The sequence below is a fragment of the Brotaphodocola sp. genome (assembly GCF_050873065.1).
In the GTDB taxonomy this organism is placed as follows: domain Bacteria; phylum Bacillota; class Clostridia; order Lachnospirales; family Lachnospiraceae; genus Brotaphodocola.
On the sequence record NZ_JBNMIC010000002.1, the window covers coordinates 57672 to 115342 of the forward strand.

Annotated in this window: 49 protein-coding genes (2 of these 49 cut by a window edge); 10 read left to right on the plus strand and 39 right to left on the minus strand. The window is 50.3% G+C overall.

All coding sequences use genetic code 11. The features are described from left to right. Positions 1-487: the 5' portion of a DJ-1 family glyoxalase III gene (locus ACR0QE_RS01155; protein WP_432626551.1), read on the minus strand. 68 nt of this gene lie to the left of the window's left edge; the window shows 487 of its 555 coding nt (coding positions 1-487); the start codon lies at positions 485-487; its stop codon lies off the left edge, out of view. 405 nt (positions 488-892) lie between these two features. Between ACR0QE_RS01155 and ACR0QE_RS01160 the strand changes: the two genes are divergently transcribed. Continuing rightward, positions 893-2368: an SLC13 family permease gene (locus ACR0QE_RS01160; RefSeq protein WP_432626552.1), complete on the plus strand. Its 1476-nt coding sequence runs from the start codon at positions 893-895 to the stop codon at positions 2366-2368. Between the two features lie 226 nt (positions 2369-2594). After that, positions 2595-3005: a DUF3842 family protein gene (locus ACR0QE_RS01165; RefSeq protein ID WP_432626553.1), complete on the plus strand. Its 411-nt coding sequence runs from the start codon at positions 2595-2597 to the stop codon at positions 3003-3005. A gap of 40 nt (positions 3006-3045) precedes the next feature. Here ACR0QE_RS01165 and ACR0QE_RS01170 read toward each other — a convergent pair whose 3' ends face one another. The 7 genes from ACR0QE_RS01170 to ACR0QE_RS01200 form a co-directional block, all read right to left on the minus strand. Then, positions 3046-3903: a YitT family protein gene (locus ACR0QE_RS01170; RefSeq protein ID WP_432626554.1), complete on the minus strand. Its 858-nt coding sequence runs from the start codon at positions 3901-3903 to the stop codon at positions 3046-3048. A gap of 144 nt (positions 3904-4047) precedes the next feature. Further along, positions 4048-5436, minus strand: coding sequence for a glycine--tRNA ligase (locus tag ACR0QE_RS01175; protein ID WP_432626555.1), 1389 nt, complete (start codon positions 5434-5436; stop codon positions 4048-4050). A gap of 116 nt (positions 5437-5552) precedes the next feature. After that, a complete protein-coding gene (locus ACR0QE_RS01180) occupies positions 5553-6206 on the minus strand; it encodes a hypothetical protein (RefSeq protein ID WP_432626556.1) in 654 nt (217 codons plus the stop codon). Positions 6207-6339: 133 nt separating this feature from the next. After that, entirely contained in the window at positions 6340-6987 is a 648-nt protein-coding gene (recO, locus tag ACR0QE_RS01185) for a DNA repair protein RecO (protein WP_432626557.1), read from the minus strand. Between the two features lie 66 nt (positions 6988-7053). Continuing rightward, positions 7054-7980, minus strand: coding sequence for a GTPase Era (era, locus tag ACR0QE_RS01190; protein ID WP_432626616.1), 927 nt, complete (start codon positions 7978-7980; stop codon positions 7054-7056). Between the two features lie 96 nt (positions 7981-8076). Then, entirely contained in the window at positions 8077-11010 is a 2934-nt protein-coding gene (locus ACR0QE_RS01195) for an insulinase family protein (RefSeq protein WP_432626558.1), read from the minus strand. A gap of 89 nt (positions 11011-11099) precedes the next feature. Beyond that, positions 11100-11894 (minus strand): YdcF family protein, encoded by a 795-nt coding sequence (locus tag ACR0QE_RS01200; protein WP_432626559.1) that lies wholly within the window; start codon positions 11892-11894, stop codon positions 11100-11102. 440 nt (positions 11895-12334) lie between these two features. Between ACR0QE_RS01200 and ACR0QE_RS01205 the strand changes: the two genes are divergently transcribed. Continuing rightward, complete coding sequence (locus ACR0QE_RS01205) at positions 12335-12817, plus strand: PTS sugar transporter subunit IIA (protein WP_432626560.1); 483 nt, start codon at positions 12335-12337, stop codon at positions 12815-12817. A 91-nt stretch (positions 12818-12908) separates the two neighbouring features. Here ACR0QE_RS01205 and ACR0QE_RS01210 read toward each other — a convergent pair whose 3' ends face one another. The 9 genes from ACR0QE_RS01210 to mtaB all read right to left on the minus strand — a co-directional run bounded on the left by ACR0QE_RS01210 (position 12909) and on the right by mtaB (position 21429). Then, the gene (locus ACR0QE_RS01210; protein ID WP_432626561.1) at positions 12909-14144 is read right to left on the minus strand and encodes a peptidase U32 family protein; all 1236 of its coding nucleotides are present in this window, start codon (positions 14142-14144) and stop codon (positions 12909-12911) included. A 60-nt stretch (positions 14145-14204) separates the two neighbouring features. Next, positions 14205-14843 carry an O-methyltransferase gene (locus ACR0QE_RS01215; RefSeq protein ID WP_432626562.1) on the minus strand — a complete coding sequence of 213 codons (639 nt, stop codon included), beginning with the start codon at positions 14841-14843 and terminating at the stop codon, positions 14205-14207. Positions 14844-15079: 236 nt separating this feature from the next. Further along, positions 15080-15481, minus strand: coding sequence for an endolytic transglycosylase MltG (locus ACR0QE_RS01220; protein WP_432626563.1), 402 nt, complete (start codon positions 15479-15481; stop codon positions 15080-15082). A 144-nt stretch (positions 15482-15625) separates the two neighbouring features. Continuing rightward, positions 15626-17938, minus strand: a complete 2313-nt coding sequence (locus tag ACR0QE_RS01225; protein ID WP_432626564.1) for an RNase J family beta-CASP ribonuclease — start codon at positions 17936-17938, stop codon at positions 15626-15628. Positions 17939-18072: 134 nt separating this feature from the next. Then, a complete protein-coding gene (locus tag ACR0QE_RS01230) occupies positions 18073-18543 on the minus strand; it encodes a Fur family transcriptional regulator (RefSeq protein WP_432626565.1) in 471 nt (156 codons plus the stop codon). Positions 18544-18587: 44 nt separating this feature from the next. Then, positions 18588-18866 (minus strand): DUF1292 domain-containing protein, encoded by a 279-nt coding sequence (locus ACR0QE_RS01235; protein WP_432626566.1) that lies wholly within the window; start codon positions 18864-18866, stop codon positions 18588-18590. A 54-nt stretch (positions 18867-18920) separates the two neighbouring features. Next, positions 18921-19364 carry a Holliday junction resolvase RuvX gene (gene ruvX, locus ACR0QE_RS01240; protein WP_432626567.1) on the minus strand — a complete coding sequence of 148 codons (444 nt, stop codon included), beginning with the start codon at positions 19362-19364 and terminating at the stop codon, positions 18921-18923. 300 nt (positions 19365-19664) lie between these two features. Further along, a complete protein-coding gene (locus tag ACR0QE_RS01245) occupies positions 19665-19928 on the minus strand; it encodes an IreB family regulatory phosphoprotein (protein ID WP_177976948.1) in 264 nt (87 codons plus the stop codon). Between the two features lie 100 nt (positions 19929-20028). Continuing rightward, the gene (mtaB, locus tag ACR0QE_RS01250) at positions 20029-21429 is read right to left on the minus strand and encodes a tRNA (N(6)-L-threonylcarbamoyladenosine(37)-C(2))-methylthiotransferase MtaB (RefSeq protein WP_432626568.1); all 1401 of its coding nucleotides are present in this window, start codon (positions 21427-21429) and stop codon (positions 20029-20031) included. 194 nt (positions 21430-21623) lie between these two features. Here mtaB and ACR0QE_RS01255 point away from each other — a divergent pair, with 194 nt between their 5' ends. After that, on the plus strand, positions 21624-21857 hold the full coding sequence (locus ACR0QE_RS01255; protein WP_177976755.1) for an HPr family phosphocarrier protein: 234 nt from the start codon (positions 21624-21626) through the stop codon (positions 21855-21857). Positions 21858-22055: 198 nt separating this feature from the next. Here the strand turns inward: ACR0QE_RS01255 and thiI are convergent, their stop codons facing one another. The 6 genes from thiI to gpr form a co-directional block, all read right to left on the minus strand. Then, entirely contained in the window at positions 22056-23237 is a 1182-nt protein-coding gene (gene thiI, locus ACR0QE_RS01260; RefSeq protein ID WP_432626569.1) for a tRNA uracil 4-sulfurtransferase ThiI, read from the minus strand. A gap of 85 nt (positions 23238-23322) precedes the next feature. Then, on the minus strand, positions 23323-24477 hold the full coding sequence (locus ACR0QE_RS01265) for a cysteine desulfurase family protein (RefSeq protein WP_432626570.1): 1155 nt from the start codon (positions 24475-24477) through the stop codon (positions 23323-23325). 6 nt (positions 24478-24483) lie between these two features. Continuing rightward, positions 24484-25221: a 16S rRNA (uracil(1498)-N(3))-methyltransferase gene (locus tag ACR0QE_RS01270; RefSeq protein ID WP_432626571.1), complete on the minus strand. Its 738-nt coding sequence runs from the start codon at positions 25219-25221 to the stop codon at positions 24484-24486. 15 nt (positions 25222-25236) lie between these two features. Then, positions 25237-26193 carry a 50S ribosomal protein L11 methyltransferase gene (gene prmA / locus ACR0QE_RS01275; protein WP_432626572.1) on the minus strand — a complete coding sequence of 319 codons (957 nt, stop codon included), beginning with the start codon at positions 26191-26193 and terminating at the stop codon, positions 25237-25239. A 95-nt stretch (positions 26194-26288) separates the two neighbouring features. Continuing rightward, positions 26289-27050 carry a sulfite exporter TauE/SafE family protein gene (locus ACR0QE_RS01280; RefSeq protein ID WP_432626573.1) on the minus strand — a complete coding sequence of 254 codons (762 nt, stop codon included), beginning with the start codon at positions 27048-27050 and terminating at the stop codon, positions 26289-26291. 89 nt (positions 27051-27139) lie between these two features. Next, entirely contained in the window at positions 27140-28150 is a 1011-nt protein-coding gene (gene gpr, locus ACR0QE_RS01285) for a GPR endopeptidase (RefSeq protein ID WP_432626574.1), read from the minus strand. Between the two features lie 241 nt (positions 28151-28391). Between gpr and rpsT the strand changes: the two genes are divergently transcribed. Then, positions 28392-28655 carry a 30S ribosomal protein S20 gene (gene rpsT, locus ACR0QE_RS01290; protein ID WP_432626575.1) on the plus strand — a complete coding sequence of 88 codons (264 nt, stop codon included), beginning with the start codon at positions 28392-28394 and terminating at the stop codon, positions 28653-28655. Between the two features lie 81 nt (positions 28656-28736). On the opposite strand, the gene holA is transcribed toward rpsT, so the two are convergent. From holA to ACR0QE_RS01365, 15 genes are all read right to left on the minus strand, one after another. Next, positions 28737-29708 carry a DNA polymerase III subunit delta gene (gene holA / locus ACR0QE_RS01295; RefSeq protein ID WP_432626576.1) on the minus strand — a complete coding sequence of 324 codons (972 nt, stop codon included), beginning with the start codon at positions 29706-29708 and terminating at the stop codon, positions 28737-28739. Further along, positions 29695-32226, minus strand: coding sequence for a DNA internalization-related competence protein ComEC/Rec2 (locus tag ACR0QE_RS01300; protein WP_432626577.1), 2532 nt, complete (start codon positions 32224-32226; stop codon positions 29695-29697). The genes holA and ACR0QE_RS01300 overlap by 14 nt, the downstream gene beginning before the upstream one ends. Before the next feature lie 10 nt (positions 32227-32236). Beyond that, positions 32237-33184, minus strand: a complete 948-nt coding sequence (locus ACR0QE_RS01305; RefSeq protein ID WP_432626578.1) for a GerMN domain-containing protein — start codon at positions 33182-33184, stop codon at positions 32237-32239. Between the two features lie 26 nt (positions 33185-33210). Then, entirely contained in the window at positions 33211-34668 is a 1458-nt protein-coding gene (locus tag ACR0QE_RS01310) for a sensor histidine kinase (RefSeq protein ID WP_432626579.1), read from the minus strand. Between the two features lie 119 nt (positions 34669-34787). Next, positions 34788-35657 carry a DegV family protein gene (locus ACR0QE_RS01315; protein WP_432626580.1) on the minus strand — a complete coding sequence of 290 codons (870 nt, stop codon included), beginning with the start codon at positions 35655-35657 and terminating at the stop codon, positions 34788-34790. 105 nt (positions 35658-35762) lie between these two features. Continuing rightward, positions 35763-37040: a hypothetical protein gene (locus ACR0QE_RS01320; protein WP_432626581.1), complete on the minus strand. Its 1278-nt coding sequence runs from the start codon at positions 37038-37040 to the stop codon at positions 35763-35765. Positions 37041-37156: 116 nt separating this feature from the next. Beyond that, entirely contained in the window at positions 37157-39976 is a 2820-nt protein-coding gene (locus ACR0QE_RS01325) for a response regulator (protein WP_432626582.1), read from the minus strand. A 149-nt stretch (positions 39977-40125) separates the two neighbouring features. Further along, a complete protein-coding gene (locus tag ACR0QE_RS01330) occupies positions 40126-42318 on the minus strand; it encodes an ATP-binding protein (RefSeq protein WP_432626583.1) in 2193 nt (730 codons plus the stop codon). Further along, positions 42311-43135 (minus strand): substrate-binding periplasmic protein, encoded by an 825-nt coding sequence (locus ACR0QE_RS01335; protein WP_432626617.1) that lies wholly within the window; start codon positions 43133-43135, stop codon positions 42311-42313. Before ACR0QE_RS01335 ends, ACR0QE_RS01330 begins: the two co-directional genes overlap by 8 nt. Positions 43136-43388: 253 nt before the next feature. Next, positions 43389-44930 (minus strand): 2,3-bisphosphoglycerate-independent phosphoglycerate mutase, encoded by a 1542-nt coding sequence (gene gpmI / locus ACR0QE_RS01340; protein ID WP_432626584.1) that lies wholly within the window; start codon positions 44928-44930, stop codon positions 43389-43391. Positions 44931-45122: 192 nt separating this feature from the next. Next, positions 45123-46412, minus strand: a complete 1290-nt coding sequence (locus ACR0QE_RS01345) for a TolC family protein (protein WP_432626585.1) — start codon at positions 46410-46412, stop codon at positions 45123-45125. Positions 46413-46427: 15 nt separating this feature from the next. Then, positions 46428-47594: a TolC family protein gene (locus ACR0QE_RS01350; protein ID WP_432626586.1), complete on the minus strand. Its 1167-nt coding sequence runs from the start codon at positions 47592-47594 to the stop codon at positions 46428-46430. Between the two features lie 77 nt (positions 47595-47671). Then, complete coding sequence (locus tag ACR0QE_RS01355; RefSeq protein ID WP_432626587.1) at positions 47672-50824, minus strand: efflux RND transporter permease subunit; 3153 nt, start codon at positions 50822-50824, stop codon at positions 47672-47674. A gap of 15 nt (positions 50825-50839) precedes the next feature. Further along, entirely contained in the window at positions 50840-52030 is a 1191-nt protein-coding gene (locus tag ACR0QE_RS01360; RefSeq protein WP_432626588.1) for an efflux RND transporter periplasmic adaptor subunit, read from the minus strand. 247 nt (positions 52031-52277) lie between these two features. After that, positions 52278-52973 carry a TMEM165/GDT1 family protein gene (locus tag ACR0QE_RS01365; protein WP_432626589.1) on the minus strand — a complete coding sequence of 232 codons (696 nt, stop codon included), beginning with the start codon at positions 52971-52973 and terminating at the stop codon, positions 52278-52280. A 470-nt stretch (positions 52974-53443) separates the two neighbouring features. Here ACR0QE_RS01365 and ACR0QE_RS01370 point away from each other — a divergent pair, with 470 nt between their 5' ends. From ACR0QE_RS01370 to ACR0QE_RS01390, 5 genes are all read left to right on the plus strand, one after another. Continuing rightward, complete coding sequence (locus ACR0QE_RS01370) at positions 53444-54118, plus strand: response regulator transcription factor (protein ID WP_432626618.1); 675 nt, start codon at positions 53444-53446, stop codon at positions 54116-54118. After that, positions 54115-55179 (plus strand): sensor histidine kinase, encoded by a 1065-nt coding sequence (locus tag ACR0QE_RS01375; RefSeq protein WP_432626590.1) that lies wholly within the window; start codon positions 54115-54117, stop codon positions 55177-55179. Before ACR0QE_RS01370 ends, ACR0QE_RS01375 begins: the two co-directional genes overlap by 4 nt. 114 nt (positions 55180-55293) lie before the next feature. Next, entirely contained in the window at positions 55294-55785 is a 492-nt protein-coding gene (locus tag ACR0QE_RS01380) for a GNAT family N-acetyltransferase (RefSeq protein ID WP_432626591.1), read from the plus strand. 37 nt (positions 55786-55822) lie between these two features. Further along, positions 55823-56305: a hypothetical protein gene (locus ACR0QE_RS01385; protein WP_432626592.1), complete on the plus strand. Its 483-nt coding sequence runs from the start codon at positions 55823-55825 to the stop codon at positions 56303-56305. An 18-nt stretch (positions 56306-56323) separates the two neighbouring features. Beyond that, entirely contained in the window at positions 56324-57118 is a 795-nt protein-coding gene (locus tag ACR0QE_RS01390) for a M55 family metallopeptidase (protein ID WP_432626593.1), read from the plus strand. A gap of 13 nt (positions 57119-57131) precedes the next feature. On the opposite strand, the gene ACR0QE_RS01395 is transcribed toward ACR0QE_RS01390, so the two are convergent. Beyond that, positions 57132-57671 carry the 3' portion of an AraC family transcriptional regulator gene (locus ACR0QE_RS01395; protein WP_432626594.1) on the minus strand. It continues 429 nt past the right edge of the window, so 540 of the gene's 969 nt are visible here — the last part of the coding sequence; its start codon lies beyond the right edge, outside the window; it ends in the stop codon at positions 57132-57134.

The window sequence follows — 57671 nt, forward strand, 5'->3', positions numbered from 1 at the left end:
CAAGTCCGAGATCAAGCGCAACACCGAGACCTTTTCCGGTCGTGTAAATGCCATCGGTCACAACACCCTGCTGATTTGTATAGGTAGCACCCTTGAAATCCTTCTCAAATCCCGGGAAACAGGTCGCGATCTTTCCCTCAAGGAAACCATGACGGCCGAGAACAACACCCGGAGCTGCGCAGATTGCTGCGATACGTTTGCCCGCATCACGCTGTCTCTTCAGTGCCTCAATCAGCGGCTCACATGCGGAGAGACGCTCAGATCCCGGCATACCGCCCGGAAGAAAGATCACATCTGCATCCGAAAAATCAGTCTCTGCGATCGTTGCATCTGCCTCAATCGGAACCTGGTGGGAAGAGACAATTCTGCGATCCTTCTCGATGGAGACAAGCACAGTCTCAATTCCGCTTCTTCTCAAAACATCGACAACTGCCAAGCACTCTACTTCCTCTGACCCATCTGCGATCATTGCGTATACTTTTGCCATTATAAATTCCTCTCTTTCTTTTTTGTGTTTTCCTCTCCTATCATTCATACAATCATAGAAACCATACCGGTCCTGCAGAACGTACCGAGGGCTTAAAAAGCTCAAACCATTCCGACCTAATATAATTTCTGTATAACGATTCTGTATAATTTCAAGGACATTCTTTTTTGATCTCTTCTATTTTAATGGGATTTTATGGAAAATGCAAGAAGCCCTCGTTATATTTTCTGTTTTTTCTTTTTGTCCAGTTTCTCCTTTCTTTTTTCATTTAGCCCCGGTGTTTTACGTCAATTTCAACAAAATCTTGACGTAAAATATAACGCACGTTATGTTTTCAGCAGGTGCGTTGTGTTAAAATATTATCAGTTTCGAAAATTTCGTGAAACGACAATGGAGGGTATACAAATGAATCAGAAGAAAGCACTGGTTACGCCAAAAGCCATACATGCTGTCATTGGTATGGCAATCATGTTTCTGTTTCCGTTCCTGCCGATCACTCTTCCAGAAGTGACCCCGCTGGGCATGAAAATCATCGGTATCTTTTTAGGTACCCTGTATCTGTGGACAACCGTTGAACCTGTATGGTCCAGTCTTGCCTGCATTTTTATGGTTGGTATTTCCGGATACGGTCCAATGAACCAGGTTCTCCAGACGGCGTTCGGAAGCCCGGTTATCATCCAGATGTTCTTCCTGATGATCGTTATGAACTGCCTTGTTTATAACAGACTGACGATGTACATCGGACGTTTCTTCCTGACTCTTCCAATCAACAATGGCCGTCCGTGGGTATTTACCGCCATGCTGATGATCGGTTCCATGCTGATGGCTGCATTCGTTGGCCCGTTCGCACCGATCTTCCTGTTCTGGCCGGTTGTCTATGACATTTTTGATGAGATCGGAATCAAGAAAGGGGAAGCTTACCCGACACTGATGCTGATCCTGATCGTAATCGGTACTTTGATCGGTTTCCCGGTTCCGCCGTACAGTGGAAATGGACTTGCCCTGATCAGCAACTACTCCACAATCACGGAAAATATGGGAAGCAAAATCGTGTTAAACAACGCTTCCTACCTGACACTGGCTCTGATCTGGGGCTTCTCCTCAATCATTGTCATCGTTCTGTTCTGTAAATTCGTTCTTCGCCCGGATGTATCCAAGCTGAAGAATCTGGATGTGGAGAAACTGAAAAAGAATCCGCTTCCGCCACTGACCCCGAACCAGAAGTTCATGGCAGTCACTTTCGTGATCTACATTGCCTGCATGCTTCTCCCGAGTATCGTTCCGGAACTTGGAATCATGAAATTCCTGGGTGCAAACAGCTACGGTCTCGCAATCGGATATTCCGCTATCCTCTGCTGCGTCAGCCTTGACAAGGAAGAGCATCAGCCGATTATGCCGTTTGGTAAAGTCGCAAGCAACTTCGCATGGGGAACCTTCTTCCTGTGTACCGCAGCAACCCTGCTCGGCGGTGTTCTGACCAATGAGTCCACCGGTATTGCAAAATTCCTGAGCTCTGTTTTGAACCCGATCTTCAGCGGCATGTCCCTGACCGTGTTCTACATTGCTCTGCTTGTGATCACTCTGGTTCTGACAAACCTGTGCAACAGCCTTGTAATCGGTATGCTGATTCAGCCGGTCATCGCATCGTTCTGTCTGGCTAACGGAATCAACTCCTCTCCGATCACGGCACTGATCATCATCTTTGTTCTGGCAACTGCATCGATCACTCCGTCAGCATCTCCGTTTGCGGCAATGATCCACGGCAACAAAGAATGGCTCGCTTCCGGTCAGATCTACAAATACACGACGATGATCGCCCTGATCGAGATCGTGATGGCAATTGTTGTCGGTCTTCCGGTTGCAATGATGCTGTTCCGCTAAAGAATTTTACTTACCCGATTATTTAGATTGTAATTTTCCTGCATTTTGTCAGAGATTCTGCATTTGTGGTTTTATATTTCATATTCCAGCTTTTTATGGTACACTGATTTGCAGGAATGCTTCAGGGGGACCGGCACTGCCGGTCCCCCTTTCTTATACGATTCTTATAGAATAGGAAATTGCGTCCTATAAAAAGATTTGTTGACGAAAGGAATTTGATCTGTTTATGAAAAAAATTACGATTATAGATGGCCAGGGCGGCCGCATGGGAAAAGTTCTGATTGAACAGTTAAAGAAAGAATTCCCGGAACAGGAACTGCTTGCGATCGGCACAAACAGCATTGCGACGGCTGCAATGATGAAAGCCGGGGCAGACTACGGCGCAACCGGAGAGAATCCGGTCGTTGTCGCTGCGCGTGACTCCGACATCATCATCGGACCGATCGGCATTGTGATCGCCGACTCCCTCTTCGGAGAGGTGACCCCCACCATGGCGGCTGCCATTGGACGCAGCCACGCGACCCAGCTTCTGATGCCGGTCAACCGCTGCAACCACCACGTTGTCGGCTGTGAAGAGATTTCGATGAACGAGATTATCCGCCGCGTCGTCGACCAGGTACGCGAACTGATCCAATAGCACAATCCAATAATACAATATACAATAATACTTAGAACTCTCACTTTTTCGGCTGATAGCGGATGTCTGAGACGTTGTAGACCGTGATGAAGGCATGAGGATCTTCATGGTTCATATAGTTCATCAGCTTCTGGTACTCCATCCTGTCGACGATCGTGATGATCTCATTTCGTCTTTCCATGTTGTAAGCACCGATTGACTCATAAATCGTGGCGCCGCTGTGAAGATCGTTCAGGATAAACTGGCGCAGTTCTTCCTCTTTCTTTGTGATGATGCAGACACGACGCTTGACATTGTGGTTAAAGATAAAATGGTCGAGAACGATTCCGTTAAAATAAGTTCCGAGCACACTGAGCACCACTGTCTTCTTATCATAGACAAGACCTGCCGAGAGCGCGATGCACATTCCTGAAAGCGACATTGCTTTTCCGAGATCCATATGCAGGTACTTGTTCATAATCTTCGCCACAATGTCGAGTCCTCCCGAGGATGCATTGCGATTGAACAAAATACTCAGTCCCACGCTGACCACCAGAACATAGCAGAGGACATCCAGCTCCTGACTGTCCGTCATCGACGAAAAATTCGGAAACAGCTTCTCAAAAAGCGCCAGAAACAGCGGAAGAACAATACTTGTATACACAGTCTTTGCGCCAAACTCTCTCCCACAGGTAAAAAATCCGACAATCAAAAGTGCGACGTTGAGAATCATCGTGATCGCTGAGAGCGGAAGCGGGACGAAATTTGACAGTACAATTCCCAGTCCGGAAATACTGCTGACCGAGGTATGACTCGGCATCAGGAAAAAGTAAACCGCTGCCGCAATGATTGCGACCGCCCCTGTCAGAATAATCGTCTCCACCGCTGTTTTTCTGTAATCTATCTTCTGCTTCACCATTTCCAGTCTCCTCTCCCGAAAAACTTGTGATAATTTTATCATACAAAAAAATTGCTGCTGCAAAGGGGAGTCCCTTAAGGATCCTCCCTGCTCTGCAACAGCTCTTATCATTTAGTAAAAATCAGTCAAAGATATTTATTTATCTTAGAAACGGAACTTGTCCTCAAAGTAGTTCTTCAGCTCTGCGATCGGCACACGAACCTGCTCCATCGTATCACGATCACGAATCGTTACTGCCTGATCGTTCTCAGAATCGAAATCATAGGTGATGCAGAACGGAGTTCCGATCTCATCCTGTCTTCTGTAACGCTTTCCGATATTGCCGCGGTCATCAAACTCACAGTTGTAGTACTTGCTCATCTCAGCGTAGATCTTCTCAGCGCCCTCGTTGAGCTTCTTAGACAGCGGAAGGATACCGATCTTAACCGGTGCAAGTGCCGGATGGAAGTGCAGAACGGTACGAACATCGCCCTCACCGATCTCCTCCTCATCGTATGCGGAGCACAGGAATGCCAGAGTCACACGGTCAGCACCCAGAGACGGCTCGATAACATACGGGATGTACTTCTCCTTGCTCTCATCGTCAAAGTAGGTCATATCCTGTCCGGATACATTCTGATGCTGGGTCAGATCGTAATCGGTACGGTCTGCGATTCCCCACAGCTCACCCCAGCCAAACGGGAAGAGGAACTCCAGATCAGTCGTTGCCTTGCTGTAAAAGCACAGCTCCTCTGCGGAATGGTCTCTTGCGCGCATCTCATCATCCTTGATGCCCAGGCTCTTCAGCCACTGGATGCAGTGCTCTTTCCAGTAAGCAAACCAGTCAAGGTCAGTGCCCGGCTTGCAGAAGAACTCCAGCTCCATCTGCTCGAACTCACGGGTACGGAAGGTGAAGTTACCCGGGGTGATCTCGTTACGGAAGGACTTACCGATCTGGCCGATACCGAACGGAACTTTCTTTCTGGAAGTACGCTGTACATTCTTGAAGTTTACGAAGATACCCTGTGCGGTCTCCGGACGAAGGTAAACCGTGTTCTTTGCATCCTCTGTTACACCCTGGAAAGTCTTGAACATCAGGTTGAACTGACGAATATCGGTGAAATCATGCTTTCCGCAGCTCGGGCAGCAGATGTTGTGATCATCGATGTACTGCTTCATCTCTTCCTGGCTCCATCCGTCTACGGAACCCTCCGGAGTGATGCCGTTCTCTGCCATGTAATCCTCGATCAGCTTGTCTGCACGGAAACGCTCCTTACAAGCCTTACAATCCATCAGCGGATCAGAGAAACCGCCGAGATGTCCGGATGCCACCCAGGTCTGGGAGTTCATCAGGATCGCACAGTCAACACCTACGTTGTACGGGCTCTCCTGAACGAATTTCTGCCACCATGCGCGCTTTACATTGTTCTTCAGCTCAACGCCAAGGTTACCATAATCCCAGGTATTTGCAAGTCCGCCATAGATCTCAGATCCCGGATATACAAATCCACGGTTCTTCGCCAGTGCTACAATTTTTTCCATTGTCTTTTCCATTGTCCAATAACCTCTTTCTTCTATACTACTATTTCTATATCTGTCTTTATCCATCGCCCAAATCCACTGAAACTTTCAAGGGAAGCGAATCCCCCCTTTCATTTCTCGGATTCAAACTACTGGAATAAGATACAGCTCGTACCTTCCGGCGTCACTGCTGTGTGAGAATCCGTCACAGTCACTCCGTCACTGATAAAGGAAATCTTTCCCTCTGTACAGATCGTCGCAGATCCCGTCACAACAACCATCTTCGTCTCCGCTTTTTTCGTCAGTTCAGAAGAATCCGCCGCTTTTCCAGACAAAGTTGTGAAGGTCATTCCATCCGGAATTCCGTCGGAAACAGTTCCCACTTTCAGATCGGTCACTGTGTTCGTGTCATCCTCTGTCTCTTTTGCAAATTTGACAAAATCCTCTGCACTCTTATAATCAAAAATCAGGGTTCCGGTTCTGTTCTCAAGCTTTGTCGAGACAAGAGCCGTCGGAAGTTTTTCGCCTCCATCCGCATTTTCTGCAGATGCAGCAGCCCCCTGCTCCTCATTATAGCGGATTACTGCCTCTTTTGCAAATTCTTCCAAGCCTTCCTGCGTATAAAGTTCATTAAACTGTTCTGACGTATAGACCAGTGCACTCTCCACCTCAAGCCCATTGCTTACGTAGATACTGCTTTCCTTGGCGTTCCATGTATAATCCGCATCTTTCTTTCCACATCCCACTGCCAGAAGCACAGCAGAACACAGAAGTGCGGTCAGGACAGCCCTTCCTTTTTTCATCCATCTTCCTCCTGAAAATATAGTTATTTTGGATTATACCCGCAAACAGGGAATAATTCAATACCGATTTCTTCCTATGACTTATTTCATTAACCTATTTGTTACTGTTCACGCGTTGCGCAAACAGTAACACCTATTTCATCATCTGAAGAATTTCCAGAGAGTGAAAGGAACGGTCAAGAAATCTCCGCTTATTAAACTCCACACAGGCCTTTAATTCCTGTTCCACCTCGGGCTTGAGCACAAAGGTGTAGAGGGAATCAAACGGCGTCTCCAGAATATACTGCCAGGCATAGGCCGCTGCCTCACTGACTTTCTTCGGCGGAAATTCCGTGTACTCTCCCCCGGCTTTCATTGCCCGGAGCTCAAAAATCAGCTGAATCAGAGAATTCGGGAGGGCCGGTTTTAAAAGTGCCCGCAGGGATTGATACAGAAGGAGAAGCAGTTCCCCGCCGTCTAAGTTCTCCCGGCTGTAATACTCCGCAAACTCGAGAAAGTAGGAACCATAGCACGCAGCCTCAACATCCCCCGCCAGTTCCGTGAAGTAATTGCGGATCTCTGCACTGTGAAGATTGTAGGCATCCCGCCCCTCATAGACGCGAAATGTTCCAAACACAAACGGGCGGCACACTGCCATCAGAAGGTTGCCCGGACGCTTTGCCCCGCGCGCAAATGCAACAATCTTTCCTCTCTCCCTCGTCAGAATCACGAGTCTCCGGTCATAATCCCCTACCGGTGTCGCCTTCAGGACCATTCCGGTCAGTTCCATCGTCTCTCTCACGCTTCCACACTCTCTCCCTGCATCACGTTCCTGTCTGCATCTTATACAAACATTCTTTTCCGGATTTTACTTTTCCGGGGTATATCCGTAGTTCTTCATCAGAAGTTCGCTGTCTCTCCACTCCTTGCGCACCTTTACCCAGAGCTGAAGATTTACCTTTGTCTCCATCATGCGCTCAATCTCCTGGCGCGCGCTGCTTCCGATCTTCTTGAGCATCGCTCCGCCCTTTCCGATGACGATTCCCTTGTGGGAATCACGCTCGCAGACAATCGTCGCCTCGATATCGATAATTCCATTCGGGCGCTCCGTCATCTTCTCGATCGTGACTGCGATTCCGTGCGGAATCTCCTCATCGAGCAGGCGCAGTGCCTTCTCGCGGATCAGCTCAGCCGCAATCTGGCGCATCGGCTGGTCAGTCACCGTGTCCTCATCGTAGTACTGCGGTCCATACGGCAGGTACTTGAAGATCAGCTCGGTCAGAAGGTCGGTGTTCTGCTTGCGCAGTGCCGATACCGGGACAATCTCTGCGAACGGGCAGATATCCTTGTATGCATCGATGTACTTCGCCAGTTCCTGCTTTTCTTTCACGGTATCCATCTTATTGATGACAAGGATTACCGGAGTCTTTACTTTTCCAAGCTGTTCTGCGATGTGGCGCTCTCCGGCTCCGATGAAGGTCGTCGGCTCCACAAGCCACAAAACGACATCCACCTCCTTTAAGGTGTGCTCTGCGACATTGACCATGTACTCGCCGAGCTTATTCTTCGCCTTGTGGATACCCGGGGTATCCAGAAAAATGATCTGTCCTCTCTCATCCGTGTAGACAGTCTGGATTCGGTTTCTCGTCGTCTGCGGCTTGTTTGAGGTGATCGCAATCTTCTGTCCCACAAGGTGATTCATCAGTGTGGATTTTCCGACATTCGGGCGTCCAATCAGTGTCACAAATCCCGATTTTTTCTCTTTCTGCGGACCGCCAAGATCCGCAAGTTTCATCTCTGCCATACGTTCTCTTTTCCTTTTCCTCTTCGTTCTTTTCTTTTATTTTCTCGCTTTTATATCGCTTATCGCTATAAATTGTTTATAAATGTTTTACGCTCTTGAAAGGCTCTCCACACTTCCGAAAAGTTCACGGTTCGCCTCAATCTTCTCCTCATTTCCGACTACACAGAAACTTCCAGTATCGAGCACCGCCTGAACAATGTCTGCGAGTGCGCGGATGTCCTCCTTCGTCGCGGTCAGGACCTCATCGCGCTCCTGCTGCATCATCTCTTCAGTCACACCGGACAGATATGCGGAGAGTCCACGGCTTCCCTTCACTGACGGAGTCAGCGGAGCATCCATGTTGCTGATCGTTCCGATGACATACTTTGTCATATCGCGGTCATCCGGATTGAACTGTCTTAAGTACTCCGGGATTCCCTCGTAGATCTCATTTGTCTCCTTGAGGTTCGGGTCACGGTAGGAGACGAGGTATCCCTCGCCGGAACGTCCGAATCCGCTCATGCATCCGTAAGCACCGCCCTTCACGCGGATGTTCAGCCACAGGTAATCGTAGCTCAAAATCACCTGAAGAATCTTGAGTGCACCGGTGTAGGCAAGTCCGGATTTGCGGAAGGTACCACAGCGGGCAACGTAGTCGACCTGGGCGGCAGTCTTGAGTCCCTCATTGATATTCTCAACCGGGTGGGTGAAGGCAAAATGCTCGCCGCTTCCCTCCGGCAGATTCTCAGTCAGAACTTTCATCGTCTCCGGCAGTCTCGCATATCCCTCATCATCGGCCGTATAGCTGATTAACAGGTTCTCACGTGTGAAGAGCTTCTTGCAGACCTCCTGAAGTTTTGCCACAAGCGCCGTCTTCTCCGTCTCGTAATTCTTTGCAATCTGCTCCACAAAATGATAGTAGGAGACACCTGCTGTCATCTCATTGTAATAAGCCGTAGCAGAGAAGTAGGAGGTTGCTCTCGAAACCGCAGTGGAATGACCCGCACTCTCAAGCTTCATCTTTGCGCGGGAACGAATCTCCTGGATCACCTCACCGAGACGCTTCTCATCCGTGAATACGGAGTGATTCAGAATCTCTTCGAGGATTCCGAAACCAAAGTCGAGACGGTCATAGAGCACGCGGACACTTCCGACGAACACACCGGTGAATTTCTCCGGATCATTCAGATCCACATAGGAGGTCACACCAAAATCCACACCGCCGCTGTTTAAGTGGATCTCACTTGTCAGATCCGAATAATCATATTTCTCTGTGCTCACACTGCCAAGAACTGACTTGAGAAGACCTACATACGGCAGATCCTCCTGTGGGACAGCATCTGTGTTGAACAGCAGTTTCAGATAACCGATTCCGGATGTAAAGAAATTGTGATGGAGAACCTTGACTCCGTTCTCCTCCTTGACCTCGTAGTAAAGTTTCTCTGCCTTCTTGTCGATGTCCTCTCTCGTCAGCAGCGGAATCTTTGCGAGAATCTCCGGGGTGGAAGGGGTGTCCTGATACTCCTTGAGTTCCCTCGTCGCCTTGACCATGCCAGCGACCTGCTCTGCGCTCAGGGAAGCCTTGTACTCTGCGAGTTTCTTTGCGGTTTTCTCATCTTCTCTCGCCGTCAGATTCTTCTCCGGGCTCAGCACGATGACCGCCTCAAACGGATTATCTAAGAGATAATCGCGGATCAGCTGCTCAAAATATCCCTCGCTGACTGCTCCCTTGAGGTAATCAAACGTCTCCTGATACTCAAGATGCATCATCGGATCTCCGTCATAAAGCCAGCTGTCAAGGCACTGGAGACCGTACATCAGTCCCTTCGGTGCAGAGCCGTAATCTGCCTCACGGTATTTGAACTCATAGTAGTTCATTCCGGCAAGCAGGCTCTTCCGGTTGATTCCCTGATCGGCAAGTTTGCGCAGGGTTCCCTTCACAACCGCAAGGAATTCGCCTTTCTGGTCTGCATTCGCATCTTTCGCAATCACGGAGAAATACGGCTGTAAGATTCCGCTCTCATATCCGCCGAGAATATCTTTTCCGATTCCGGCATCAATTAACGCCTGCTTGAGCGGTGCGCCCGGTGCATCGAGCAGCGTGTACTCGAGAATCTGAAATGCCACGTAGAGGCGAGGATCTAAATCCGTTCCGACTACGGTATTTACCGACAGATAAGTGGCATCCGTCTCCGGCTCTCCATCCGCAATCGAGTAGTGAATCTCTTTCTCAACCGGTGCAGCAAACGGCTTCTGCTGAGGAATGCGGGAGTCCACCTGCTTCTCCTCATAGTGGCACAGATACTCCTCATCCAGCCATTTTAATTTCTCTGCCATGTCCATATCTCCGTAAAGGTAGATATAGCTGTTTGACGGATGGTAGTACGTGCGGTGAAAATCGAGGAACTTCTCATACGTCAGCTCCGGAATATACGCCGGATCTCCGCCGGAATCCTTGCCGTAGCAGTTGTCCGGGAACAGCGTCTTCTGCGTCGCGCTGTCGAGAAGGCTCTCCGGGGAGGAGTACGCACCCTTCATCTCATTGTAAACGACGCCGTTATAGATCAGCGGGGCATCCTCAGACTCCAGCTCATAATGCCAGCCCTCCTGACGGAAGATCTTCTCCTCCTTGTAAATATTCGGATGGAGAACTGCATCCATGTAGACATCCATCAGATTCTGGAAATCCTTTTCATTGCAGCTTGCAATCGGATAAACCGTCTTGTCCGGGTAAGTCATCGCATTTAAGAATGTGTTTAAAGATCCCTTTACAAGCTCCACAAACGGATCCTTGAGCGGGAACTTTTCCGATCCGCAGAGCACGCTGTGCTCGAGAATATGCGGCAGACCGCAGTCGTTATCCGGCGGAGTGCGGAATCCGATGCAGAACACCTTATTCTCATCGTCATTTGCCATCAGGAAAAGACGTGCCTTCGTCTTCTTGTGCTCCAGCACGATTCCCTCTGACTGCATCTCCTTTATGATTTTGTAATCGACAACCTGATATGCTTCCAGGCTCTTGATCGCTTCCAGTTGACTCATCTGTTTGAATCTCCTTTTCTATGATAATTTTCTAAATAAAAAAATCTTTAAATTTGTTTTCTGTTTTCTCTTTTCTGTCTTATCCTTTATCAAATATTCCCCATCAGGCGCTCTTTTAGTATCGCAATCCCATCGCGGATCGAGTAATGCATCAGCAAAACCCGGTCGGACGGCGCTGCGATCCCCCAGGCATCCGTAAGTCCCCGCTTTGCCGCAATCATCCGCGCCCGAAACAGGTGGAAATTGCTTGTGAGAATTCCAATCCGGATCGGACGGCTCTGAAGCCTTCTCTGAAAAGCCTCTCCCCTCATATCCCGGTCGCGGTTGATCAGCTCCTGACTGTATACAATATTTTCCAAGGTGCTCGTGGAACGATTTTCCTGAATCATCTGGCGTTTCGGAATCCCAAGACTGGCCAGATACTCCTCCATCGCCGACGCCTCCGTCTGAGGCTCATCTGCTCCCTGTCCACCGGACAAAATCAAGACGCTGTCCGGATTCTGGAGTGCATACTCCGCCGCCTTGTCAAGACGCAGTTTCAGTGTCTTGCTGATCCCCTCCGGCTTCACCGCCGCTCCGAGAACAATCACATAGTCAAGCCCCGGTTCCGCAACCGCGGGTACCCGGCTGAAAATCAGGATCTGCATCACCAGCAGAATCACGACTCCCGCTGCACACAGTGTCACCATCGACACCGGTATCCAGAGGAAGGAGCGATCCGGAGTTCTCTGATAAAGCCGGACTCCCGCCGCCGTGAGCGCCAGAAATCCCGCAAAAAACAGCCATACTGCGCTGAATGCCGTTCCGATCCCCGCATACAGCACCACACCAATGTAATAAATCAGACAGATCCCCGCACCTGCCGCCAGAATCCATGCCAGCATAGCCGCGCCCTCCTTGCCATTTTCCTCTCACTGTTACAGTTTGTTACGCTGCACAAACTGTAACAGATTTTGCCGATGCTTTGCATTCCAAATCGGCAAAATCTTCCCCCTAACAGTATCATACGGAATTTTCCGTTCAGAAAATTCCTACCCACCTGTATACGGGAACCTCTCATCCTCCTATCATACTACACTTTTCCTTTTGTCACAAGCACAGAAAATCTCAGGTTTTTGCCTGCGTCCACCGTCCATATCACTCTCCATGCACCGCACAAACCGCAACTGAGTCTTCCGCTAAATCGTACAAAAAACGTACCAAAAAGCTTTCTGTATGCGTTTTCAGAAAAATTAACCTCTTGCAGAGCCGATTTTTCTGTGCTATGATAGCCGCGCTGTATGTAGTATCACTTCAGGCATATTTTTTGAGGAGGTGGATGTATATGTTTGATTTTCTGAAAAAAAAGAAACAGCCGCAGCAGCTTACGGCAATGATCAATGGGGAAGTTATCCCGGTGACAAAGGTGAAAGATGATGTGTTCTCATCCTGCATGCTCGGAAAAGGCATCGCAATCCATCCGACAGACGGAACGGTCATCGCCCCGGCAGACGGCAAGATTACCGTTACAATGGAGGGCACAAACCATGCGGTCGGAATCCGTATCGCAGAAGGATTTGACCTGCTGATCCACATCGGCATCGATACCGTATCTTTAAACGGGGAAGGATTCATCTCTTACGTGAAGACCGATCAGAAAGTAAAAGCAGGAGACAAACTGATTGAATTTGACAAGGATCTCATCGAGTCCCGCGGGCTCTGTTCTGATGTTATCCTGATCGCCATCGATAACCCGGAGCTTCCGGATATCACTTTCAAGTCCGGTATGCAGGCTACCGCCGGAGAGACGGTTGTCGCAACCTGGTAAATATAAATGATAATAAGAAGAAAGAGCGTCTTACCGGATCGGCTTTTGCCAAAAATCCACGTAAAACGCTCTTTTTGTCTCTTTCTATCTTTTACTCTCCGTCAGTCTCACGGCGTCTCAAAATGTCATACGGATTCAGCTTTGTTGCGAGATCCACCCAGATGATCTGGCGCGCATGCGGCGCACTCTCCTGCGGCGTTCCGTCCTCTGCGGTAATTGCGCATACCGTCGCTTCCACATTGCTGCCATCCGGCTTCATGATCTCAATCGTCTCGCCGACAGAAAACTTGTTCTTCTGCTCAATCCGGCACCAGCCATCCTCACGGACAGTCTCCACCGTTCCCAGATACGTATAATTCTTGACATACGTGTTATTGTCATAAATCTGGCTCTCTGTTCCCGGCTTTCCGAAATAGAATCCGGTTGTGAAGTCACGGGTCGTACACTTTCCGATCTCCTCGCGGTACCAGCTGATGTTCTTGCGGTAAAGTTCCGGATCTTTCTTGTAATCATCAATCGCACGGCGGTAAGCACGCGCAACCGTTGCCACATAGAGAGCAGTCTTCATCCGTCCCTCAATCTTGAAACTGTCAATTCCAGCCTCGATCATCTCCGGGACGTGCTCAATCATACACAGATCCTTGGAGTTGAAGATAAAGGTTCCACGCTCATTCTCAAACACCGGCATGTACTCACCCGGTCTTGACTCCTCCATCAGCGCATAGTTCCAGCGGCACGGATGGGTGCAGGCTCCCTGATTTGCATCGCGCCCCGTGAGGAAATTGCTGAGCAGGCAACGTCCGGAATAAGAAATGCACATTGCTCCGTGGATGAAGCTCTCGATCTCCATATCATCCGGAATCTTCTCGCGGATCTGGCGGATCTCTGCAAGAGAGAGCTCACGCGCAGAAACCACACGCTTTGCACCGAGGCGGTGCCAGAACAGATAAGTCCCATAGTTCGTGTTGTTTGCCTGCGTGCTGATATGAATCTCCATCTCCGGAAGCACACGCTTTGCGATCTCAAAGACACCAGGATCTGAGATAATCAATGCATCCGGACGGATTTCCTTCAGCTCCTCAAAATACTGCTCCACACCCTCAAGATCCTGATTGTGTGCCAGAATATTTGCAGTTACATAGACTTTCGCTCCGTGTTCATGTGCAAACTCAATTCCTGCTTTCATATCCTCAGCAGAAAAGTTCTTTGCTCGCGCACGCAGTCCAAATGCCTCTCCGCCGATGTACACGGCATCTGCGCCGTAAATTACGGCGGTTTTCAGCACGTCCAGACTGCCTGCCGGAATCAGCAACTCTGTCTCTCTCATGGTTTCCTCCTCATTATTTTCTCATTGTTTTACTATCTTTATTTTTTACATTATAGTTCCTTATTTCTTCACGCTCAGCGCAACTCCATCTCCGATCGGAATCACGCTCGTAAACAGTTCCTCGTGATGGGTCAGCGTGTAGAGATACTCTCTCATGCGGGCATGGATCGTCCGGTTGCGTCTCTCCACAGCAAAGCGGGACTCAATGATATCCCCGTCCTGAAGTACATTGTCCGAAAATAGCAGGCCGCCTGGGGTGAGAAGTCTTAAAATCGACGGAAGCCAATGAATATACTGCCCCTTTGCCGCATCCATAAACACGAAATCAAAAGGCCCTTCAAGTTCCCCGAGAATCTTCTGCGCATCTCCCTCAAGGAGAGTAATGTCTTCCTCCGCCTGCGCAAGTGCAAAGTGTTCTTTTGCTTTCTGGATGCGCACCTCGTCCCTCTCGATTGTCGTGATGTGAGCTTTCTCTGGCATCACCTGACGCATCAAAAGCGCCGAGTATCCCACAGCGGTACCGACCTCCAGAATTCGCATCGGGCGGACCGCTGCAATCTGCGTCTGAAGAAACGCCGCCGTCTCACGCCGGATAATCGGCACAAAATTTGCCCTTGCCTCCCTCGCGATCCGGTCACAGAATTCCCCATGACCACGGTCCAATGAATGAATATATGCCGTAACTCGTTCCTGATCCATCTTTTCTCTGCTCCACCTACTCCATCTATTTCATTTGCTTCATCTGCTTCATTTAGAACGCTCCAGCAAATCTCCGAAATAAAAGATTCGCTGAAGCGCCCAAGTTTATCCGTTTATATGATGATCCGGTTTCCCAGTCCTCTGTTTCCCGGTTTTTCGATTTTTCTCAGATTCTCCAGCCTTCCGATTTGAATTCCTAAATTTTTAAGTTTCTGAATTTATGAATTCTTAAATCTCTAGTTGGAGCTGTCCTTCGTCTCCTCCGTCTTCTTCTCATTGAGAGCCTGAAGAATCTCCTTTGACGTCATCGACGTATTCAGCGTGTACGTTCCGGGCTGAATCTTATAGTCATAAAATTTCAGCTGAATCTCCACTGCAAGCTCATTTGAAATCAGTCCCACATCGTGAAGCAGCTGAACCGATTCCTTTGAGGTCTGCCCATCCGGAATCGTGATCGTCTTGTCCGTTCCCGGAGCCGCCTCCACAGCCGTCGCATAGAAGATCGAATGGCCAAACGCATACCCTCTGGTCACTCCTTCTGCGAGCAAAAGAATAATCAGCGCATAGAGAATCAGCTTTCCGGAAATTCCGATGATTGCTCTCGTTATTTTGTTGATATCACGCGTAATCTGGCTCATGCACGTTTCATCCTTCCCTGTTTCTGCCCGCACGTTCTGCACATTCTCTTCCCCGCTCCCGCCGGTAAGTGGTTCCGTGCAGACATTCAAGCACTAAGAACGGTATCTCTCAAGCTATATCTCTCAAACTGTTTACTCGACTTCTTACTCGACTTCCATGATGATCGGAAGGATCATCGGGCTGCGCTTCATGCGCTTCCACAAAAAGTCACTCAGGCTGTCACGGATGATATTCTTGATCTTGCCCCAGTCGGTCACATGGCGATCCAGACAGTCTGCAACGGCATTGTCGACAATGTTCTTTGCATCATCCATCAGATCCTCGGACTCTCTCACATAGACAAATCCGCGGGATACGATGTCCGGACCTGCGAGAAGCTGGTTGCTGTACTTCTCAAGTGTCAGCACAACGATGATGATACCGTTCTGAGCGAGATTCTGACGATCTCTGAGGACGATATTTCCGACATCGCCGACTCCAAGTCCATCTACAAGGATTCCGCCTGCCTGAACCTGGTCAACGACCTTGCAGTAGTCCTCACAGATCTCCACAACATTTCCGGAAGACATGATCAGTGTGCGCTCCTTCGGCACTCCCATCGCCATCGCAATGCTGCGGTTTGCAACAAGATGACGATACTCACCGTGAACCGGAAGCGCATAGCGCGGATGAAGCAGAGAGTAGATCAGCTTGATCTCCTCCTGGCATGCATGGCCGGATACATGGGTATCCTCGGTGATAACCTCGACACCCTTCATTGCCAGCTCGTTGATAACCTTGGAGACTGCCTTCTCATTTCCCGGAATCGGGTGAGAGCTCATGATTACGACATCGTTCGGCTTGATCGTCACTTTGCGGTGCATGCCGGATGCCATGCGGGACAGAGCTGCCATCGCCTCTCCCTGGCTTCCGGTCGTGATCAGAACTGTCTGCTCGTCCGGATAATTCTTGAGCTGGTCGATGTCAATCAGCGTGTTCTCCGGAATGTTGATGTAACCGAGCTCACTTGCCGTTCCGATGACGTTGACCATGCTTCGTCCCTCGACAACAACCTTTCTTCCGTACTTGCATGCGGAGTAAACGATCTGCTGTACACGGTCCACGTTGGATGCAAAGGTTGCAACGATGATACGGTTGTTCTTGTGCTCTGCAAATACCGCATCAAACGTCTTGCCGACAGTTCTCTCCGATGCGGTAAATCCCGGACGGATCGCATTTGTACTATCAGAAAGCAGGGCAAGAACTCCCTTCTTTCCAAGCTCTGCAAAGCGCGGAAGGTCAAATGCATCTCCGAATACCGGAGTGTAATCCACCTTGAAGTCGCCCGTGTGAACAATCACACCTGCCGGAGTGAAGAGAGCAAGTGCTGCCGCATCTGCAATGCTGTGGTTTGTCTTGATGAACTCCACGCGGAATGCGCCGAGCGTGATCGACTGACCATGCTTTACCACTTTGCGCTTCGTGTTCTTCATCAGGTTGTGCTCTTTGAGCTTGTTCTCGATCAGAGCGATCGTCAGCTTCGTTCCATAAACCGGAACATTGATTTTCTGAAGAATATAAGGAAGGGCTCCGATATGATCCTCATGTCCATGGGTGATCACAAATCCCTTTACCTTGTCGATATTTCTCTCAAGATAGGTGACATCCGGAATGACGAGATCGATTCCGAGCATATCGTCTGTCGGGAAAGCAAGACCACAGTCGACAACCACAATCGTGTCCTCATACTCGAATGCCGTGATGTTCATACCGATCTGCTCAAGTCCGCCGAGCGGGATGATGCGTACCTTTGCCTGACCCTCACCGGTTCCCGGAACAAATCCAACCTCTTCCGGTGCAGCCACAGCCGGAAGTTTTGCGTTCTGGCGCTCTGCGCGCTTCGGTGCCTTCGTTCTCTGGGCTGCCGTCTTCTCCGGTTTCTCCGGTCTATCTGATCTGTCATTTCTGTCCTGACGCTCGATCTTTTTCTCCGGCTTCTCTGCTCTCTCCTGCTTTGCTCCCTGCTTTGGAGAGGATTTGCCCGCCTCATGTTTTTCTGCCTCGTGCTGCTGTTTTGGCTTTCCGTTCTTCTTCGGGCGGTTTTCTCCCTGTGTCTTATTCTCGCGCTTGCGCTCGTCCGGATTCTTGTCGTCCCGCTTCTTTTCCTCCTGACGATCCTGACGCTGAGGACGGTTTCCGTCTCTGCGCGCTCCGCCGCGGCCCTTCTTCTGTGCCGGACGGTTTGCGCCCTCCGGCTTTTCGTCTGTCTTCTTTTCGGCTTTCTCTTCTGCCTTTGCTTCCGCCGTCTTTTCTTCTCTCACCTGCACGTCCTGCTCAATCTGCTTTGCAGCCTGAACATCCGCCGGCTTCTCAATCGGCTGTCTCTCTGCCGGCTGAACCGATTTTTCCTCACGCTCTGTCGCAGGAGCCGCATAAACTTCTGCATTCTGATTTTCTGTATTCTGTTTTTCTGTCATGCAATCATTTCCTCCACATTCTAATGAATTGCTGCGTCAAAAATCTTTTTTCGATTCCTGCTTTCCTGTAAAAAAGACTTTCTCAGACAGCTTCCGGCCATTCACAAAGCCAAAATCCCAACGGGATTTTCCATCTACTCTACATTTTTCTCTTTTTCAGATTTCTGCTTTTTCAGGCATTCTCTGCAAAATCCATATAAATTCAATTCGTGATCTGTCACCTGGAATCCAATTCGTTTCTGAACTGCCTGTTCCAGCCCATCCAGCAGATCATCTTCAATGGAAATGACCGCCCCGCACCCCAGACAAACTGCATGGTGATGACGATGATGCCCATCTGTGCCTTCCTTGCCGAACTCATAGCGGGCAAACCCGTCATCCAGACTGATCTTTTCAATAATATGGAGCTCCACCAGAACCTGAAGCGTCCGGTAAATCGTTGCCAGACCAATCTCCGGGTATCGACGGCGCGCAAGTTCATAAATCTCCTCCGCCGTCAAATGCTCATCCGGATGATCCGCGATTGTCTCAAGCACCAGCATCCGCTGTGCCGTTACCTTCAGTCCCTTATCCCGGAGAATCTCACGAAACCGCTTCTGTTCCATCCGCTCTCTTCTCCTATTTTCAGAGCATTCTATTTATTCTCTTTTTACTTACGAATCTCGACTTCCATGTCTTCCATCAGCTCTGTAAAAATGCGGTAGAGATAATCCAGTTCATCATCATTTTCCACAAATTCATAGACAGCATCGCTATCCTCTGCCTTCGAGACATCTTTCAGAATATAGCACTCCCCGTCTTCCTCTTCATCTTCGGAATCCGTCACCATCAGATAGTTCATGCCGTTGATCCGGGTTTCTTCCAATACATAAAAATCTACAGATTCCCCGTCTTCTGTCTGCAGTGTAATCTTTTCTTCCTGTGTCACCTTTTTACTCCTCATGACTCTTTCACGAATCTCGCAAAAATCTCGCAAAATTGCTTAAATAGTTTCGTTTTTCTGTTCACTCTTCAAGGAGCCGAGGTACGACTGCAAGATCAGAGTTGCCGCAATTTTATCAATAACCTTCTTCCGATCTTCCCGCCGAACTCCGCTCTCCATCAAGATTTCATTCGCCTCTATAGTTGTCAGACGCTCATCCCACAGAACAACCGGCAGACCGGTTCTGCGAATCAGCATATCGCGAAATTCTTCTGTTTTTCTCGCACGCTCTCCGACGGAGTCGTCCATATTCAGCGGATATCCCAAAACGATGGTCTCCACCTCATACTCTGCAACAAGAGCCTCAATCCGCGCTAAAGTACGGCGCAGTTTTCCCTCATCCTTGCGTGTGATCGTCTCCACTCCCTGCGCGGTAATTCCGAGCGGATCGCAGACTGCCACACCGACGGTCTTCGAGCCATAATCCAATCCTAAAATTCTCATATTTTGTTCTCCAGATTTCATGCACCGGGCTTCTCATCCGTCTGCAGTCTCTTCCGGTGCTTCCTCTCCTGCAAATGCGGATGTATCGAAAAGACTGTCAGCCTTTCTCAGACGGATCGGACTGACAGTCTTCTTCTGTTGCCGCCGAAGTCTGCTCTATCCTCCATCACCTGCATCAGGCAAAAACAAACCTCGACCTGTTCCTCCCCTGCCGTCCGATCATGCACCGAATGTTCCAAACACACGCTGGCATTCCTTGGCGCACTTCGACCCTTTGTCAGAAGAGTTCCGGCAATATGCCTATTTTTTCAGCTTTGCATCAATATATACCGACATCAGCTCTTCGAGAATCTCATCTCTCTCCACCTTCATAATCAGGCTTCTCGCACTCTTGTAGCTGGTGATATAGGTCGGATCTCCGGACATGATATATCCGACAATCTGATTGACCGGATTGTATCCCTTTTCCGTGAGCGCCACATATACCTGCTCGAGCACCTGGCTGACATCCATCTTATTTTCCTGTACTGCTTTAAAAAACTGTGTATTATGAATTTCGCCCATGCTTTTCACGTCCTTTAACTATTCTTCTCTATTCTATACTACTTTTTCTGATTCGGCAAGGGGATAATCAATTTTCCATTCCTTCATCAGAAAAATCATTTTAAAAATTCTTATCCGTACGCATCAATAAAATTTCATCTGTGAGCATCTCGGTAAGCTTTCCTCTCACAAGCATGTTTCTGGCACCAAGTTCTGCCGGGTATGCTACTTTTACGTATTCCTTCGTATAACCGGTCAGGTAAGTCACACCTCCGATCTGCGTCTCCTCCTCGAGAAGCACCTCCTCCTCTTTTCCGAGGAATGATTTCCGGTAATCGAGCGACTGTCTCTTCTCAAGTTCAAGCAGCACATCGCTTCTCTTTGCCTTGACCGGATCCGGAACCTGGTTCGGCATCACGGCTGCGCGGGTTCCCGCACGGCGTGAATACTTGAAGATATGCATCTCATAAAAACCGATCTCCTCAAGGAAGGATTTCGTCTGTGCAAACTCCTCCTCCGTCTCTCCCGCAAATCCCACAATCACATCTGTCGTGATCGCCGGATTTACGAAGACGCGGCGCAGAATCTCACACTTTTCCCGGTACTCTGCGGTGTCATAGCGGCGGTTCATGCGTTTGAGCGTCTCATCACATCCGCTCTGCAAAGACAGATGGAAATGCGGACAGATTTTCTCCGATGAAGCAAGTGCTCTCGCAAATTCCTCCGTCACAATTCTCGGTTCGAGGGATCCAAGGCGGATTCTCTTGATCTTCTCCACCTTCTCAAGGCGAAGAATCAGGTCGAGAAGCGTCTGGCGCTCTCCTTCAGGAAAATCCAGACCGTAGGAACTCAAATGAATTCCGGTCAGCACGATCTCCTGATAGCCTGCCTCGGCAAGCTCCCGAACCTCCTTCTCGACCTCCTCTAGGCGGCGGCTGCGCACGCGTCCTCTCGTGTACGGGATGATGCAGTAACTGCAAAACTGGTTGCATCCGTCCTGTACTTTCAGAAACGCACGGGTATGCTCTCCGGTATGATGAAGTTTCAGCTCCTCGTACTCCTTCGTCTTTCCGATCTCAATCACATGATCTTCCGCAAGGTGCTGGTGCTCCTTTGACTCTTCGCCGGAAGGATTCTTTGCTTCCTGCCCTGCAGTACCCTGTCCATTTCTTTCCCTCTCTGCAAAATATTCCTCAAGAATCGGAACAAGATCTTTCTTCTTATTATTTCCGATAATCACATCGACTGAGAGATCCTTTTTCAGTTCTTCCGCTGCCGCCTGTACATAACAGCCCGCTGCAACAACGACCGCACCCGGATTCATCTTCTTTGCCCGGTGCAGCATCTGTCTCGATTTCTTATCTGCCACGTTCGTCACCGAACAGGTATTGATGACATAGACATCCGCCTGATCCTGAAACGGGACAATCTCATATCCGGCTTCCTCGAGAAGCTGCTGCATTGCCTCCGTCTCATAAGCATTTACCTTGCAGCCCAAGTTATGTAAAGCTGCTCTCTTCATTGACTATTCTCCTTCATATTTTTTCAAGTCGACGCTCGCAAAGCGTATAACTTCCAATCCTTTTTCTGCAAATAATCCTTAAAACTCCCTATTGACTTTTCAGCCAGTTATGAGTAGTATTGTTATATGGCAGACGGGCGAAATGTGCCGTCACAGCCAAAAAGGGAATGACAAAAACAAGGAGGCTTATTTACATGAAAACCGTTCGTATTTCTTTAAATTCCATCGATAAAGTAAAATCTTTCGTAAACGATCTGTCCAAATTTGATGTTGATTTCGACCTGGTATCTGGCCGTTACGTAATCGACGCAAAGTCCATCATGGGTATCTTCAGCCTGGATCTGTCCAAGCCGATCGACTTAAACATCCATGCTGAGGCAGGAATCGATGAGATCCTGGAGACCCTTTCTCCGTACATCATCAAATAATGATCCTTCCGGAATTTTACATATTAATTCAATCAAAATATATGGAATCCGAGATCAACGGGATGCTTTCTCTCTGAGAAACGCATCCTTTTTTATTGCATATTTGTGGAAAGTCAGCGCTCACGCCACCGGCCTCCCACAAATATGTAAAATCATACTCCATCCATTTTTCAGATAAAATATCCTGAATGAATCAAATTACTCGCACCAGATCATCTCTGCGGTATCGATCGCCGTCTTCATCATCTCATCAATCTTCTCCTGAAGATTCAGCTCAGAGCGGTGAATGTAAGTCAGGTTCGGCTTGATCACCGGATGCTTTGCCACGAAGATCGTGCAGCAGTCCTCATACGGCTGGATCGAAGTCTCGAACGTTCCGATCTTCTCGGAAATATCCACGATCTCCTGCTTATCAAAACCGATCAGCGGACGGAATACCGGCATTGTGCAGACCTCGTTCGTCGCTGCCAGAGAGTGCACAGTCTGGGAAGCAACCTGTCCGATGCTCTCACCGGTGATCAGCGCCAGCGCATCGTTTCTGCGGGCAATCTCCTCCGCGATCTTCATCATGTAACGGCGCATAATGATCGTCAGCTCCTCATGCGGACACTGCTCATAGATGTAGAGCTGGATATCTGTGAAGTTTACGACATAAAGCGGAATCGGACCGGAATACTTGGACACCTGCTTTGCCAGATCCACAACCTTCTGCTTTGCGCGCTCACTCGTGTAAGGCGGAGCATGGAAGTAAACAGCATCAATCTTTACGCCGCGCTTTGCGATCATGTAACCTGCAACCGGGCTGTCAATTCCGCCGGAAAGCAGAAGCATTGCCTTTCCGTTCGTTCCAACCGGCATACCGCCCGGTCCCGGAATCATCAGGGAGTAAATGTTCACAAGTTTGCGGACCTCCACCTTCAGGAGTACCTGCGGCTTATGGACATCAACAGAAGTCTCCGGATACGCATTCAGAATCGCCTCTCCGAGATCGGCATTCATCTGCTCGGAATGGATCGGGTAGCTCTTGTCGGCACGACGGCTGTCGACCTTAAAGGTGAAGTGTTTGTCCTCATAGACCTCTCCGATGTAATCCACAACGATCTTTTTGAGGTTCTCGAAGTCCTTCTCCTCAACCTGAAGCATCGGGCAGATCCACGCGATACCGAACACACGCTGAAGTGCCTCAATCACCTCATCGTAATCATAATCGCTGACTGCCTGCACATAGATACGTCCGGACTCCTTGGAGATCTGGAAGGATCCCTCTACTTTTTTGAGTGCCACCTTGATCTGGTGAATCAGGGCATCCTCAAACAGATACCGGTTTTTTCCCTTGGTTCCGATCTCTGCATACTTAATCAAAAATGACTGAAATTTCATGCAAATTCCTTTCTTTGTTGTATTTATAATCGGCTAATAACTTAACCGTTTTTCTCTGTTCAACTCTATTCTTATCTTAACTTTCTTATCCTCTGCGGTAGCGGCGCAATACCGGAAGAAGTTCCTTAAGTGCCTCGATGCAGTAGTCAATCTCTTCTTTCGTGTTGAACACGCCGAAGCTGAAACGAATCGTGGAATCGAGGAGATCCGGCTTCACTCCGATTCCCTTTAACGTACCGCTGATTCCCGGATGATGGGAAGAACATGCGGAACCGGAAGAGACGAAGATGTTCTTGTCCTCAAGCGCATGAAGAAGCACTTCTGCACGCACACCCTCAAAGCTGACGCTCACAATCTGCGGGGCACTCTCCTCGCCTTTCTTGCTGTTGACCACGCATCCCTCGAGTTCGCCGATGCGGTCAATCAGATAATCTTTCAGCTCGATCATCTTGCGGATCTTCTCCGCGTGATTCGTGTACATGATCTGTGCAGCCAGTCCGAGACCTGCGACACCCGGAACATTCTCCGTGCCGGAACGAAGTCCATTCTGCTGGCCACCGCCGTAGATCAACGGTTTGATCTTCACACCATTCCGGATGTAAAGAAAACCGGTTCCCTTCGGTGCGTGAATCTTGTGTCCGCTGACAGAGAGAAGATCAATTCCCTCCTTCTTCGGGCGGATCACATATTTTCCGTAAGCCTGAATCGCATCCACATGGAGCAGCGTCTTCGGATTCTTCTCTTTCACGATCTTTGAGATCTCTGCAATCGGCTCGACCGCTCCGACCTCATTGTTGACATACATCACGGAGACGAGAATCGTGTCCGGGCGCACTGCCTCTCTCAGCTCATCGAGACTGATGTGTCCATTTTTGTCAACCGTAAGGAACGTCACCTCAAATCCGAGATCCTCCAGATATGCAAGCGGATTGTAGACAGACGGATGCTCGACCGCCGTGCTGATGATGTGCTTTCCCGCACGCTGGTTTGCGAGCGCTGTGCCGATCAGGGCCATATTGTTGGACTCCGAGCCGCCGGAGGTAAACAGAATCTCTTTCTCTTCCACTTTCAGCGTCTTTGCGATCTGCGCGCGTGCTTCCTTAATATAACGCTCCGCCTCGACGCCTTTCCGGTGCAGGGATGCCGCATTGCCGTAGTCCTCCGTCATCACCTTGACGACAAGATCCTTCACCTCATCGAGCACCCGCGTCGTCGCGGAATTATCAAAATATGCTTCCATTTTTCTTTAATCCTCCAGTTGAAACATCAAGATCGACAGGGCTGTGAGACCTGCTGTCTCTGTCCGCAGAATCCGTCTTCCGAGCGTGATCGGAACCACACCTGCTGCCTTTGCCTCTTCCACTTCCTCCACGTCGAAACCGCCCTCCGGCCCGATGAAGACTGCCACGTCCATTCCCGGACGAACCTCAGACAGAATGCGCTTTGTCTCTGCCATTCCCTCTGCAAGCTCATACGGAATCAGGGCAAGGTTCATTTGCGATGCCCGCTTCACCGCCTCCGAAAAGCTCTCCACCGCACTGACCTCTGGGATCATCATGCGTCCCGACTGTTTTGCCGCACTCTCTGCAATCGCATTCCAGCGTCTGAGCTTGGCATCCTCTTTCTTCTTGTCAAGCTTCACCACAGCGCGTCTCGTCGCAACCGGAATGACCTCGTAGACGCCGAGTTCCACGGCCTTCTGGATGATCAGATCCATCTTGTCGCTCTTTGGAAGTCCCTGAAAGAGGTAGAGTCTCGACGGAAGTTCGCTCGAATCTGCCTCCTCCGAGAGGATTTTCGCACGGATCTCATCCGCCTCCATTGTCTCAAGCTCACAGACATAATTTCTCGAAATACCGTCGCGGATTCCGACTTTCTCGCCCGGTTTCATTCTCAACACATTTCGGATATGGTTGACATCCTGACCGGTAATCACTGCATAACCGTCCGCAATCTGCGCCGGTGTCACAAAAAAATGATACATGTTCTCTTCCTACTCCTACTTTCTGCGCGCGGTGATCGAAACCCAGTCGTTCTGATGATTGATCTCCACGATCTCCAGCTCCGGGTTTGCCTCCATTGCCTGGCGCACATCCTCTTCCTTCGTGTTGATGATTCCGGATGTGATGAAGATTCCGCCATGCTTGAGATGCTGTGCAATCTCGCCCTGAAGCATGATGATGACCGGGGCAAGAATGTTTGCCACAACAATATCGTAGCACTCGTATCCGGCCTGATCCTGAATCGCCTTGTCATCAATGATATTTCCCTGAACGACGCCAAACTTCTCTGCCGGAATGTGGTTTGCCTCAAGATTTTCCTTGACCGCAACAACCGCATTCTCATCGAGATCGGTTCCAAATGCCTCGGCTGCACCGAGTTTCAGAGCTGCAATTCCAAGGATTCCGCTTCCGGTTCCGACATCGAGAACCTTCTCGCCACCCTTGATATACTTATCGAGCTGGCGGATGCAAAGCTGAGTCGTCTCATGCTTTCCGGTTCCGAATGCAGTTCCCGGGTCAATCTCGATCAGCAGCTTATCTGCGTGCTCCGGCGGAATCTCCTCCCAGGTCGGTTTGATCAGGATGTCATCCACGGTGAACGGCTTGAAATACTGCTTCCAGTTGTTGATCCAGTCCTTATCCTCAGTCTCGGACACGGAAATCGTGCGCTCGCCCACATTGACAAACTCGCTTAAGTCATCGAGTCCCTCCTCGATGTTGCGAAGAAGATCCTCGAGATTGGTTAAATCTTCCAGATAGAAGCTCACCTTTGCGCTTCCGTCATCCGGCGGAAGTTCCGGGAGAATGTCGATGAACATGCCCTTCGTGTCTGCCTCAGACAGCGGCACATTGTCCTCGATCTCAATACCCTCGATGCCAAGCTCATCGAGCATGCTGCTGATCAGATCAACCGCCTCCGTGGTGGTCTTCAGTGTAAATTTTGTCCACTTCATAAATGTTTCATCCTTTCTTTTGTCTCTTTCGTTTCCAGTAGTTATGTTTCTTTATAATTAATTTTATTTCTTTAATTTTTTTCTTTTTTATTCCTTTAATTTCCGGAAAGAATTTTAATAAACAGGATTGCCAGAACCACCAGGACCACTGGTCTGACGATCTTCTGCCCATTATGTACCACAAGGCCGGAACCGATATAGTGTCCTGCGATACAGAATAAACCGGCGCTCACACCCAGCGTGTAATTGGCAGTCCCGTGGAGCAGGAAGGTCGTGAGGGCTGCGAGATTGGAAGACAGATTGATCATCTTTGTCATTCCGGATGCCGTCTGGACATCGAGTCTCGCCAGACCGGTCAGCACAATCAGGAGAAACGTTCCCGTTCCCGGACCATAAAATCCATCGTACATTCCAATGATGAGGGACGCACAGACCGCCACTGCAAACGTAGCCGGATCGGAGAGAGGGCCCTTTTCAGAGCCTGCTCCGAAATTCTTATTTTTCAGGACATAAAAAGCAACAATCGGGAGAACCGGAATCATCAGATTTTTCAGGATCTGATCGCTCGCCAGAAGAGAGAGTCTCGATCCGATCATGGAACCTAAAAGTGCCGAAATGCAGGCACAGATCGAGAGCGTAATCAGCTTTCTTCCTTTAATATAGCCGTTTTTCAGATATCGTCCCGTTGAGATCACCGTTCCCATCGAAGAGGAGATCTTATTCGTTCCGATCGCAATGTGGGCCGGAACCCCGGCGATGATATATGCCGGAAGCGAGATCAGTCCGCCTCCGCCTGCGATTGAGTCAACAAAACCGGCCAGAAATACAAGCGGCCATACAATCAGATATTCTTTCATCCTCTTTTGTCCTTCCTCCCTTTTGTTTCTCTTGTACCTTTCCAAAAAATACACAAAGCTCAAAATATCATAACACACTTTTTTCCTGTTTACAAGCGAGTTTCCCGCCCAAACAGGGCGCGATGAATCCCCTCACATAAAATCTTGCTGATTCGCTGAATTCTCTCATCAATGTCGGGCGGAGTCACATATAAATCGCGCAGTTCCGGGTTCAAATGTTCCTCCCAGCCGCCCTTTGCCTCAATCTCCCACGTCTCAAGTGAGCTGATCGTATCGTGCACAATCGAGGTCGCACTGACGACAGTCGGAACCCCGACCGCAAACACCGGCACTCCAAGACTTTCTCTTGTCAGCCCATGTCGGTGATTTCCCACCCCCGATCCCGGATGAATCCCGGTGTCCGTCAGCTGGATCGTCGTCCCGAGACGCCGGACACTGCGCGCGGCGAGCGCATCGATCACCACAACCATCTCCGGCTTTGTCTCCCCGACAATCCCCTTTAGAATCTCCGCACTCTCCATCCCCGTCTGTGCCATGACGCCCGGAACGATCGCACTCAGCAGCGGCAGATGGCGCTCCTTACAGAATCCCTCCCCGAACTGACCGTCGAGGTGGCGCGTCACTCTGAGATTCGCCATCGTGCGCGGTCCCAGCGCATCCGGTGTCACAAAGGCATTTCCAAGTCCCACGATAAGAATTCTTCTTCCCTCAAATCCTGTTTCCTGTTTTACACTGTCTATTCCGCCACTTTCCCTGTTTTTTTCCCCGCGTTCTCCGTCTGTATCTGCGTCTTTCTGCTCTCTCAAAAGCAGCCTGCTAAGCTGAACGGCAAACTCGGAAGCAATCTCCTGTGCCTCCTCCTCATCATTTCCCGCCATTCCATCTGCCTCGAGCGTCAGATAGACTCCCTCCGGCTTCCCCATCGCTCTCGCCCCATGCTCATCGAGAATCTGCACCTCCGTCATCTTCACCGCCGATCCGCTCTCCCTCCACTCCCGGAGTGCGACTCCTGCGATCTCTCCGCCATCGCCCGGAAAGCTCTCTCTCTCCTCCACTGCCAGGTCTGTCCGGATCTCAAAATTTTTCTCATTTTCTGCCATTTTGTGATTTTCCTTTCCCTCAGCTTCCAGTTCTCCCGTCACCGTTCATGCGTAACGTTTTTTTGTTTCTCTGAGCCTGCCTGCTTTTTATTTTTTCGAAAAATCCTTAGAATTATGTATTGACATTTTCTGAGAAATTGAGTAGAATACAAAAGTATGTTTACATTGAACTGTCCGTGTCCAGGCTTTGATGCAAACCAGATGCTATTGAATTATTTTTTTATAATTGGAGGTGCCCAGATTGGCAAATATTAAGTCTGCTAAGAAAAGAATTTTAGTTACCGAGACCAAGGCTGCTAGAAACAAAGCTATCAGATCTAAGGTTAAAACTGCTTGCAAGAAGGTAGAGGCTGCTGTTGTTGCAGGAGATAAGGCTCTTGCTCAGGCAAGCCTGAATGCTGCTATCTCTGAGATCGAGAAGGCTGCAACCAAGGGTGTTTACCACAGCAACACTGCTTCCAGAAAGGTTTCCCGCCTTTCCAAAGCTGTTAGCGCAATGGCGTAAGCATAAGACTGGAATTTTATATAACCCAAAAAAGAACTTCGATCCCTGGGTGTGGGGAATCGAAGTTTTTTTTTGTTATTTTCAGTACTCTTTTGCGATCAGCAGTTCCACTGCAAGGCGATCCTGAAGCCGCCCGCTCTTGACTGCTTCCTCGGCATCAACGCACAGATTTACATAGGAAAGAATCTGTTCGCGCGTAAACTGGCGCGCCTGCGGCATCGTCTTTCCCACGACAAACGGCTGAAGTTTCAGGGCAGAGGCGATCGCACCGCGGTCCATCCCTTTTCCCATCAGCTCTTTCACCTGCAAAATCTGGTTAAACTGTCTCGCAATCAGGAACAGAATTCTCATCGGCGGCTCCTTGAGCGTCAGAAGGTCTTCATAGAGATCCATCGCCTTGTGCGGCTGTCTTCCCGCAATCGCCGCAACCATCTCAAAAATCCGGTTTGTCACCTGCGGAGTGCAGATCGCCCTCACATCCTCATCGGTGATCACCTCTCTTCCGAGTGTATAGCTGATGAGTTTTTCAAGCTCCATGCGAATGTTTTCCATGTCGTCTCCGGTCATACTTAAAAACAGCTCCATGGTTCTTCCGGTGATCTTCTTGTCCGCCTTTGCGAGAATCGCCCCTGCCCATCGTGCGAGCTGGACACTGTCCTGCCGGTTCATCTCGGCCACATATCCGATCTCCTTGATCTTCTTGTAGAGCTTGCTGCGCTTATCCACCTCTGACTCCACAAAAATCATGCAGGTCGTATCCGGCATCTGTGAGAGATAGGAAAGCAGCGCCTCACATCCCCCCTTCAGAAATCCGCTGTTCTCTATGAGAATCAGACGATGCTCCGCAAAAAACGGCATCGTGTCTGCAAGACGGATTACCTCCTCGACGTCAATCCCCTTGCCCTCAAAAGAAGCAAAATTCATGGTGTCCCCGTCAAGAATCGCCTCCGTCATCTTTTTCTTATAACTGTTCTTTAAGAAAGCCTCTTCCCCGCAAATCAGATACACCGGTTGAAAAGTGCGATTCTTGATATCCTGATTAAGTGTCTGCATCTCTCATCTGCCTCCATGTCTTCCACGAAACTTTCTTTCCATCTGTGTGAACGAAGATACTTCCATCCTGCCCCGTCCCAAGTGTCCGGATCCCCCGCACTTTCAGTCTCTCGATCGTCTCCTCGTGCGGGTGGCCGTAGCGGTTCTTTTTTCCATAAGAGACCACCGTCATCTGCGGTCTCACCGCATCAAGCCACTCCTCACTGTTTGAGAACCGGGAGCCGTGATGTGCCAGTTTAAGCAAAAAGATCCCTCTGATTTCATCTGGTTCTCCCTCCACAGATGGCAAACTGCGAGACAACCCTGTCCCGCTTTTTGCACACATTAACTTTATAAGTGCATCCTCTCCTGCCTGACTCATGTCCCCGGTCAGAAGCATCGCAAATTTCCCATACTCCACGCGAAGCACAAGCGATTGCTCATTGCGGTCTGTCTTTTCTGTCTCTGTCTGTTTTTCCTCTGTCTGTTCTGCCCCGGTTCCACCGGGAATCCTCTCCCTCTCTCCCTGTACCAAGGCACCCGGATACAGACAGCGAATGCGCAATCTGCCCGCCCGAAGTTCATCCCCTCTTTCAAGCCAGACGACATCGCTGCCGCGACGCTCTGCAAGCGCCGTGAGCGTCCCATACACCGGATCGCCCGCCCCTGCCCGCGGAAGAATCAACTTCTTTACCCGGATATCTGCCTCCTCCTGAAAAAGCCACAAAAGCCCGCTTGTGTGATCCGTGTCCCCGTGACTGACAATCACAGCGTCAATCTCCCGGATTCCACTGCTCTTTAAAAACGGAACCAGACGGTTTTTCCCGAAGCTTTTCTCATCGCTGCTGCCGCCGTCAACCAGAATCACCGATGAATCCGCCCGAATACAGATCCCATCTCCCTGCCCCACATCGAGAAATGTCACATCCAGTCCACGATGTGGAAGCGGAAGAAGAAATATCCCAAGCGCAAAGAAGACCCCCATCGTCCATCCGGCCCGACTGTGCGCGCGGTTCTGGTTCTCACAGCCGTCCCATTTTTTTAATAAGAACAGGCTTCCCGCCAAAGCCCCGTAGTAGACTCCGATCTGCCAAAACCCCGGGCGCCCGAGAATCAGATGACTTCCCGGAAATTTTGCAAAGAACAGGCAGCACCACTCATACCAGCGAAGAAGCAGCCTCGCCCCACCTGCGGCAAACTGACCTGCACCTTGTGAGATCTCTGCAAGCACAAGCCCTGTCCCCGCGGATCCCACAAGAATCCCCGCAAAAGGAACAACGAGAAGATTCAAAAAAATTCCATACAGCGGAAACTGAAAGAAATGCCAGAGCACAAGCGGGATTGTCATCGCGTGCATTCCGATCCCCGCATCAAACGTATCGGAGACTCCGACACGCTCCCGCCCAGATAAGCCAAGTCCCACAATCGCCCCGAAGGAGAGCTGAACTCCCGCCTGCGTGAGAAGATACGGACTGTCCCACATCAGAATCAGCGCCGCAAAGCCCAGTGCACTCAGGCGGTCATACGTCCTTCCAAGATACGAGGCAGCAAAGCCGCAGAGTGTCATCACAAGTGCGCGGATCACTGACGCAGAGCTTCCGCTCATCCACGCATATCCGCTCAGCACGACTCCGGCAGCAATCGCGGAGAAGCCAAAACCGGCACCCATCCGGCGCAAAAGCCCATAGACCGCGAGACTGACAAGAGAGAGATGAAGCCCGCTGAGTGCAAGGATATGCGCAATCCCGTTTTCCTGATAGAGCGTGCGCACTTCGCCCGGAAGTTCCGTCCGGTCTCCGAGAAGAACCGCGCGCAAGATGCCCGCATCCTGCTCTCCGACCGCCCTCCTGAGATTTTCAGACGCATGCAGAGAGACTTTCCGGAGGGATTCTGAAATCACATCCGTTTCCCGGTTCTCAATCCCAATAGAAGTCGCAAACATCCGATACGTCAGCTTTCTCGACCGATAATAGGTGCGATAGTCAAACTCTCCGGGCGCGCGCGGCTCATCAAACGCATAGCAGCTTCCCCTCACCCGGATCCGGTTTCCGCAGGAAATCCGATCCATCGTCTGACCCGGTTTTTGATCGGTATTCCTGTCTGCCTTTACAAGAATCCGCCGAAGTTTTCCACCGCCAGATCCCTGATTTTGAGACTGAGACTGAGCGCTGCATCCATCTAAAATGAGTTCCCATGCCTCATCCTTCTGCGTGATCGATCTGACCCGCCCGGTGACTGTCACACGCTCTCCGTCAAGTCCGAGCGCAAGCTCCCGCTCACAGACCTGCCTTTCAACTGCTGCCCTGCCCATCCCAAGCCCGACGCAGATTGCTGCCGACAAGAGCAGAACGGGCAAAGACAGCTTTTTCTTTCTGGGTTTTAAAATTTTTGATTTTTGAATTTTTTCAAGGTACAAACCCGCAGCCGTGACTGCCGCAAGCACTGCGCCCGCAGCAATCATTCCCGCGAGTAGTTCCATCACCGCTCTCCCACACAGAATCCATGCCTCTCCAAGTACGAATCCTCCTGCAAGGAACACAAGCGGTCTCTTAATGGTCCGATCCTCCTATAAAATCAAGGTTGCGCTCAAAGAGCGTATTGAGTGGAATCTTGTCCCGGAACACAACATTCTGGTTTCCGTCAACTGTGATCTGCACCCGGCTGACAGAGGACTGCTCAAGCAGCGAGTCCACAATCGAGTAAATCGGAATGTAATCCTGAACATCCAGCGCATTGTTGAGAAAACTGCCGTCAAAATTCAGATAGCACACATTCTCATTCACGGAAATGTTTAAAAGCTTTGTCTGCGGGTCGAGTGTCGGGCACAGATTCTCCGACTCCGGCCCCTCAAGAAGCGCCTCAACGACAACTTTCTCGACCGAGGTGTTGATGTTGTGCATCACACTTCTGCGTTCCGGGTAAAGTTTTTCCCCATCTGCATCCGTAAAATACAAGGTCAGCTCCGTCTTCTCGTAAGCATTGATATCCGTGATGCTGTCGACGAAATCCGAATCGCTGAGCATTCCAACCGGCATATTGCTGGCATCGAGAAGCGGCTGGTCTCCCGCATAGATATTGATGTAGTCAATCCCATCAATCTGTGTCATCGTCTTTGCTAACGCCGCACGGCAGAGAATCTCCCGGTAAGGCTTCATGCTCGTGTAATTGTTGTCAAAATAAAGATAGAGCACCACATCTTCTCTTTTGTATCCCTGATAAACCACCTTGTCCGAGAGCGCCATCTGCGCATCCAAGTCAGCCGGAACATGCAATAGCTGTTCCATCAGTTCCTGAATCAAAAAATCCTGATCGGTCGTCTCCGTCTGGTAGTCGCGGGCGACGAGGCGGGAAGCCGACGGATTCAGATAATAAATCTGATACGTCTTTGCCCCGTCCTCTGTCTCGACTCTCGTCTTCTGACAGCCGGCAATTCCCAGCACGAGAAGGAGGAGTGCCGCCAAAAAGAGCAGGCCATTTCTTTTCTGTTTCTTATCCATCTGATTTTTGTCCCTGCCTTCCTCTGTCACGCAATATAATTGAGCGGAATCCGGATCGTGAAGGTACTTCCCTCTCCCTCCCGGCTCGTCAGCTTGATCGCACCCTTGTGCATCAGCACAACATTTCTCGTGATTGCAAGTCCGAGTCCGCTTCCGCCCGTCTCGCGCGAGCGCGCCTTGTCGACCCGGTAGAAACGCTCAAAAATCCGGTCCTGAGCCTCCTCCGGAATTCCGATTCCGGAGTCAGACACCTTGATGTAGAAAAATTTGTGGTCGGCGTCGAGGGTCACGCGCACCCAGCCATCTTCCTTATTATATTTGATCGCATTCTCCACAAGGTTCGTGATCGCAAGCGAGAGCTTCATCTCATCGACATCCGCCGTCACCTCGCGGATACTCTCAAAAATCAGCTCAACTTTCTGACGGTTCGCGATCGGACGCAGACGTTTGAGGATCTGCTCGACGAGCGTGTAGATGTTGGACTGGGAGATATTGAGCTCCGCCTCAGATTTGTCCATCTTCACGAGCGAGAGGAGATCGTCGATGATCTTGCTCTCCCGGTCAATCTCATCCGAGATATCCTCCATAAACTCCCGGTAGAGTTCCACCGGAACCTCGCCCATTCCCATCAGAGAATCCGCAAGCACCCGGATCGAGGTGATCGGAGTCTTGAGCTCGTGGGAGACATTCGATACAAACTCCTGGCGCGACTGGTCGACCTCACGAAGTTTTGTGATCGTCATCTCAACCGCTCTGGAGATGTCCTGCGTTTCCTTATAACTGTCAGTGCTGATATCCGTGTCGAGAGCGCCCTGCGCCACATGGTTTAAGCGATTCTGAAACTCCTTAAACGGAAAAATCAGGCAGGAAGCCGCAGCGATCGCGGCAAGCAAAACCACAAAAAACACAATGCTCTGGAGCAGAACCGCCTTGTCGTGAACCGCATCCGCAAGAGACATAAGCGGCTCCGTCGACGAGGTGATAATCATAACACCCTGCACGGCCTTCTCTGCCGAATTGTCGTAAATCGGCGTCGTCTGGATAAAATAGTGCTTGTTCTTGATGTATCTGCTCATTGTCTCGCCCTGATAACAGCGGATCACCGCCTCTGCGATGTGGAGACGGTTTTCCGCAATGTGAAACGTGTCCTCCACAATGCGGAAATTCTGGTCGACGACAACGATTCTGCCGTCAAAAATATCTGCCACCGTCTCAATCTCACTGTTCATGACCGAGCGGTCGGAACCGCTTAAATATCCTGCCCTCGTCAGCTTATCACTCAAAATCTGGCACTGGTTCTGAACCTCCGCCATTCTCGCCTCAATCTGGTTCTGGCGCACAGAGGCAATCGCCGCATGCGTGCACAGAATCATCGGAATCAGGCCAAACAGCACAAGAAGAATCACAACCGGTACCTTTAAGCTCACCGTCACCCTCTGCCTGACTGCAAAGGGAAACTGCCATCTCCTCTTTACCTGATCCATCGCCTTTTTCCTCTCCCTAATCTCTAAATTCCATGAATCTGCAGACCTGCCTGTGCAGGCCGCCAGTGCCGTCATTCACGTCATTCACAAAAGCCCATGGAATCATCTTTGAACTCACCTTAATCAAGTTTCTTCGTGCAGGCAAATGCAAGCGCACCCGGTCCGATGTGGCAGGCAACGCTTAAAGACAGCGGATCCATGTGAATGCCGGTGCTCTTCGGGAAGCGCTCCTTGATCTCCTTGAGGAACTCTTCTGCTGCCTCACGGTCATATGTGTACGCAATCTGAAGCCAGGTGTGCTCTGCCTCCGGATCGTTAAAACGGTTCTCCAGATCATGCTCGATCGCCGTGATCATCGTGCTCTTCGCCTGCTTCATCGTCCGTGCCTTGGAGAAGGAATCCAGCTTCTCTCCCTGAATCTGAAGCACCGGCTTGATGCGAAGCAGAGTTCCGAGAGCTGCTGCCGCCGGGGTGATTCGTCCGCCCTTCTTCAGATATTTCAGTGTATCCACGGTGATGTAAATGCTCGATTCCATCTTTGTCTCTTCGAGCACGCGCTTGATCTCGGCTCCATCCATCCCCTTTGCAGCCATCTCCTTTGCGTCAAGGGCAGACTGGCGCTGGGTCACAGAGATTCTCTGGTTGTTTACGACAAAGACCTTATCCTCATACTCATCCTCGTCCGCAAGCATCATCGCGGTCTGGCAGGAACCGCTGAGTCCGCTTGACATCGGAATATGCACAATCTGGTCGTACTCCCCGAGAAGTTCATCCCACAGCTTCATCACAGTCTCCGGGGACGGCTGGGAAGTCGAAATCTCTGCACCATCCGTCAGATGGGCATAAAACTGTTCCTGCGTCAGGTTGATGTCCTCCTCATACGTCTCTCCATTAATCATAAATGGCATCGGAATCACCGCGATTCCAAGTTCCTTTGCCTGTGCCTGTGTAATTCCGCTGTTGCTGTCTGTAACGATTGCTATCTTCATCTTTCTCTGAAATCTCCTTTTTCTTTTCTATCTTTTCTATTTTTCTGTCTTTGCTTTTTGTCTTTGCTTTTTATTTCTTTCTTTTTGTTTCTTGTTTTTTATCTCTTACTTCCTGTCTCTTACTTTCGGTTTTTCTTCCTCGATGACTTCAACTCTCCGGATCAGGTCGATCGCCCAATTCTCCTCAGAAGGATTCTGATAGCGCACGCTGACGATCGTCATCTGGTTTTTGTATAGAATCTGCGCCGCAACCTCGTAGCTTGTCTCGCCGTCCTTCTGTCTCGGGCGATAGATCGCCACACGGCCGCGAAGCCCTCCATGCTCAAAGTCGATAACGCGCTCCACCCGGCTCTGCTCAAATGGCTGGTTCTCAAACTCCGCCTCGTGTTCTAAATTCATTGCACAGATGTAGTAATCATGGCCGCCTTCCGCCTTTCCATCATAATAGCGCTCAGAATTGCCCTGTCTCGTCCCGTCATAGAGATAATTCCCGGGCACTGCAAAGCGCAGCGATCCGATTGTCCGAAACAGAAGTCCCTTCCGGCATCCGACCTGGGCATCTCTCGGAAGATCCGGCGTCCGCTCAAGGTTTTTCGGCTCTCGCCCGTCAAGCGCGCAGAGCTCCCGGTATTCCTTCTTCGGAAAAGGGAGATCCTCCTTCAATTCGAGCGCCCGCTCAAGCAGATCGAGAATCTTTCCGTTGATCACCCGGTCCTCTTCGCTTCGTTTTGACGGCATAAAGTAGCACTCCTGATTCATCAGGACAAGCGCACAGTTTCGATAATAGCAGGCATCTTTCTCCTCCTCATTCCAGATGAAAAAGTCCTTTGCAAATCCCATGCTGACTCCGGAATGAACAATGTTTCGGATCTCCTCCATCGAGAACTGGCGGATGTGCGTCATCACCATCCCCTGCTGCTTCTCCGGCAGATAATAATTTGCCGGCCAGCACACGAGCTGGCGGTCCGCCCGGTCCTTCTGCTCAAAAATCTGTCTCATCAGATCACCGAACCAGGGATAAAAATATTCTCTTCTCATCCGGGCAAAATCCCGGTCCCGGCTATATCCCGTGTCATCCTCGACAAGAAGTCCGAGCTTTCCTCTTGCCGCATAGAGATCCAGAAAATGGATCACAGCCGCATGAAACCCCGGTCCTGCCACATTCGTCTGGCACTCACCGACAATCTGTCCTTTCTTCCATGCCATCCACAGAAATCCCTCCGGGCAGAACTGGTAGATCACATAATCCTCAAACATCTCACAGTGGTATCCCATCTGACTGGCAAGTTCCCGCGAAAATGTCCGCATCCGCTCCGGATTCCAGGTGTTCTGGGGAAGCCATCCGCGCTGTGGCTTCATCGAAAATGAAATCGTTATGCCCATACTCTTCCCTCTCCTGCTCTGTCTTGATAAAATCATTTTGCAACGGTTTGGCACCATAATTTCCTATCATTTTATCTTATTTTGTTCCAAAAGGAAAGTGATTTCACATGGATTCTTTATATATACCTTGCGATCAGGGCGACGAGTTTCTTCGCATCAAGCGGCTTTGCAACATGTTCGTTCATTCCCGCATCGATCGATTTCTGCACATCCTCGCTGAACGCATTTGCCGTCATCGCAAAAATCGGAATCGTCCCCGCATCCGCCCGCTTCATCGCACGGATCCTTCGAGTCGCCTCAAGACCATCCATGACCGGCATCATAATGTCCATCAGAATCAGATCATACGTGCCGGTAGCGGAGGAGGCAAATTTCTCGACGGCCGCCTTTCCATTTTCCACTTTCGTGACAACCGCACCTGCATCTTCGAGAATGAATTCCGCAATCTCCATATTGAGTTCATTATCTTCCACGAGAAGCACCGATACGCCCGAGATGTCTGTCTTGACCGTCTCTTCTTTCCTGACTTCTTCATGTTTTCCATGGTCGATCTCAAACGGGAGAAGAACCGTGAACGTCGTTCCGACCCCGACCTCACTCTCGACATGGATGCTTCCATTCATCTCCTCAATGATCGCCTTCACGATCGACATTCCAAGCCCGATTCCCTTGAATTTTGTCCGCGGCCCGCTCTCCCCCTGAATAAACGGTGAGAAGAGCTTCGTGTCGATAAATTCCTGCGTCATTCCGATTCCGCTGTCCTTGACCGTGATCTTTAAGGTCAGGACATCCCCGTTCCGGCTGTACTCCTCGATATTCGTGTAGAGAAGTCCCCCGGGCTTGTTGTATTTAATCGCATTTGTGTAGAGATTGAGCAGGATCTGCTTAAAGTGGAGCGGACTTCCGATCAGCCAGATGTCCTCCCCGTCCATGTGCTCGGCAACTGTCCGGAGTCCGGCTTCCTTCGCCTGCCCCTCAACAACCATGAGCGCATCCTCCCCGGCCTGTTTTAGATTAAACGGGATATGTTCGAGGACGATCTGCCCGGACTCCAACCTGCTCAAGTCCAGAATGTCATTGATCAGCTGGAGCAGATGATCGGAGGACGCCTTGATTTTTTTGAGGCATTCCGCCCGCTTCTCCGGATTATCCGGACTCTTCTCGATCATGTCGAGCATTCCCATGATTCCGTTGATCGGCGTCCGGATATCATGGCTCATATTGGCAAGAAAAGTGGTCTTTGCCGAGTTTGCGCGCTCCGCCTCCCCCAGTGCATCCTGAAGCGCCTCCTGCTTCTTTGTGATCTTCCAGTTTGCCTCCCGGACCTGCAGAGTGAGCCGGATCATATACATCACAATAAGCAGAAGCCCCGTGATCAGGATAGCCGCACTCACCGCAAGCACAGAAAGGTATTCATCCACAAAATCGTGGAATCTCACTTTCTGCTTCCGATAGGAATTCTGTGAGAGTGCCGCACCGGAGAGTCCCTTTCCCGCTGCAGTGATTCCCTTGTTGATGATATTTGCAAGTTCCGGATTTTCCTTATCTGTGCAGATGCAGATGTCCATCTGACCGGGAAACTCCGTCACCTGAAGCTGGTCTGCAATGCGGTACTGCTTAATCAGGTTGATCTGTGAGGCAGCCACAAGCATGCTGTCCGCTTTTCCATTCCGCACGGCTTTCAGACACTCCTCCGCATTGCGGTATGTCAGCACCTTTGAGTCCGGAAACATGATTCCGACCGCATCCTGCTGGATGAAACTCGGCGCGGAGACTGCGATGACACCGGTCGGCGAATCGCTTTCTGTCTTTCTGAAAAATAACACCGGCGTGGTACTAAGAATCGTGTTTGTCTGAATCAGATCGTACTGCTCCGCAAGCCAATAGTCGCTGTACATCGGCCCCATCGCATCAATCTCCCCGTTTTTCAGTGCTGTTCTCATCTCCTCGTTGCTCAAATAACATTTCGTCACAATCGTGACACCGAAATTGTGCGTCATCGACTTTGCAAGTGCCTGAAGCACCCCGACAAACTCTCCCTTCTCGTTCAGGTCCGAATATGGCAGGTTGTCATCTAAGTATCCAAGGCGAATCGTATTGTCATGTTCTGCAAGCCACGCTTTCTCCTTCTCGTTGACGAACGTGTCGGAGATCATGCTGACCTGATAGCGGCTCTCAAGCGTCGCATTATAGTTTGGATCCCCGCTCTGAATCTGGTACAGGGCCTCATTGAGCTCCGTGAGCAGGTCCGGTCTGGATTTTGAGACTGCAAAATAATAATCGTCAAAACCGATGTCGATGATGACCGCATAGTGATAATCGCCGCTCGAGAGCTTCGGCGTCGCGATCGCATCGAGTTTCCCATCATCCATATCTGCCATCAGCGCATCGTATCCGTCATACTCCACAACCTCAGCCCTGATATCGTTGTTTTTCAGCCACTCCTGCACCAGAGTTTCCTGATAACTCTTCTGCGTCACGCCGATGCGCGCACCGTTTAAGTGACCGATGTCTCCACCTAAAAGATCTGTCCGGTCTTTTGCCGTGTAGAGGAAGTAGACATCTTTTCCCTGCGGATACGTCGCAAAGGAAAAGAGTTTTTCCCTCTCCTCCGTGTACGAGACATCCCCGAAGAGGTCGATTTTCCCCTCCACAAGCATGTTGTACAGTTCCTTGAAACTTCCATATACATACTCATACTTCCATCCGGTAAAGTAAGAAATCTTCTGGAGATATTCGTACCCGCTTCCCGTCTTGTACTCGCCCTCTCCGCCTTCCTCATACGTCGCCACATTGACGTATCCGATTCTCACGACTTTCTTCGCAGTGTTTTCCGCTGCAAATGCCGAAAAAGAGAACAGCCATACAAATATCATCAGCAGGATTCCTGCCGCAGTTTTTCTCTCTATTCGCATGATTCTGTCTTTTCTTTCCACGCTGATTTCCCCCGATTGCCGACCATTCTTCATCATTCAGACTTTTTCTTCATAAAGAAAGCGTCCCATCGTTGCGCGAAGGAAACGACAGAAACGCTCTCTCGAACTCTCGAAACAAACATATAGCACGATTATATTACAAGAAATGGTCAAAAGCAATCGCGAATCGCCTGAATCACCTGCTCCATCTGGAGCGGTTTTGCAAGATGCGCATTCATTCCCGCATCCAGACACCGCTTTGCGTCCTCCTCAAATGCATTCGCCGTCATTGCAATGATCGGGATTGTCTTCGCATCAGAACGGCTCATCGCCCGGATCTTTTTCGTCGCCGAGATTCCGTCGAGAACAGGCATCATGATATCCATGAGAATCGCGTCAAACGTTCCCGGCTCAGAGCCTGCAAACTTCTCCACGGCCTCCTGGCCATTCTTTACGAGAGTAACTTTTGCCCCCTCATCACCGAGAAGAATCTCCGCAATCTCCGCATTCAGCTCATTGTCCTCCGCGAGCAGGAAATGCATTCCCGCCAGATTTGTGACCTGACTGTCATGTCCGTTAACCGTCTCAGACACCTTTGGCGCAGCGGCAATCGTGAACGGAATTGTGAGCGTGAACGTCGTCCCCACATTTTCCTCGCTCTTGATCTCGATCGTTCCGTTCATCCGGTCAACAATCTTCTTTACGATTGACATTCCGAGTCCGGTTCCGTTGTAAACACTTCTCGCATCAGAGCGTTCCTGCGTAAACGGATCGTAGATGTGTTTCAAAAACTCCTCACTCATCCCGACTCCGGTGTCGGAAATCTTCCATCGATACGTCACAATTCCGTCCTTTTCCCCGAGACACTCCATCGCTGTGTAGATCTTTCCTCCCTTCCGGTTGTACTTGACACAGTTTCCGTAAATATTTAAGAAAACCTGTCTCAAGTGCAGGGGACTGCTGTAAACGTAGGGATAGGAAAGCTCCGTCTTCGGCTTCTGGTACTCCCACACAAGCCCCGCCTCCGTTGCCTGCTCTCTCGCAATTGTGACGATGTCGACTGTCAAATCTGAGAGGCTGACCACCTCCTCTGTGAAGTGAATGTCATCGTCTTCCAGTTTGCTCATCTGGAGAACGTCATTGATCAGGGAGAGTAAGTGATTTGCCGAGATCATCATCTTCTCATGGTTGGAACGGATCATCTCCGGATCGTCCGCATGCGCCGCATCAATCTTTAAAAGTCCGATGATTCCGTTTAGCGGAGTCCGGATATCATGGCTCATCCGGGACAGAAAGTTCGTCTTCGCGGCATTTGCCCGCTCTGCGCGGATGACCGCCTCCCGAAGCTGCTCATTCTTGCTCTCGAGATTCTTCATGTATTCCATCTGCAGCTCCATCTGTTCTCTCTGATGATTCTGCTCCATCTTCCATCTTATAAAATTGATGGTTCCGACCAGAGCCAGATAGATAAAAACCGCATACATGACATCCTGCGGGGTCGTCGCAAAGACGTTGTCCGCAGGCATGCAGGCATAGATAAAGTAATCCCTCCCCTTCTCCATCAGTCCGTATTGATGGGTGATTCCGGAGTTCACCCGAATGAGTTTCTCTTCTTTTCCGCTCTCCCTGATTTTCTGGAGAATCTTGATCTTCTCGGGATTCTTGCCGATCAGAGACTCATCATTTGAGGCGATGATCTCCTCTCCCTTGCTGACTGCAACCGTTCCATTGTGTTCGAGGTTGTATCCGGATAGCATGGACCGGATCGAATGGTTAAAGATGCGGGTGTACTCCGCTGACGTGTGATAGTAGACCAGAAGAACTCCCGGTGCATCCTTACGTCCCATTGCGGCGATATCCACATAGGAATCATCGTTGCAGGTGACTCTCAGCGTATAGATCTTTTCCCGAAATTCTGCCGTGTCCATCACAGCATCCCGGTCAAGAAGACTCATCAGATAATCCGCCGTGATTCCGTCCATCTTGTACTCTGACAAAACCTGTCCACTCTCATCGAGAAGCAGGATTCCGGATAGATAACTCTCTGCGACACACTCTGCAAGCAGTCCCTCATCCGGCTGAAAATTTTTATCCAGCTTCTTCTCATTCCGGAACTGACGGTTGATCCACTCCACGCTCTCGATCATTCTCATCAGGCTCTTCGACTCTGACGCAATGTCCAGCTTCAAATTGTTGTTGCACTGTTCTTTCACATACCGCGCCATATCGCAGAGCCGGATCTCCGTCTGGGACAGATCGGAATGCACAGCCGTCATCCAAACAACAAAAATCACAAAAATTCCAAAAACGATCTCTGCCAGCAGGATTTTTCTCTTGCTCGCCCTGTCTGTCTCTTTACTCATTTTCATCCCCCAGATACCTGTCTGCATCCTGCAGGTATTTCCCAACAATCTCTTTCACCGTTCCGTCCTGGCGCATCTGTTTGAGCGTCTCGGAAAGTTTCTCGTCAAGTCCGCGTGTATCCTCAAGGTCAAACGCCACTCCCAGCTGAACCGTCAGCAGGGGCTCCGGCAAAATCCGGTATTTCATATCAAAATCCGTCATAAACTGATCGATCGAGGTATCATGTGCCGCAATCGCATCGACATATCCCTTACTCAGAAAGGTGTAGAGAAGATCGCGGTTCTGCACAGAAATCACTTTTCTGAACTTCGGCACCTGCTCATACTTCTCCCTCTCGCGGAACATGTCTTCCGGCTTCGTCGTCGACTGCACCGCGACAATCTTTCCGTCAAGATCGGAAAGCGTCTGAACCGGGCTCTCCGGCGTGACAGCCACAACCTGGCGGCTATTCATATAAGGTCCCGCCCAGCGGTATTCCTCCTCGCGTCCATCCATCGAAAAACTGCTCCAGATACAGTCAATCTCCCCGGAACTTAAAAGTTTCTTCTTTTCTTCCCAGTTAATAAAGACAAACTCGGTCTGGTAGCCCATCCGGCCAAATGCCTCTCTCGCAAGTTCAATGTCAATTCCCTTGAGATTTCCATTCACGTCCCTGTAATTAAACGGCGTGTAATTGTCACAGCCGACCACAACTTTCGGCCAGTTATTTTCCCCCGCACTGCCCGGTTCTGTCCTTTTTGCACAGCCCGCTGCAAGCACCGCACAGCTTAAAATCACTGCCACAGCAAACAGAATCCTTCCTCTTTTTCTCCGCATCCTTTGCATCATCTATCCCATTCTCCCATTTTCTGAAAATTCCCACCTATATAAAGTAGGGAGACATCCACTCTGAGTTATCATATCAGAGAAGGGGGTTCTTCGCAAGGTTTGCCTCACGAAACGCAAAAAATCCCGAAGAGTCTGGGAATTCTGTCACTTGCAGAAGTTTCCCAAATCTTCAGGATTTCTTGATGATCTATCCGATTTGCTTATTGAGCCTATGGATTTGCTAATTTAGATGCCATCCTGTTTATTTTACAAGCAGGCTCTTTCCGGTCATCTCTTTCGGCTGCTCCTTGCCCATCAGCTCGATCAGAGTCGGAGCGATGTCTGCAAGGCATCCACCCTCACGCAGTTTGTAAGACGGATCTGCATTCACAAGAATGAACGGAACCGGATTCGTGGTGTGAGCGGTCCACGGCTCGCCGGTCTTGTAGTCCACAAGCTGCTCTGCATTTCCGTGGTCTGCACAGATGAACATTACGCCATTTACTTCCTTGATTGCCTCAACAGCACGGCCGACACACTCATCAACGGTCTCGATTGCCTTGATCGCTGCGGACTCCACGCCGGTGTGACCAACCATATCCGGGTTTGCAAAGTTGATAACAATTGCATCGTATTTGCCGGACTTGATGCAGTCCACAAGCTTATCGCAAACTGCCGGAGCACTCATCTGCGGCTTCAGATCGTAGGTCGGAACCTCCTTCGGAGACGGGATCAGGTAACGGTCCTCACCCTCGTTCGGCTCCTCCACACCGCCATTGAAGAAGAAGGTGACGTGTGCATACTTCTCGGTCTCTGCGATACGAGCCTGCTTTAAGCCGTTCTTTGCGAGGAACTCACCGTAAGTGTTCGTGATCGACTCTTTTACAAATGCTACAAGCTTGTTCTCGATCGTCTCATCGTAATCGGTGAAGCATACAAATGTGGTCTTTACGCGGGCGCCGCGGTCAAAGCCGTCAAATGCATCATCGCAGAAGACACGGGTCATCTCTCTTGCACGGTCCGGGCGGAAGTTGAAGAAGATCACGGAATCTCCGTCCTTGATCGTTGCAACCGGAGCACCGTTCTTCGTAACTACGGTCGGGATCACAAACTCATCGGTCTTGCCGTCATCGTAAGATGCCTGAATGGCACCGGTTGCGCTCTCTGCGTAATTGCCCTCGCCCTTTGTCATTGCCTCATATGCCTTCTGGACACGATCCCAGTTCTTGTCACGGTCCATTGCATAGTAACGGCCGGATACGGAAGCAACCTCACCGACACCGATCTCTGCCATCTTCTGCTCGAGCTCTGCGACGAACTCCTTGCCGGAAGACGGCGGAGTGTCACGTCCGTCGAGGAAGCAGTGTACATAAACTTTCTTTAAGCCGTTTCTCTTTGCCAGCTCAAGCAGTCCGTAAATGTGGGTGATGTGGCTGTGCACACCGCCGGTGGATACAAGGCCGAACATATGAAGAGCGGAATCATTCTTCTTGCAGTTCTCCACTGCCTCCAAGAATGCCTTGTTCTCAAAGAAATCTCCGTCCTGAATGGACTTGGTGATGCGGGTCAGCTCCTGATATACGATGCGTCCTGCACCCATATTCATATGGCCAACCTCAGAGTTACCCATCTGACCATCCGGAAGTCCGACTGCCAGTCCGCTCGCCTCACCCTTTACAAACGGGCACTGGCTCATCAGCTGATCCATCACCGGAGTCTTTGCCTCACATACGGCATTTGCCTCACAGTTCGGATTCAGGCCATATCCGTCCAGAATCATCAATACCACTGGTCTCTTATCCATGATTATACTCTCCTTCTTCTTTAACGACCGCCTGTCCGGTCCACTGCCAAACTCAATCCGCCAAACCCATCTATTGATCAATCTCGATCAAATATTGTTTAAACTTTGACGATTCAGAATCATTGTACTTCATCATGAACAATTTTTCAAGTGTGGGATTTACCCGAATCGCGAATAATTATTCCGCCTGCTTTACTGCATAATTCCTTTTACCGCCCAGTCATAGGTGTTCAATGCCTGAAACAGACTTAAATTGGCACTCTCAAGCGCATTCTTTTTCTGTGTATAAGTGATCTGCTCCTGAAGATACTCCGCCTTGCTCAGCATACCGAGGCTGTACTTGCTCTGTGCGTTCTTCCACGCGATCTCGGCGCTCTGTGCTCCGGTCTGAGCGCTCAAAAACGCCTGTCTGCTCTGCAGAACCTGATTGTAAAGATCCTGCATACCGGTCTTCACCTGTTCGATCTGTGCCTGCTCCTTGCCTGCCTTCGCGTTCATTCCTGCTGTATCGGAATCGGAAGAATTTTTTCGGATATTAATCAGTTCCGTGTTATTTCCGATCGCAGTCTGCGTGTCCGCACTCAGATCAAGAGAATCTGCCCGGGAGACATCCGCAGATGGAACCGCGGCAATCTCAATACTTCCGTCCGTCGCAAGGCCGAGCATCAGACAGAGATTCTGGTAAACCTGATCTGCGCCGTCCGCTGCCGACTCTGCCGACTGCTGTGCCGAGAGCAGATTCGCGTAGGCGGTATCAACATCCGCCTGAGACGCAAGCCCCGCCCCAAGCATTGTGCAGGTATTCTCATACTGGGTCTGATAAAGTGCCTGCATCTGTCCGGCAAGCTCCTTCTGCTGCTTTGCCGACTGATAGGAAATCATCAGGTTCTGTGCCGCATTTGTCAGCGTCCTCTCGATCGAGAGCTGGGAGGCAGACGAGCTTTTCCGGTTCATTCTCTGAAGCATCCGGTTATACTGGGAGATCGAAGCGCGGTAGATTGCAAGATTTGCGGAGTACTCTGCATAGTCATCCATGTCTCCGGAATCCTTCGCATCCTCTTTTTTTCGCTTGTCCTCCGCAATCAGCTCCGTCAGTTCCTCTTTCATCTGTGTGTACTGCTCCCGCGTCGAGTCCGTCGCATCGGAGGCCTGTTTTGCCGAGGTATTTCCCCGGTGGATCAGACTTCCAAGCTCCTCATACTCCACTGTATTGTCATTCAGTTTTTCTTCCGGAATCACATTTCCATCTGCCATCTCCGTCTGTGCAGTGTCCTCCTCCCAGGTCACCTTGGGGCTTACGACCGGGCTTGTCGCCTGATCCCCTGAATTTGCCGAACCCGCCAAAGTGCCAGTGGAGGACTCATAAGCGACATCACTGTCCGCAAAGGCCTGCATCTGCCCAAATCCGCTGACTGCTCCGCCCACGTTCATGGCACTGACTGCAAGTGCTAAGGCAAGCAGGCGGGATCTTGATTTTCTCATCAACAACCGCCCTCCTTACTGTGCGCTCGCAAGACCATTCACATTCCAGCGGTAGGTCTCGAGTGCATCCTGAAATGAGATCGACGCTTCCTTAAGCGCGAGACGGCTGTTTGTGAGCGCGATCTGCTGGGTCTGGTTCTCATATGCCGTGATCATGCCAGCAGCAAGTTTCTGCTCAGACAGCGATGCCTGTCTCTCCTGCGTGGTCAGCGCTGCCTGAGCCTGCTCGTAAGCAAGCTTTGCATTTTTCAGGCTCTGGTATGCACTTGCAACCGAGGAGCGGATCTTTCGCTGATTTCCTGCAATCGTCGTGTTCAGATTGCGCTTTGTGTCGTCTGAGACTGCATTTTCCAGCTTTCTCTGGTTCACAAGAAGTGTATAGTTCTTCTCTAGTGCAGTCTGCTGATCGGCAGCAAGGTCGATCTGGTCAACTGCACTCAAATCAACCTCCGGCAGCGCCCCGATTGTCGGTTTTGCACTGCTGTCCCATCCGAGCATCACAATCAGCGACTGTCTCACATTTTCAATCTGCTGCTCCATTTTCTGAATCGTGTTCTCCTGATCCTGAACCGCCTCAAGCGCCGTCAGAACATCGGCATCCGTGACCGTTCCGGCACTGCGTTTCGTCTGCGCCAGCTCATACGCCTGTTGCAGACGGGTCAGCGTCGTCTGTGCCTCCTCAAGCTGAAGCTGGCTCTTATAGTAGGAGAGAAACTTCGACTGCGCCGACAAGACGAGATTATCCTCTGCCTGCGCATAATTCAGATAATAAATCCGGCTGTCCTCAAGGTTGTTGTCCGCCTGCTCCCGCAGGGATTTCGCCTGCACCTCGAGGGCGAGGTCGCTGACGCGCCCGGAACCGCTGTCATCTCCGCTCTTGCTCGCCTCGAGATCCTCCGCGAGATCCAAGTAGGAATTGGAGACATCTTCTCTCGTCATTCCGTAATCTTTGATGAATTTCTGATATTCATACTGATTATTCTGGACCGTCGGATTGTATTCATGAATCAGGTCCGCAATCTCAGAATACTCGAGATTGTCGTCCTGAAGCGCACTCCACTCCTCCGCTGTCCGGGAAAATTCCGGGCTCGATGCGAGCACCCGCGCCGGAGAGGACATTCCGATTGTCCCGGCAGCGAGGATCCACGCGGCCATGCGAAGTTTCCAGTTGCCTTTTTTCATTGCGCTCTCCTTTCTCTGATTTTACTTTTTTCACTCAATTTTTGCTCTTTCTATTCTACTTGATTTGCCCGGTCTGCCTATTTCTCGTTTTCGTTATCGCCCTTCTCTTCTGCCTTCTTGCCTGTCTTTGCTTTCGCCCTCTCGCGCGCCTCGCGCTTCATCATTTTCTTTCGCGCCTTCTCAAGTTTTGCCTCCTCGCGCTTTGCCTCCTGCTCCGGGCTCCGGCTCATAATGCTGTAAAATACCGGAAGCATCAGAAGACTCAGGATTGTCGAAGCAGTCAGACCGCCGATGTTTACAATCGCAAGTCCACGGGTCATCTCACCGGAATTTCCCCACGCCATCGCCATCGGGATCATTGAGACAACCGTCGTCAGCGTCGTCATCAGAATCGGGCGAAGACGGGTGGCACCGGCCTCAATCAGGGCAGTATCCCGGTCCATCGTCGCACGGTACTGGTTTACGGTATCGACATAAAGAATTCCCGCATTTACAACGGTTCCGACAAGCATCAGGAAACCTACAAGGGACATCATGCTGATCGCACAGTCCGTCAGCCAGAGAAGGCCGAACGAACCGATCAGGCTGAACGGAATCGTAATCATGACCATCAGGGAGAACTTCGGGGACTCAAACTGTGCCGCCATGACGACGAAGATCAGGAAGACTGCGGTCGCAATCGCTCCAAACAGGGCTGAGAACTCCTCATTCATCGACTGGTTCATCGAGTTGATTCCCCGGCTCACCGTCTCCGTCAGGTTCGGCGTCAGAACCTCTGCATTCAGCGTTGCCTCGGTCGACTCCGTTGCCTGTGCCGTGTACTGGGCAGTGATCGTAACCTTGTACTCCTTATCCTCTCGGCGGATTGTCGCCGGGCTGTCCTCAAAAGCGACATCTGCCACATCCGTCAGAAGCACGGATCCGCCACTCGAGGTGGAAAGCAGTACTCCCTTGATCTGATCGAGAGTGTCGTAAGTATTCTCCGGGTACGCAACCTTTACGGTCACGCTCTCTCCGTCGATATCGAGATCCGTCGCCTCGATCCCGCTGACAAGATTTCTAAGCGTGCTTCCAACTGCCGATGCACTGACTCCGGCAGCCTTTGCCTTCACCGCATCCACCGTGACTGCGACAACCGGGGAGGAATTTTCAATATTCGAGTGAACCTGAGTCACCTCCGGGCGATTCGAGAGTTCCTCAACAATCTTGTTTGTGACCTCTTTTACTTCATCATAGTCTGCGCCCTTGATAATCGCCTCATAGCTGTTTCCGAATGAGGACATCATGCTCATCGAGCCGCTGACATCGACGCTGATGTTGCAGTCCGGAATGTCCTGAAGCTCCTGCTTCCACTCATTTGCGACTTCCTTTGTGCTCATTTTCCGGTCATCTTTCAGATACGCTGTGATGCTGACATCCCCGCTGCTCATCGCACCGCTTCCGCCTGCACGCGTCATGTAGGACTCCACATCCTCATGTTTCGAGATAATATCCTCAACCTGCTTTGCAATCTCATCCATCCGCGCCGTCTTAAGTCCCGGTCTCGTCTCAATACTGATCGAAACCTGACCCTGATCATCCGACGCCATCAGCTCGGTCTTTAACTGTTTTCCGAGGAAAATCGAGAAAATCAGCAAAGCCACCGATACAATCATGACCGTCTTTCGTTTCGGCAGGATCACGCGCATCGCGCTGCGGTAAATATCCTGAAGATGGGCAACCGGTCTTGAGAGCGGTGCCTTCGTCTTCTCAGACGGACGGTAGAGCATGTAACAGAGCGGAACTACCGCGATCGAGGAGATCAGGGAGGCAACCATACAGAAAACAATCGTCCATCCGAGAGGTCCGAGCATCTGGCCGGTCATTCCCTTCAACATGGCAAGAGGGATAAATACAACGCAGGTCGTCGCCGTCGATGCCGCAACGGAGGCGCCGACAATGTTTGTTCCCTCGAGCGCATCCTTCATGTATTCAATCAGTCCGCCGTCCCGCTTTGCGGAGACACGGAAACAGCTCTCAAGCACAACGATCGAGTTATCCACCATCATACCGACACCAAGCGTCAACGCACTCAGCGTGATGATGTTGAGCGTCATCCCCATATATCCCATGACGATCAGCGAGGACAGAACCGACACCGGAATCGAACTTCCGACGATCAGAGATGCCTTCAGATCGCCGAAGAAGAGCCAGATGATGATCATGGAGATCACAATTGCCATGACGAGGGTCTCCGCAACCGAGAGCAGGGACTCCTTGATGCTGTCCGCGCTGTCGTTTACGATCGTAATCTTCAGATCCGGATCCTCGCGCTGCAAGGATTCAATCGTGCTCTTGACCTGACTGGAAAGCGCCATCGCCGTTGAGCTCTGCTGTTTTGTGATTGCAATCGAGATCGTGTCATTGCCGTTATATCTTGCAATGCTGTCCTCAGAATCTGAGGTTGTGTAAATATTTGCGACATCCTGAAGCGTCACGATGTTTTTGCCGGAAGTGCTGAGCGGGATCTCGCCAAGCAGTTCCTCCGTGTCGTACTTCATCTTCGTCGTCAGGGAGAGTTCCTGGCTTCCGACATCGATCGTTCCCGCCGGGGAGGAGACATTTGCGTTTGCAATATCCTGGGAGATCGAACTCATCGTCACGCCATACTGCTTCATCTTCTCCTCGATCAGCTCAATCTTGATGTACTCGCTCGAACCACCCATCAGGGAGACATCCGCTGCATTCGAGAGCTTCTCAAACTCCGGAACAATATCATCGTTTACATAGTCGTAGAGATTATCTTTCTTTGTGTTCTCGATGACCATCATGATGTCGGAACCGGAGTTGGAATTCATCTCCATGATCGTCGGCGTATCCACATCATCCGGCAGATCCCGGCTTGCGACCATGTCGACCTTCTTCTTCAGATCGTCATAGGCCTCGTCCATATCCGTTCCATAGTCATACTCCAGCATGATCATCGAACTTCCCTCGCTTGAGTTCGAGGTGATCGACTTTAAACCGGAAAGCGTACTGACTGAATCCTCAATCGGTTTTGTGATCAGCTCACTGACATCCTCCGGGCTCGCACCGCTGTACTGGGTGACGACAATCATCATGGACATGTCCATGTCCGGGGAAAGTTCCATATCCATGCCCGTGATCGACTGATAGCCGAACACGATCAGGCACAGGATTGCCAGAATCGCTGTTACCGGACGTTTGAGGACAAATTTTGTAATTCCCATAATCCCTGTTCCTCCTTACTGTCCGCTCTTCTCGCCTGAGGCATCCTGTTCATTCTGCTCGCCCGGAACCTGTGCATTTGCATCCGGTGTACCCTGACCTGCCGGGTCCGTATTCTGTGCATTCTGTGCACCCTCTGCCTCTGTGCTTCCCTTTAAGCGCACCTTCGTTCCCTCATTCAGCTCGGAACTCCATGTCGTCAGAACCATATCGTCCGTCGTCAGTCCGGAATCAATCTCGATATAATCAGAATCATTTAATCCCGTCTCCACCTGAACCTTGTGCAGGGTGCTGCTTGCGGAATCATAGGTGTATACATAGGAATTTCCGCCCTCATAGTAGACTGAATCAAGCGGAACCGACAGCACCTGATCGGCGCTCTGGGAAACCACATAGAGCTTTACGGAAGACCCTGTCGGGAGACTTCCATCCTCAAGGCTTTCATCGATGCGCGCCTTGACCGGGAAAAGTCCGGTCGTGCTGTCCGTCATCGTGCTGACTTCATAGATGATGCCGGTGTATTCTTTTCCGTCCTTCTCCACGCGGATCTGGTCGCCCGGATTCAAGTTTCCGCGGATTCTCTCCGTGACAGAGAACGAGACAACCTTTGCGCCCTCACCGGAGATGACACAGAGCAGGTTTCCGGAATTTACGGTGTCATAGACTTTGACATCACAGAGTTCCACGGTTCCTGCGATCGGCGCTGTCACCTGACTGTACGAAACCTGATTGTCGTAATTCGTCTTTGCATTGTCATACTGAATCTGCGCCGACTGCACCTGATCCTGATACTGCTGATAAGCCTGCTCGGAAATTCCTCCGCCTGCATAGAGCACCTGCTGTCTCGACAGCTCCTCCTGAGCCTGACGGAGCGCAAGCTGTGCCGACTCAAGGGAACTCTTTGCACTCTCCACCTGTTTCGTGTCAATCACACAGAGAAGCTGACCGGCCTTGACGGTATCTCCCGCCTGTACATTGACCGCAGTCACATCTCCCCCCGCTTTCGGATAAACATAGACCACATCCTCCGGCTCGACACTTCCGACAAGTCCGCTTGTCAGCTCAATATCACGAATCTCCGGATACTCCGCTGCCACAACAGGATCAGCGACTCCCTGAGCAAACTGTTTCGGAGTCATAATCTTCTTTCCAACCACCAGACAGAGCGCCGCCACAACAACGCCCCCGACTATCCATCCTTTTTTCATCTCTTCACCTCATCTTGTTATTTATTCCTGGTTCTTCTTAGTTTCTTTCATGAATGCCATCCTACCATCTCTACATGAACCATTACTGAACCGAAGATGAACTCAAGATGAAATCACAAAAACTTCACAATTCATACAATTTCCTATCATACAAAAATAAAGCCAGACAAGACCGCTTATTGTCTTATCTGGCTCATGATAGTTACTCTGTATTTTTTTGTCCACCTGAAAATCCTGTCGCGATATGTCAGGCATTTCCTTTCATTTTTTCTTTCTTCTTAACAAAAAGACCGATACATAAAGCGATAAACACAACCATTGTAGCAATCATCATCAGCGATACCGGAATCGGGCATACATTGATCCTTATCAGCGTCAGTCCCTGATAAAGTGTGTATATACCAAATAAAGAAAAGATTACAAACGCAAGTGTACCAAGCAACCCATCCGGGGTTTTGCTCTTTAAAAGATATCCCACCAGCATTCCAAGAATATCCGCCGCAAAAAGTCCCAGCGAACATCCGATCCAGACAACAAACGCTGCTCCCAAACCTTCATTCGCACCAAATGTAATCGCTGTAAGCTGTGTCTTGTCTCCAAGTTCTGCTACAAAAAATGTGCAGAAAACTGCCAGCGGAGCAAACTTAATCTTTGATTTACCGCCCTCTTCTTCCTCCTCGTCATCCTCACCGGCAATCGTTGATACCGCAAAATAAAGAAACGCAAGTGCCGCAACCACCTTAATCAGCCAGTCCGGAATGAATTCGCTGACAAGTCCTCCCGCAAGAACTGCCAGTCCATTGAGTACAAGAATTGCCGCCGCCGTTCCTAATATAATGTCTCTTAACTTATACTTAGAAGTAAGAGCAATCAGCATAAGCTGGGTTTTATCTCCCATCTCCGCGATGAATTCCGTTAAAAACACCTTTAAAAATAATAACATTTCCGCATTTCCCCTTCTCTCTCCATAATAATAGCAATCCTAACACCAGCCGGAAGAGTTGTTCTTGCACGTATTTCCCGCAAAAAAAGACCCATGTATATCAACTGCCGGCAATGTATCCTCTTCATCCATACATAAACCGCTCGTCGATATACATGAGTCTCATTATTTAAGATTTGCCAGATTATACTCTCTCTTATAATCAGAATGTTGACAAATCACACTTTCGCGCTAACTACTCCCTCATGGGCTATTCAATTACTTGATAAATATTATCAAATGCGTTCTGATTTGTCAACAAAAACAAAACGAAATCTTGCACAGACAGCAACGGATTTTTTCCCTGTTCATCTGAAATTCACAAACACAGGATATAATGAAAAGTATTATGAAAAACAGTATTATAAGAAACACCTTATAACCACCAATCCACAAATGCGAAAATCTTAGAGAGGAAAAATGAGATGCAAATGATTAATATCTTGATTGCCGAGGATGATGCCTCGCTCTGCCGGCTTTACAGCATTGTTCTGGAAAAAGCAGGATACCACACTTTCTGTGCAAATGACGGTCAGGAAGCCTGGGATACGCTCGACCGGGAACATATTGATCTTGTGATCACGGATATCATGATGCCGGTCATGGACGGCTATGAATTTGTGCGCCTTCTACGCCGGACTAATCCCGTGATCCCGATTCTGATGATCACCGCCAAAAATGATTTTCCATCGAAGAGCCTCGGCTTCTCCGTCGGAACGGATGACTACATGACAAAACCGGTCGATCTCGACGAGATGGTCCTTCGCGTGCGCGCCCTGCTTCGGCGCTCCCACATCTTTGCCGAGCGAAGCATCCATATCGGAGACACAACCCTCTCTTACGATTCCCTGACTGTGGAGACTGCGGATGAGACGATCACCCTGCCGCAGAAGGAGTTCTTTCTCCTCTATAAACTCCTCTCCTACCCGGACAAGATCTTCACCCGGCTTCAGCTGATGGATGAAATCTGGGGACGCGACAGCAACTCCGATGCACAGACGATCGACGTCCATGTCAACCGCCTGCGCCGCCGTTTTCCGGACAATCCCGACTTTGAGATCATCACTGTGCGCGGTCTCGGATACAAAGGAGTGGTGAAGAAATGAAGCATTTACGCCTTTGGCTGACATTCGCAGGCGCAGCGACACTCGCCCAGTTCCTTGGTTTCTTCATTCCAACCATCATTTCCTGGGAACTTGTCAAACTCGGAATTCTAAATCCCGATGAACCTTTTGTCTGGATGCCTCTGATCTCGCTGATGCTGACCGCCTGTATCTTATCTCTGCTGTTGATCCAGCTGATTCTCGGGCGGCTTCTGCGTCCGCTCCAGAATCTCGTTCTCGCGCTAAAGACAGTTGCGAGCGGAGATCTCACCGTCCGTCTGCCGGAGGACAACTGGTGGTCTGAGATCCGCGAGACAAACTCCAGTTTTAACAAGATGATGAACGAGCTCAATTCCCTTGAGCTTCTCCAGTCAGATTTCATCCAGAATGTCTCCCATGAGATCAAGACCCCTCTCGCCGCTGTCCGCGGATATGCCTCTCTGCTGAACTCGACCGATCTGAGTGAAGAACAGCAAGAGTATGTCGACCGGATTCTGACCGGATCTGACCAGCTTGCAACCCTGACCGGAAATATTCTTCAGCTCTCCAAGCTCGAAAATCAGCAGATTTCTCCGTCATACCGGAATTTTCTGCTCGATGAACAGCTCCGCCAGATCATTCTGACGATGGAGCCGCTCTGGAGCAAAAAAAATCTGAATCTCGAGATCGATCTTCCGGAATGTCCATTCTGCGGAAGCGAGGAACTCCTCGCCCAGGTCTGGACAAACCTGCTCTCAAATGCAATCAAATTTACACCTGAAAACGGCACGATCAGCGTCACACTCCACGCTGATCTTCCAGAACCCCCCGAAGCTTCCACGGTCACTGCCCCCGTCTCCGTCATCATCAAAGACAGCGGATGTGGAATGAGCCCGGAAGTCCAACAGCACATTTTTGACAAGTTTTATCAGGGCGACCGCAGCCATTCCGGAAACGGAAACGGACTCGGCCTTGCACTCGTTCAGCGCATCCTGCTCTTAATCGGCGGAACCGTCGAGGTGTCAAGCAGACCCGGCGAGGGATCCTGCTTTACGGTAACGCTTCTTCCCACCCAAAATCCATGATTGCATAAATCCAGATCTCTGCTACAATGGGACTTGGAACTTGCAAGAAGAGGGACGGCTGCCACAAGCCGAGAAGTAATTCCCATTCAATAAAAAATCGGAGGAACTTATATCATGAATTTAGTGATAAGACCATACAAAGATCAGGATCTCAAAGAAATGGCCCGCATCTGGAATGAGGTTGTGGAGGACGGTGTTGCCTTCCCGCAGGAAGACTTTCTGACGCCCGGGACGGCAAAAGAATTCTTTGATGCCCAGACGCTCAGCGCTGTCGCAGAAGATGCGGATACCGGCACAATTTACGGACTCTACATCCTGCATCCGAACAACATCGGACGCTGCGGCCATATCTGCAACGCAAGCTATGCCGTGAGCCGGGACTCCCGCGGTCTCCACATCGGTGAAAAACTTGTTCTTGACTGCTTAGAGCAGGGAAAAGAGCATGGTTTCCGCGTTTTGCAGTTCAACGCTGTCGTTGCCTCCAATATCCACGCACGCCATCTCTATGAGCGCCTTGGCTTTGTCCAGCTCGGCGTGATTCCGGGCGGATTCCGGTTGAAGGACGGCACTTACGAAGATATCTGCCCTTACTATCACGAGCTCTAACATACAAACAGCCAGAAAGGAGAGCCTGCGCTATTTTATGATGAACGACTCTATGCAAAATAAACTCACCGTCTTAAAAAAGCTTGCACACCGCCTGAATGAGGAGGGCATCACCTGGGCACTCGGCGCATCAATGCTCCTGTATTTCAAGGGGGTTGTGCCGGATTTCCACGACATTGACCTGATGATTATCAACGAAGATGCCGACTGCGTGAAAACGATTTTCTCCGAGATGGGAGAGCTCCAGCCGCCGAATCCGAATGATAAGTATCAGACGAAGACCTTTCTGGAATTCATCATCGATGGAGTGGATGTCGATGTCATGGCCGGATTTGCGATTGTGAAAGACGGTGCCGTGATCGACTGTTCTCTGCAGCGCGACCAGATTACCGAAATCATGGATCTCGACGGGGAACACATCCCCCTCCAGTCCCTGACTCTGTGGAGCAGATATTATGATTTGATGGGGAGAAGTGCAAAATCTGCCCTGATCGAGCAGTATCTAAACAAACAAATTTAAAAGGGGGTATTTGTTCTTATGAAAGTTTACATCAGTGTCGATTTTGAGGGGATTTCCGGCTCCACCTCCTGGTCTTCCACGGTTCTCGGAGACCTCGAGCACGCCGCTCTTGCAAAAGAAATGACTCTGGAGGCAGTCGCAGCCTGTGAAGGTGCCCTTGCCGCCGGTGCAACAGAAATCTATGTGAAGGATGCCCACGACAGCGGACGAAATATGGATCCGGCTCTGTTTCCAAAGGAAGTCCGTCTGATCCGCGACTGGACCTGCGATCCGCTCTCGATGATCGGCGGCATCGACTCTTCGTTTGATGCCGTGATGTACGTCGGCTACCATGCACCTGCCGGAATGGACGGAAGCCCGTTAAGCCACACGATGAACCGCGGAAACAATTACGTCAAGTACAACGGCCGTCTCGCCTCCGAGTTTCTGATCCACGCCTACGCTGCTGCCTCCCTCGGTGTCCCGTCTGTCTTTCTGAGCGGAGACAAGATGCTCTGCGACCATGTCCATGAGTATGATCCGCAGATCACGACGGTTGCCGTCAAGGAGGGAATCGGCTGTGCGACAATCAACTTAAGTCCGGCTCTCGCACAGGAAAAGATCCGTGAGGGTGCAAAGAAAGCCCTTGAAAATCGCGCCAACTGCCACATCGAAGTGCCGGAAACGATCACGATGGAGATCTGCTACAAGGAACACCACCGCGCTCACCGCGCATCCTGTTACCCGGGTGTCGTCCAGCTTGATCCCTACACCGTCTCCTTCACGACAAACTCAATGGAAGATCTGCTTCGGGCGCGCATGTTCATCCTCTAATCAGAGCATATGGTCACTGCCTTAGATCATGCCGCAGATCAGTATCCGGGTGCAGATGAGACTGTGCCCGGTACTGTTTGCGGTATTCCCGCGGGGAGACTCCGATGATCTTATGAAAGAGATCCCCAAAATAGTTGCCGTCCGTAAATCCGCACAGGCGCGCAATCTCCGAGATCGAGTCATCGCTCTCCCGAAGCAAACGGCTCGCCTCCTTCAGTCTCACATGGTTTAAATATTCCTTGTATCCAAACCCGGTCAGTTTCTTAAATTGTCTCGAAAAATAAGATGGGCTCAGAAAAACCTGACCTGCAACCATCTCGAGGGTAATCTGCTCTCGAAAATGTGCACAGATGTACTGCGCCGCTGTCTGAATCGCCTTTTCCGGCACATCCTCAATCCGGATCTGTCTGTCCTCCTGCGACTCTCTCGCAAGACTTGCAAGAATCTCAAGAATTCCCTGTCTTCTCAGCAAATCCGAAAAACCATCCCGATGTTCCTTCTCTAAAGTCAGTTTCCGAAACAGTTCTTCAAGAAATGCCCTCGATCTCCCCTC

What these genes read in the sequence shown, in the direction of transcription:
- ACR0QE_RS01160 (WP_432626552.1), top strand. Translation starts at nt 893, where the DNA reads ATGAATCAGAAGAAAGCACTGGTTACGCCAAAAGCCATACATGCTGTC.
- ACR0QE_RS01165 (WP_432626553.1), top strand. Translation starts at nt 2,595, where the DNA reads ATGAAAAAAATTACGATTATAGATGGCCAGGGCGGCCGCATGGGAAAA.
- ACR0QE_RS01170 (WP_432626554.1), bottom strand. Translation starts at nt 3,903, where the DNA reads ATGGTGAAGCAGAAGATAGATTACAGAAAAACAGCGGTGGAGACGATT.
- ACR0QE_RS01175 (WP_432626555.1), bottom strand. Translation starts at nt 5,436, where the DNA reads ATGGAAAAGACAATGGAAAAAATTGTAGCACTGGCGAAGAACCGTGGA.
- ACR0QE_RS01180 (WP_432626556.1), bottom strand. Translation starts at nt 6,206, where the DNA reads ATGAAAAAAGGAAGGGCTGTCCTGACCGCACTTCTGTGTTCTGCTGTG.
- era (WP_432626616.1), bottom strand. Translation starts at nt 7,980, where the DNA reads ATGAAACTTGCGGATCTTGGCGGTCCGCAGAAAGAGAAAAAATCGGGA.
- ACR0QE_RS01195 (WP_432626558.1), bottom strand. Translation starts at nt 11,010, where the DNA reads ATGAGTCAACTGGAAGCGATCAAGAGCCTGGAAGCATATCAGGTTGTC.
- ACR0QE_RS01200 (WP_432626559.1), bottom strand. Translation starts at nt 11,894, where the DNA reads ATGCTGGCATGGATTCTGGCGGCAGGTGCGGGGATCTGTCTGATTTAT.
- ACR0QE_RS01205 (WP_432626560.1), top strand. Translation starts at nt 12,335, where the DNA reads ATGTTTGATTTTCTGAAAAAAAAGAAACAGCCGCAGCAGCTTACGGCA.
- ACR0QE_RS01210 (WP_432626561.1), bottom strand. Translation starts at nt 14,144, where the DNA reads ATGAGAGAGACAGAGTTGCTGATTCCGGCAGGCAGTCTGGACGTGCTG.
- ACR0QE_RS01215 (WP_432626562.1), bottom strand. Translation starts at nt 14,843, where the DNA reads ATGGATCAGGAACGAGTTACGGCATATATTCATTCATTGGACCGTGGT.
- ACR0QE_RS01220 (WP_432626563.1), bottom strand. Translation starts at nt 15,481, where the DNA reads ATGAGCCAGATTACGCGTGATATCAACAAAATAACGAGAGCAATCATC.
- ACR0QE_RS01225 (WP_432626564.1), bottom strand. Translation starts at nt 17,938, where the DNA reads ATGACAGAAAAACAGAATACAGAAAATCAGAATGCAGAAGTTTATGCG.
- ACR0QE_RS01230 (WP_432626565.1), bottom strand. Translation starts at nt 18,543, where the DNA reads ATGGAACAGAAGCGGTTTCGTGAGATTCTCCGGGATAAGGGACTGAAG.
- ruvX (WP_432626567.1), bottom strand. Translation starts at nt 19,364, where the DNA reads ATGAGAATTTTAGGATTGGATTATGGCTCGAAGACCGTCGGTGTGGCA.
- ACR0QE_RS01245 (WP_177976948.1), bottom strand. Translation starts at nt 19,928, where the DNA reads ATGGGCGAAATTCATAATACACAGTTTTTTAAAGCAGTACAGGAAAAT.
- mtaB (WP_432626568.1), bottom strand. Translation starts at nt 21,429, where the DNA reads ATGAAGAGAGCAGCTTTACATAACTTGGGCTGCAAGGTAAATGCTTAT.
- ACR0QE_RS01255 (WP_177976755.1), top strand. Translation starts at nt 21,624, where the DNA reads ATGAAAACCGTTCGTATTTCTTTAAATTCCATCGATAAAGTAAAATCT.
- thiI (WP_432626569.1), bottom strand. Translation starts at nt 23,237, where the DNA reads ATGAAATTTCAGTCATTTTTGATTAAGTATGCAGAGATCGGAACCAAG.
- ACR0QE_RS01265 (WP_432626570.1), bottom strand. Translation starts at nt 24,477, where the DNA reads ATGGAAGCATATTTTGATAATTCCGCGACGACGCGGGTGCTCGATGAG.
- ACR0QE_RS01270 (WP_432626571.1), bottom strand. Translation starts at nt 25,221, where the DNA reads ATGTATCATTTTTTTGTGACACCGGCGCAGATTGCGGACGGTTATGCA.
- prmA (WP_432626572.1), bottom strand. Translation starts at nt 26,193, where the DNA reads ATGAAGTGGACAAAATTTACACTGAAGACCACCACGGAGGCGGTTGAT.
- ACR0QE_RS01280 (WP_432626573.1), bottom strand. Translation starts at nt 27,050, where the DNA reads ATGAAAGAATATCTGATTGTATGGCCGCTTGTATTTCTGGCCGGTTTT.
- gpr (WP_432626574.1), bottom strand. Translation starts at nt 28,150, where the DNA reads ATGGCAGAAAATGAGAAAAATTTTGAGATCCGGACAGACCTGGCAGTG.
- holA (WP_432626576.1), bottom strand. Translation starts at nt 29,708, where the DNA reads ATGCAGACACTTAATCAGGATATCAAGAATCGCACTTTTCAACCGGTG.
- ACR0QE_RS01305 (WP_432626578.1), bottom strand. Translation starts at nt 33,184, where the DNA reads ATGGATAAGAAACAGAAAAGAAATGGCCTGCTCTTTTTGGCGGCACTC.
- ACR0QE_RS01310 (WP_432626579.1), bottom strand. Translation starts at nt 34,668, where the DNA reads ATGGATCAGGTAAAGAGGAGATGGCAGTTTCCCTTTGCAGTCAGGCAG.
- ACR0QE_RS01315 (WP_432626580.1), bottom strand. Translation starts at nt 35,657, where the DNA reads ATGAAGATAGCAATCGTTACAGACAGCAACAGCGGAATTACACAGGCA.
- ACR0QE_RS01320 (WP_432626581.1), bottom strand. Translation starts at nt 37,040, where the DNA reads ATGGGCATAACGATTTCATTTTCGATGAAGCCACAGCGCGGATGGCTT.
- ACR0QE_RS01330 (WP_432626583.1), bottom strand. Translation starts at nt 42,318, where the DNA reads ATGAGTAAAGAGACAGACAGGGCGAGCAAGAGAAAAATCCTGCTGGCA.
- ACR0QE_RS01335 (WP_432626617.1), bottom strand. Translation starts at nt 43,135, where the DNA reads ATGCGGAGAAAAAGAGGAAGGATTCTGTTTGCTGTGGCAGTGATTTTA.
- gpmI (WP_432626584.1), bottom strand. Translation starts at nt 44,930, where the DNA reads ATGGATAAGAGACCAGTGGTATTGATGATTCTGGACGGATATGGCCTG.
- ACR0QE_RS01345 (WP_432626585.1), bottom strand. Translation starts at nt 46,412, where the DNA reads ATGAGAAAATCAAGATCCCGCCTGCTTGCCTTAGCACTTGCAGTCAGT.
- ACR0QE_RS01350 (WP_432626586.1), bottom strand. Translation starts at nt 47,594, where the DNA reads ATGAAAAAAGGCAACTGGAAACTTCGCATGGCCGCGTGGATCCTCGCT.
- ACR0QE_RS01355 (WP_432626587.1), bottom strand. Translation starts at nt 50,824, where the DNA reads ATGGGAATTACAAAATTTGTCCTCAAACGTCCGGTAACAGCGATTCTG.
- ACR0QE_RS01360 (WP_432626588.1), bottom strand. Translation starts at nt 52,030, where the DNA reads ATGAAAAAAGGATGGATAGTCGGGGGCGTTGTTGTGGCGGCGCTCTGT.
- ACR0QE_RS01365 (WP_432626589.1), bottom strand. Translation starts at nt 52,973, where the DNA reads ATGTTATTATTTTTAAAGGTGTTTTTAACGGAATTCATCGCGGAGATG.
- ACR0QE_RS01370 (WP_432626618.1), top strand. Translation starts at nt 53,444, where the DNA reads ATGATTAATATCTTGATTGCCGAGGATGATGCCTCGCTCTGCCGGCTT.
- ACR0QE_RS01375 (WP_432626590.1), top strand. Translation starts at nt 54,115, where the DNA reads ATGAAGCATTTACGCCTTTGGCTGACATTCGCAGGCGCAGCGACACTC.
- ACR0QE_RS01380 (WP_432626591.1), top strand. Translation starts at nt 55,294, where the DNA reads ATGAATTTAGTGATAAGACCATACAAAGATCAGGATCTCAAAGAAATG.
- ACR0QE_RS01385 (WP_432626592.1), top strand. Translation starts at nt 55,823, where the DNA reads ATGATGAACGACTCTATGCAAAATAAACTCACCGTCTTAAAAAAGCTT.
- ACR0QE_RS01390 (WP_432626593.1), top strand. Translation starts at nt 56,324, where the DNA reads ATGAAAGTTTACATCAGTGTCGATTTTGAGGGGATTTCCGGCTCCACC.